Genomic DNA, 55,782 nt, shown 5'->3' with positions numbered 1-55,782 from the left:
CGTTCGCCCAGCCCGGCTCGCGGACGCGGGTGTACGCGGTGGCCAGCGGCAAGGGTGGCGTCGGCAAGTCCAGCGTGACGGTCAACCTGGCGGCGGCGCTGGCCGCCCGTGGCCTCTCCGTGGGTGTTGTCGACGCGGACATCTACGGCCACTCGGTGCCCCGGATGCTGGGCGCGGACGGTCGGCCGACCCGCGTCGAAGACATGATCATGCCGCCGCAGTCGCACGGTGTGAAGGTGATCTCGATCGGCATGTTCACCTCCGGCAACGCCGCCGTGGTGTGGCGCGGCCCGATGCTGCACCGGGCGTTGCAGCAGTTCCTGGCCGACGTCTACTGGGGCGACCTGGACGTGCTCCTGCTCGACCTGCCCCCGGGCACCGGCGACGTGGCCATCTCGCTGGCCCAGCTGCTGCCGAACTCGGAGATCCTGGTGGTCACCACCCCGCAGGCCGCCGCCGCCGAGGTGGCGGAGCGGGCCGGCGCGATCGCCCTGCAGACCCACCAGCGGGTGGTCGGCGTCATCGAGAACATGTCCTGGCTGGAGCTGCCGGACGGCTCCCGGATGGAGATCTTCGGTGCCGGCGGCGGCGCCGCGGTCGCCGAGTCGCTGAGCCGGACCATCGGCGCGCAGGTGCCGCTGCTGGGCCAGATCCCGCTGGACACCCGCGTCCGGGAGGCCGGCGACGCCGGTGACCCGATCGTGCTGGCCGAGCCGGAGTCGCCGGCCGCGCAGGCCCTCGGCACGATCGCCGACCGGCTCGCGGTGCGCCGTGAGTCGCTGCTCGGAAAGCCGCTCGGCCTCAAGCCCGCCGGGCGCTGAGCGCCCGGTCCGTCGTCCACCCGCCGGCCCCAGCGGCCGGCGGGGCCGGGCCGGTCAGGTGGCGGGCCGGTCAGGTGGCGGGCCGGTCAGGTGGCGGGCCGGTCAGGTGGCGTCGTCGTAGCCGGCTCGGGGAGCCGGCGCCGTCGGGGCGCTGGTGGCCGTGCCGGACCGGGTCCCGTTCGACCGCACGTCCGCGGCGTTGGCCACGTCCTTCAGCTCGTTGTGCACCCCGCCGACATCGGCACGCAGGTTGTCGTAGACGCCCTGCAACGGCTTACGGATCGCCGCCTCGTCCTCCTCGCTGAGGAGGTGCTTTCGGATGAAGGCCTTCGGGTGCAGATCCTCGAGCTGGATGTCGGTGCCCAGCTCACGACTCAGGTCGCCGGTGGCGTTGCGGGCCATGTTGCGCAGGTTGCGCACCAGCCGCAGGCCGTCGGTGATCACGGCGGGCAGCCGGTCACCGAAGATCAGCAGCGCCAGGAGCAGCAGCGCACCGATCTCCCACCAGTTCAGGTTGTCGAACATCCCGCGGGCCTCCTATCGGCGTCAGCAGCAAGACTACGCACGTCGGACGGCTTTCGGGCAGGGGGTGACCCGCTGTTCACTTGGCATCGGCGGCAAGGGTGACCGAGGTGTTCTGCCGGTCGGCGCCACGCCGGTATTCGACGGTCACCACCGATCCGGGTGCGAACTTGCGGACCAGGGCGATCAGGTCCGTCGGTTCGGTCATCGGCCGGCCGTTGAGCTTCAGGATCACGTCGCCGACCCGCAGCCCCGCGCCGGCCGCCGGACCGGACGGCTCCACCGCGGCCAGCCGTACGCCGCCGCTGGCTCCCGCGCCCGGGCCGCCGACCTGGGCGCCGATCACCGTACGCCGGGCCTTGCCGGTGCCGATGATGTCCTGGGTCACCCGTTTGGCCTGGTTGATCGGGATGGCGAAGGCGAGCCCGATGTTGCCGGCCTCCTGCCCCTCGGCGACCAGCGACTTGATGGTGGAGTTCACCCCGACCACCCGCCCGGCGCCGTCGACGAGCGGGCCGCCCGAGTTGCCGTGGTTGACCGCCGCGTCGGTCTGGATCGCCGCGTAGTAACGCACCGGACCGCCCGGCTCGCCGGCCTGCATCGTCCGGTCCAGGGCGCTCACGATGCCGGCGGTGACCGTGTTGGCCAGCGAGAGCGGTGAGCCGATGGCGAGCACCGGGTCGCCGACCGCCAACGCGTCGGAGTCGCCGAACTCCACCGGCCGCAGCCCCGTCCGGCTCACCTTGATGACCGCGATGTCCGACTCCGGGTCCTGACCGACCACGGTCGCCGCAGCGGAGCTGCCGTCGTTGAAGACCACCGAGGCCTTTCCGCTGCCGCCGGCCACCACGTGGTCGTTGGTGATCACGTGCCCGTCGGCGCTGGCGATGAAGCCGGAGCCCTCACTCGTCCCGCCGAGGCTGCTCACCCGCACGGTGACCACGCTGGGCAGGACCCGTTCGGCCACCCCGGCCAGGGACTCCGGCTTGCGCTGGGCCAACGCCGGCGGCTGCGCCGGCTCGGCGCCGAGCACCGTTCCGCCGGCCCCGCCACGCACCGCGAACGCGTAGCCCAGCGCGCCGCCGAGGGTGCCGGCCAGCAGCGCGGTGATCACCGGGATGAGCAGCAGGTGCCGCAGCCGCGGCCGGCCCGGCGCATCCGGGTCGGTGACCGGCTCGGGCTCGGTGCCCGTCGCCACCACCCCGGGCACCACCACCGCCGTCGGCGCCGCCGGATCCCGCCACGGATCGGCGAGCGCGTCGGACCACCACGGCGATGTGCCGGCAACGCCGGACGCGCCCGGCGCCGGCCAGGTCGCCGGTGGCGTAGTCGATGCCGGCCAGGTCGCCGGCGGCGCAGTCGATGCCGGCCAGGTCGCCGGCGGGTTCCCGGCCGTCGATTCCCCGCCCGGCGACGCCGCGGGCACGCTGTCGGCCCCCGGCGCGGTCGGCGACCCCGCCGGCGGAGCCTCTGCCCCGGGCGGTCGCGCCGGAGCCGGAGTCTCACCGCCCCGGCGCCAGTCCCAGCCGTCGGTCACGTCGGTGCCTCCCAGTCCGTCCCCGGATCCCGCGCCGCGTCGTCCGGCCACCGACCGGCGCGGCCGCGGCTGACGGGATACCGCCTCCAGGATTGCACGGATACACGCGGTGGAGTCAGCGCTTGCCCCCGGTGATCGCCCGGGGTGGAGGCGCGGCTGCGCCGCGCGGCGGTCGCCTCTACGCTCACAGTGCCAACCCGCCCCCGCACCACGCACCGCCCCCGGAGGTGCCCCATCGCCACGGTCGCCGGTTCCGGCAGTTCGACGACCCAGGCTCAGCAGTTCGCCGAGTCGTACGTCACCGAGGATCTCGTCCTGCGCACCGCCCGCAGCCTGGCCCACGAGGTGGGCCTCGACGCGGTCACCCCCGGCGCCGGAGCGGCGCTCCGGCTGCTGGCCGCGGCCGGCAACGCCCGCGCGGTGGTGGAGATCGGCACCGGCACCGGGGTGAGCGGTCTCTGGCTGCTGCGCGGCATGCGCGTCGACGGCGTGCTCACCACCATCGACGTGGAGGTGGAGCACCAGAGGATCGCCCGGCGGATCTTCAGCGAGGCCGGCTTCGCCGCCGGCCGTACCCGGATCATCACCGGCCGCGCCCTCGACGTGCTGCCCCGGCTGGCCGACGGGGCGTACGACCTGGTCTTCGTGGACGCCGAGGCGACCGGCTTCCACGCCTGCGTGGAAGCCGCGTTACGGCTGCTGCGACCGGGAGGCGTGCTCGCGCTCAACGGCATGCTGGCCGGCGGCCGGATCGGTGATCCGGCCGCCCGGGACGCGGAGACCGTGACGGTCCGGGAGACGATCAAGGCGGTGCGGGAGTCCGAGCACTGGATCCCCGCGCTGCTCCCGGTCGGGCACGGGGTGCTCGCCGCCGTGAAGTGCTGACCCCGGTCAGTCGACGCTGGCCAGCCACCGCAGGAGCGAGCGGACGCCCCAGCCGGTCGCACCGCGGCTGACTTCGGCGTGGTCGCTGTCCGCCCACGACGGGGCGGACATGTCCAGGTGCAGCCAGCGGTCCCGCAGCTCGCCGGTGAACTCGCGCAGGTAGAGCGCGGCCACCACCGACCCGGCGCCCTGGGTCGGCGCGCTGTACAGGTCGGCGACCTCGCTGCCCAGGTACTCGGCGTAGTCGGTGGGCAGCGGCATCCGCCAGGCCGCCTCGCCGGCCGCCTCGGCCGCGGCCAGCACATCGGCGGCGAGCCGGTCGTTCTCGCTGTACAGGGCGGCGGTCCGCTTGCCCAACGCCACGGCGTTGGCCCCGGTGAGGGTGGCCAGGTCGATCAGCAGGTCCGGCGCGAGCTGCTGCACCGCGTACGCCAGCGCGTCGGCGAGGACCAGCCGGCCCTCCGCGTCGGAGTTGGTCGTCTCGCTGGTCGTCCCGCCGTAGTGCCGGACGACGTCGCCGGGGCGGAACGCCGAGCCGCTGACCATGTTCTCGGCGAGGGGGGCCAGCGTGGTGACCCGGATCGGCAACCGCAGCGTCGCGGCGCCGAGGGTGGCGGCGACGACCGCGGCCGCGCCGGCCATGTCCTTGCGCATCAGCTTCATCGCCGGCACCGGCTTGATCGAGATCCCGCCGGTGTCGAAGGTGATGCCCTTGCCGATCAGCACCACATGGGTACGCGCGTCGGCCGGGCGCCAGTCCAGCTCGACCAGGCGGGGGCCGCTGGCCGAGCCGCCGCCCACGGCGAGGATCCCGCCGAAGCCCTCGGCGGCCAGCTCGTCCGGCCCACGGACCCGCAGGCGCAGGTCCGGCAGGTCGGCCGCGGCGGAGGCCACCTGGTCGGCGAACCACTGCGGGTTCTTCACCGAGGAGGGCATGTTGGTCAGGTCGCGGGCGAGGCGGGTCATCGCGGCGGTCGTTTGAGCCGTGGCGATGGTGGCCTCGTGCGCGGCCGGGTCGGCGAGCAGCAGGTCGACGCCGGCGAGCGCGGGCGGGTCGCCGGCCTCGGTCAGCCGGAACCGGTACGAGGCGAGCAGCAGCCCCTCGGTCAACCCGCGGACCGCGGCCGCCGTCACCTCCTCCGGGAGCGCGAGAGTGATGTACGTCTCATCTGCGGCGGCGCGGGCCAGGGCCGCGCCAGCGGTCCGCCAGGCCGCCTCGCCGCCGTCACCGATGCCGAGCAGCAGCAGCCGGCCGGGGGTACGCCCGGGGCGCAGGTGGGTGCGGATCTCGCCGGCCCGCCCGGTCAACCGGGCGACCGGCACCAGCGCGGCGGCCTCCTCGGCGGTGCCGTCCGGCAGGGCCACAGCGGTGGGCGCCGGTTCGGCAGAGGCGTCGCCGTCCGCCGGCTCAGCGGCGGGACGGACGGGCAGAACGAGAACGTCGAGCCGATCGGGCTCGGCGATCGGACGGATGGCGAGCACGCGGAACCGCACCTCCAGAAAGTGTCGCGGAGCGGGACTGTGCCCGTCTGTCCGCACAGATGAAGACCCTGAGCCACCGGCGATGCCGGTGGCTCAGGGACCGAGGAAGGTTCCGGGCGGCGTACGCCGCCCGGACCAGTCCCCACTCAGCCGGCGGCCGCCTTCAACGCGTCACCGAGCGCGTTGGCCTCGTCGGGAGTCATCTCGACGACGAGCCGGCCACCGCCCTCCAGCGGGACCCGCATGACGATGCCCCGACCCTCCTTGGTGACTTCCAGCGGACCGTCGCCCGTCCGCGGCTTCATCGCCGCCATGTTGTCTCCCCTCAGACCTACACCAGGGTCGGTGGGTTGCCCCACAGCCACTTCGTCACGACCACCCGCAACGGTCGCGGGGGTGTCGACCAACGATTTTCCCTGATGAACACCGCCGGACCCAAACCGGAGCAGCATTGATGTAACAGCATCTAGCTTATCTTGAGAAGGCCTGTCACAATGTGCGGTCATGCAGGCACGGTCGGCACTCTTCGACCTGTACGGCGACCACCTCCGACCGCGGGGTGGCCGGGCACCGGTCGCCGCCCTGGTCAAGCTATTGGCGCCGTTGGGAATCGCGCCACCCGCAGTGCGCACCGCCGTGTCCCGGATGGTGCGTCAGGGCTGGCTCGATCCGCTCCGGCTGGCGTCCGGACCGGGATATTCGATCACACCGAAAGCCGCCCGCCGACTGGACGAGGCGGCGGCCCGGATCTACCGGACCGGCCGGGTCAGCTGGGACGGCCGGTTCGATCTGCTCGTCCTGGAGGCTCCCGGCTCCCGGCGGGACCGGCAGCGGCTCGCCGCCAACCTCAGCTTCCTGGGCTACGGCACGCTGGACGAGCAGACCTGGGTGGCCACCCGGCCCGCTGAAGACGTCGATCTGCTGCTCGCCGAGGCCAATGTCCGATTCGAGCGGTTCACCGCCTCGCACTTCGCGGGCACCCCGGGCGCGATGGGCGTGGTCCGCCGAGCCTGGAACCTGAGCGAGATCGGCCGCGCCTACGAACGGTTCGTCGCGGACCAGCGCCCGCTGCTCGGCGCGGTCACCGCACGCAGCAGCGACGAGGAGGCGTACGCGGCCCGGTTCCGGCTCGTGCACGCGTGGCGTACGTTCCTGTTCCGGGACCCGCAGCTGCCCCCGGCGCTGCTGCCCGAACGCTGGCCCGGCACCGCCGCGGCCAGTTTCTTCGACCGGCACGCGGCCCGCCTGCGTCCGGCCGCTGACCGGTACGTCGAGCAGTGCCTCGACGCCGGCAACCGCATCGTCCGACAGAAGGGTCGTTAGACACGTGACCGAGCCGCTGCTGGTCGACCGGACCGACGCCGTCGTCACCATCACGCTGAACCGGCCTAAGGCGATGAACGCCCTCGACGTGGCGCTCAAGGAGGCGCTGCGGGACACTCTCGCGGAGCTGGAGACCGACCGGTCCTGCCGGGCGGTCGTGCTTGCCGGCGCGGGTGGGTCGTTCAGCGCCGGTCAGGACCTGCGCGAGCACGTGTCGACGCTGGAGAGCGGTACGGGCAACCCGCTGGACACGGTCCGGGCGCACTACAACCCGATCGCCGCCCGACTGGCCAACCTGCCCAAGCCGGTGGTGGCCGCGGTCCGTGGGATGGCCGCCGGGGCGGGCGCGTCGCTGGCCTTCCTCGCCGACATCCGGATCGGTGGCCCGACCACCAGCTTCCTGATGGCCTTCGCCAAGGTCGGCCTCGCCGCCGACACCGGCGCGTCCTGGACGCTGCCGCGCCTGGTCGGCCACGCCAAGGCGGTGGAGCTGCTGATGCTGGCCGAGCCGGTACGCGCCGAGGAGGCCTGCCGGCTGGGGCTGCTCAACCGGCTGGTGGACGACGACGAGCAGGTGCTGCCGACCGCGCAGGAGTTGGCCGCGCGCCTCGCCGCCGGCCCCACCGTCGCGTACGGGGCGATCAAACGACAGCTCTCCATCGCCGACGCCGGCACCCTCGCCGACGCGCTGGCCGCCGAGGCGCAGGCACAGTCGATCTGCGGTGCCACCGCCGACCACCGGTCGGCCACCCTCGCCTTCGTCGCCAAGCAGAAACCGGTCTTCGAGGGACACTGAACGAGATTCGGATCCCGCCCTTACCGCCCTCGAACACGGGCCGCCTAGCGTCGACCACATGACCGACCGTGAAGCGGTGGCGCACCTGCTGCGCCGAGCCACCTTCGGGCCGACCGCCGACGAGGTGGACGCGGCCGAGCGGGCCGGGCCGGAGGCCACCCTGGCCGGCCTCCTGAACCGGAACCGGGCGGACCGGGGTGCGGCCGCCACCCCGGTCCCGGCGTTGCCCCCGGACCCGTACGCCGCTCTGACCAAGGAATCCAGCCGCGAGCAGCGGCAGAAGGCGAACGCGGAGCGCCGGGAGCAGCTGCAACGGTTGACCCTCTGGTGGCTCGACCGGATGGTGGCCGCCGAGGACGGGCTGAGCGAGAAGCTGCTCTTCTTCTGGCACGGGCACTGGGCGACCAGCGCCCAGAAGGTCAAGTCGGCGCGGGTGATGCTCGGCCAGTTGGAGACGCTGCGCCGGCACGGCCGGGGACCGCTGGGCCCGCTGGTCACCGCGATGGTGCGCGATCCGGCCCTGATCATCTGGCTGGACGGGCAGAAGAACACCCGCAAGGCCCCGAACGAGAACCTGGCCCGCGAGCTGATGGAGCTGTTCACCCTCGGCATCGGCAGCTACACCGAGGCGGACGTGAAGGCCGGCGCGCGGGCGCTGACCGGCTGGGTCGTGGACCGGCGCACCGGCACCGTCCGGTTCGAGACCCGCCGGCACGACTCCGGGGAGAAGACCATCCTCGGGCATAGCGGCCGGTTCGACGCCGAGGCGTACGCCGGGCTGCTGTCCGCCCACCCGGCGGCGGCGACGTTCGTGGCGGGCCGGCTCTGGTTCCGCTACGCCGGCGCCGACGTCCCCGCGCCGGCCAACCTGGCCGGCGCGGACACCGTCGCCACCCTCCGCACGCTGTTCTCCTCGCCGGCCTTCTCGCAGACCCGGGGCACCCTGGTCAAGCAGCCGGTGGAGTGGGTCGTCGGCGCGCTGCGGCAACTCGGCGTACGGCCCTCCGCCCTGCGCGAGGAGCAACGCAAACAACTGCTGGCCGGCCTGAACGCGCTGGACCAGGTGCCGCTGCGGCCGCCCAGCGTCGGCGGCTGGCCGGCCGGGGCCGCCTGGCTGACCACCTCGTCGTTGCAGGCCCGACTCCGGATGGCCGGGATGCTGGCCGCCGCCGTGACGCCGGCGGTGCTGGAACGGCTGACGGCCGCGCCCGCCGCCGGCCGGCCGGACGCCCTGGCCCGGCTGCTGGTCGTGGACGGATGGGGTGCGCGGACCCGGGCCGCCCTGGCCCCGCTGGCCGGCGAGCCCCGGAAGCTGCTCGCGGCAGGCCTGGTCAGTCCCGAGTACACCGTCAGCTGAGCCGAGGAGTCGACAGATGGACACCCTGACCCGACGGAAGTTCCTGCTCACGAGCGGAGTGGTCGGCGCGGGCGCACTGGCCGCCGGGGCCGGCGCCTACGGCCTGCGGGACCTGCTGGACACCGCCGGGGACCGCGATCCGCAGTCCCGCACGCTGGTGCTGGTCACCCTCTACGGCGGCAACGACGGTCTGAACACCGTGATCCCGTACGGCGACCCGGCCTACCGGGCGGCCCGCCCGGAGCTGGCGTACCCGGACGGAGAGGTGCGCCGGCTGGACGACGACTTCGGTCTCAACCCGGCGCTGGCTGGCCTGCACCAGCGCTGGTCCGGCGGCGGGCTGGCGATCGTGCGCGGAATCGGCTACCCGAAGCCGGACCGCAGCCACTTCCGGTCCATGGACATCTGGCACACCGCGCAACCGGACCGGCCCGGCAACACCGGCTGGCTGGGTCGCTGGCTGGACGGGGCGGGCGGGGACCCTCGGCTCGCGGTCTCCTTCGAGCCGGCGCTGCCGCCGCTGCTGGCCGGGGCGCGGAGCGCGGGCGCCGCGGTGCCCGTGGCCGACCGGAAGGCCGCCAAGGGGCTGCCAGCGGCGACGCTGACCGCGTTCGCCGCGCCGGAGGCGGGTGAGTCGGCGGCTAGGAGCCGGGCCGCCGCCTGTTTCGCCGACCTGCGCTCGGTGGACGAGATGATCCGCCACGTCCGTGACTCCGCGGCGACGGACGCGGCGGACCCGGACGGCGACCAGGCGCCGGCGACGGCCACCGGCGGGGCACGGACCCCCCTGGACGCGCAGCTGGACCTGGTCGCGCAGTGCGTCGAGGCCGAGGTGTCCACCCGGGTCTTCTCGGTGTCCCTGGGCGGCTGCGACACGCACGCGGACGAGAAGCAGTTGCAGGCCGTCCTGCTCGGCCAGGTGGACCGGGCGCTGACCGGCTTCGCGGACCGGATGAGCCGTACCGAGGCGGGCCGGAAGGTGGTGGTGGCGGTCTACTCGGAGTTCGGCCGCCGGGTCCGGGCCAACGCCTCGGACGGCACCGACCACGGCACCGCCTCCGACATGCTGCTGCTCGGCGCCGGAGTGCGCGGCGGCTGGCACGGCGCGCCGCCCAGCCTCACCGACCTCGACGACGGGGACCTGAAGTACACGACCGACTTCCGGGACGTCTACGCCACGCTGCTGGAGCGCGTGCTGGACACCGACCCGGGCTCGGTGCTCGCCGACTGGCGGGGGCGGCTGGACGGCCTGTTCTAGTCGTCCTCTTCCGGGTCCTGGTTGGCCTCCGCGCCCAGCACGAACGCCTGCATGGCCAGCTCGTCCCCGGAGGGCGACACGAAGGCCGGCAGCTCACGCGGCCCCAGCTCCTGCACGTAGGACCAGAAGAGCCGGACCGCCTCGGCCGGCGTGCCGGCCTCGATCGGCAGGTCGAGGCTGACCAGCCAGGTGCGCCGCGCCGGGGGCGGACCGAGCCGGTCGGCCAGCGCCCGGAAGGCCACCGGGTCCAGCGCGGTGAGGGGCCCGTCGAGCGTCAGCCGGTCGGCCGGCACCGGCTCGTCGAAGGCCCGCCGGGTGTACGCCACGACGAGCGTCCCGGGCTCGACCGGCGACTGCGGGTCGTCCGGGTCTTCGCGGTGCCGTTGGGCCGGCGCGGTGACCCGGCCGAGCGCCACCAGCCGGGGCGGCGTGTCGGCCAGCACCGCCACCTGATCACCCGGGCCCGGTCGGCTGACGCCCGTCACCCCGGTCAGCTCCAGCGTGTCGTGGTGCACGAGTCGCTCGGCCTCGTACCGCTCGGCGGGCAGCAGCAGCGCCCAGGTGCCCGTCCCGTCGACGTGGCCGGCCTCGCCGGCCCGGTGCGCGGTCTCGGTCGTCATGCCTGCCATCCCATCACGCCGTCGGTGGCAGCGTGACATGGCAGCCGACGATGTGATCGTCGACCATGCCGGTGGCCTGCATGAGCGCGTAGGCGGTGGTCGGGCCGACGAACCGGAAGCCGCGCTTCTTGAGCGCCTTGGCCATCGCCGTCGACTCGGGGGTGATCGGCGCGACCTCGGCGAACGAGGCGGGACGGGCCGGCCGGGGCGCCGGGGCGAAGGACCAGAGCAGCGCGGACAGGCCGTCGGGCAGCTCCAGCGCGGCGCGGGCGTTGGCGATCGCCGCCTCGATCTTGGCTCGGTTGCGGACGATGCCGGCGTCGGCGAGCAGCCGGGTCACATCGGCGTCGTCGTAGCCGGCGACGGTCGGAATCCGGAACTCGTCGAAGGCCAGCCGGAACGCCGGGCGCTTGCGCAGGATGGTCAGCCAGGACAGGCCCGACTGGAACGCCTCCAGGGTCATCCGCTCGTAGAGCGCGTCGTCGCCGTGCAGCGGCCGCCCCCACTCGGTGTCGTGGTAGACGGCGTAGTCGGGGGTGCTCGACCCCCAGGCGCAGCGTGGCAGCCCGTCGGCGCCGATCACCAGGTCACTCACCTCGTACACGCTAGGCCATCGGACCGACAGCCCGGCGCCGCCGGCCGCCCGGCCGCAGGTGGTGTCCCGCGCGCGCCGGCGGGCGGCCGCCGCGGGGCGTGGTCAGGGCAGTTGGCCCTGCTCGACCAGACGGGCGAACCTCTTCAGCGCCTGGGTGAGGCTGACCTTGGAGCCGGGCCAGAGCACCGGCCACGCCAGCCGGCCGGCCGGGCCGCCCGGCAGGTGGAACCACTCGTGCCAGACCACCTGGGTGCGGGCCCGGTCCATCTGGGTGCAGCGCAGCACCCCCGGGCCGCGCAGCAGCCGGCCGCAGTGCACCACGCCGATCTCGTACGGCTCGTCGACCCGGACCACCCGCATCTCGTCGCGCAGCACCAGCGGGCCGAGCGCGGTCACGGCCTCGATCAGGCTGCCTTCACGGCCGTCGCCCTCGACCACCCGCAGCCGGGTGAACGGGATCCAGTCGGACTGGCGTTCCCAGGCGAGCAGCGCGGTGAAGACCCGCTCCGCCGGGGCGTTGACGATCACCGTGGCGGTCACTTCGCCAGCGCCGGGTTGGGCGGCCTCGCGGAGATCGTCGCCGCCCCCCGGGTCGGTCACGCCGACTCCGACCGAACCACCGCGCCGTGCTGTCCGGTGCCGTCGGCCGGCTCGCCGTCGGCCGGCTCGTCATCAGTCGGCTCGTCATCAGCCTGCGCGGCGGCCGGAGCCACCCCATCGGAGTCCGCCGGGGAGGAGGTGGCACCGGGCAGCGGGCCGACACCGGCCGGGCCGACCGGGGCAACGCCGGACCCGGCGTCGTCGCCCGGCCGCTCGACCTGCTGAGCCGCCGCATCCTCGTTCGTAGCCACGCCGGCGGACTGCTCACGGGCCTGGCGCAGCGCGTCCGCGTCGGCGATACGCCCCGCACGCAACGCGTTGACCTCCGCCTCCAGCACGCCGATCAGCTCCGACTTGTAGCCGATGTCGTAGGCGGCGCGGCGCATCGCCTGATCGACCTGGGCCATCCGGTACCCGCGCAGCCCGGTGTCGAAACGGACCGCGCCCACATCGGATTCGCGCAGCGGCCGGCTGGCCGGCAACGCCACGGCCTGCGAATCCGGCTCGGCGGGCACCAGGCCCGGATCGCGGCCGGTGACCAGCACCGTCACGCCGAACACCACCGCCGCGACGGTCAACGCCACGACCAGGAAGAGCAGAAGCTGACCCATGCACTGATCGTGGCATGGCGCACGGCCGTGAGCGAGCCCACCACCCACCTCGATCACGATCGGCGTCGACGCCGCCCGGCGTTCCGGTCCGCCGACCGGCTAGCGTCGGGACCGGCCGACGCGGCGGCGACGGTGCGGACTCTCAGGAGGCGGGCATGGCCGGGGCGCTTCGGCTGGGTGGGCGGACCTTCGCTCCCGGCGAGCTGGTGGTGATGGCGATCGTCAACCGCACGCCGGACTCGTTCTTCGACCGGGGCGCCACCTTCGCCGCCGACAGCGCGCTGCGGGCGGTCGAGCGGGCCGTGGACGAGGGCGCGGCGATCATCGACATCGGCGGGGTGAAGGCCGGGCCCGGCGCCGAGGTGGACGTCACCGAGGAGATCCGGCGCACGGTGGACACCATCGCCGCCGTCCGGGCCGCGTTCCCGGAGGTGGTCATCTCCATCGACACCTGGCGCGCGGAGGTGGCGGTGGAGGCCGTGGCGGCCGGGGCCGACCTGCTCAACGACACCTGGTCGGGCGCCGACCCGGCGCTCGCCCGGGTGGCCGCGCGGACCGGCGCCGGGCTGGTCTGCTCGCACGCCGGCGGGCTGGTCCCCCGGACCCGGCCGCACCGGGCCGCCTTCGACGACGTGGTCGCCGACGTGGTCGCGACGGTGACCGGGCTCGCCGAGCGCGCGGTGGCCGCGGGGGTACGCCCCGACGGCATCCTGATCGACCCGGCTCACGACTTCGGCAAGAACACCCGGCACTCCCTGGAGATCACCCGTCGGCTGGACGAGTTGACCGGGACCGGCTGGCCGCTGCTGGTGGCGCTCTCCAACAAGGACTTCATCGGCGAGACGCTCGACCTGCCGGTCGCCGAACGGCTGGAGGGGACGCTCGCCGCGACGGCGATCTCGGCCTGGCTCGGTGCCCGGGTGTTCCGGGCCCACCAGGTCGCGCCCACCCGCCGGGTGCTGGACATGGTGGCCTCGATCCGCGGTGACCGGCCGCCCGCGGCGACCCGTCGGGGTCTGGCCTGACCGCTCGTCCGGACAACCGGCCGCGAACGGCCGGACGGACCGGCACGATCGCCGGAGGCCCGGGGGCTCAGGTCCAGCGCAGGATGTTCCTACGCCAGGCATAGAGGATGCCCAGTGCGAGCACCGCCACGAACACCGCCATCTCCACCACCGTGACCAGGCCGAAGCCCGGCCGGTCGAAGACCACCGCCCAGGGGAAGAGGAACACCGCCTCGACCGCGAAGAGGACGTAGAGGTAGGCGTAGACGTAGTAGCGGATCTGCATCTGCGCCCAGTCCGCGCCGACCGGGTCGAGCCCGCACTCGTAGCTGGTCCGCTTGCCGTGCGGCTCCGCTGGACGGGCGGGACGTAACACTCGGTTGGCCGAGAACGCCGTAACGAAGAAGAGGACGCTGGCGAGCAGCAGGAGCCCGAGCGTCGCGTACGAGCCCAGGTAACCGGTCACGTCCGGCAGCCTACCGTCCCCCCGGAACGGCCGTCCCGAACACGTTACGGATTTGTTTCCAAATGGGACTAGTGCTCCAAGGCAACTGTTACCGAATACTGGACCCCCACCCATGTCACCGGAGGTCAGATGGCCAGCGTGCAGGTTCCGCCCGTCCCTCGGGGGGCTGCGGGGCGTCCCACGCCCCTGCTGGCGATCTCGCTCGTGCTCGGCCTGCTCGCGGCGCTCGCCGTGGCACCGGCCTGGGCCGGCGCGGCAGTGCCGGACGCCACCCCGGTCGCTGCGGTGACGGACTCGGCGACCGAACCCGCGCCGGGCCCCGAGACCACCCCGGCCGAGGAGCCCACCCCGACCGAGGAGCCGGGCGGCGATCCGCCGCCGACCGACCCGGCCCCGGAGACCACCGCACCGCCGCCGGAGACGACGCCACCGGCCCCGCAGACCACCGCGCCGGACGTGCCGCCGGCACCGACCACCACCGCGCCCGCACCGGGCAGCAGCAGCACCACCCGGCCGCCCACGCCCGGGCCCCCGGCACCTCCAGCGCCTCCAGCGCCCCCGGCGCCGTCAGCTCCCCCGGTCCGTCCGCCGGCACCGGGCCAGGAGGCGCCGCCGAACCCACTCGGCGTGCAGGTCACCACCGAGGACGTCACCCTCACGGGCGCGTACTGGAACGCGGCCAGCACCGCCGCCACGCTGCGGGTCACGGTGACGAACACCGGCACCACCGCCCAGCTGATCCGGCTCTCGTACACCCTGCCCGCCGGGCTGACCGACGCCGGAACGAAGGGCTGCACCGCCACCGGTGGCGGCGCGTACCGCTGCGGGGCCTGGACGGCCGAGGCGGGCGCACGCTTCAGCAGCCTGCTCCGGTTGCGGGTCGCCGGCACCGCGTGGAAGCAGATGCCCCTCAGCGGCTCCGTGCGGGTCACCGCGAACGCACCGGGAGTCGCCGGTGAGGCCGCCGACGACCAGGGCTTCGCGGTGCTCTTCCCGCCGGGTCCACCGGTGCCCGGGATCTCGCTGGCCGCCGACGAGGTGAGCTTCGACATCAGCGGCGCGGCGAGCACCCTCGCGGTGCGGCTGGGCAACACCGGCACGGTGGACGCGGCCGGCCGGGTCGAGGTGGTCCTTCCGGCCGGGGTGAGCGTGCCGGCCCCACCGGAGGGCTGCGTGGCGATCGACCCGACCCGGACCCGGTGCGACACCGGCCCGGTGCGGGCGGGCAGCGCCGTCGAACTGCGGCTGCCGGTGGAGGCGACACCGCAGGCCCAGCGGGAGGCGCCGCTGTCCGGCGCGGTGATCGGACAACTCGACCCGCGCAGCGGCCCCACCCGGCGGGTGCAGATGAGTTTCCGGATCACCGCGGCTGCCGCGCTGGCCACCCCGGTGGTCTCCCCGCCCGCGCCCACCGGCTCGCAGGGCGTGCTCCCCGCCGGCGGCTCCGGCGACGATGCCGGGATGACCTCGGTGCAGCGCACGGCGGTTCTCCTGATCGCGGTCTCCGCGTTGCTGGTGGTGCTGGCCCTCACGCTGGCGACCACCTCGCTGCGTCGCCGGCTCACCGACCCGCCCACGGTCCCCACCGACTGACCGGCCACACCGGCCGTCCACCACCCGGCGCGGGCCGATGGCGCGACGTCGACGGTGATCTGGATTACGGCGGGCTGGGTGAAACGTCGCAATACGGTGCAATTCCCAACCGGATCCGGTCCCAGTCGGCGGACCTCCGGGGAGGGCCGGGGGTCTGTTCGACGTAGGCTCTCAGGTGAGGAACGACAGCGGACCGGACCAGCCTGGAGCGGTGCGGTGCGGCGTTGCGTCAAGGAGGTCCCGTGGCCGGGCAAGGCGAGGTCACCATCAGGTTCAGCCGCCCGCGCCATCGCGCGCAGCGAAGCGAGGTGCAGGCGTGAGCGCGAGGAGTGAGTCGGTTTTGCGGGCCCCGCAGTCGCGAACGAAGGTGGCACAGTGACCAAGCAGATCCGTCAACTCGATCGGGTGGTCATCCGGTTCGCCGGTGACTCCGGCGACGGCATGCAGCTGACCGGCGACCGGTTCACCTCGGAGACGGCGCAGCTCGGCAACGACATTTCCACGCTGCCCAACTTCCCCGCGGAGATCCGGGCACCTGCCGGCACACTGCCCGGCGTGTCGAGCTTCCAGGTGCACTTCGCCGACTACGACATCCTCACCCCGGGCGACGCGCCCAACGTGCTGGTGGCGATGAACCCGGCGGCGCTCAAGGCCAACCTGGCCGACCTGCCGCGCGGCGCGGACATCATCGTCAACACCGACGAGTTCACCAGGCGCAACCTGGCCAAGGTCGGCTACCAGTCCAGCCCACTGGACGACGACTCGCTGGCCGGGTATGTCGTGCACCCGGTGGCGCTGACCTCGATGACCGTCGGCGCGCTCGCCGCGTACGACGTGTCCAAGAAGGACGCCGAGCGGTCGAAGAACATGTTCGCCCTCGGCCTGCTCTCGTGGATGTACTCCCGGCCGTACGAGTCGACGCTGCGCTTCCTGGAGCGCAAGTTCGCCGCCCGTCCCGAGCTGGTCGCGGCGAACGTGGCCGCGTTCAAGGCCGGCTGGAACTTCGGCGAGACCACCGAGGACTTCGCGGTCCGGTACGAGGTCAAGCCGGCGAAGATGACGCCGGGCACCTACCGCAACATCACCGGCAACGCGGCGCTCTCGCTGGGTCTGGTCGCCGCTGGCGTCCGCTCCGGGCTGCCGGTCTTCCTCGGCGCGTACCCGATCACGCCGGCGTCGGACATCCTGCACGAGCTGAGCAAGCACAAGCGCTTCGGCGTGCTCACCATGCAGGCGGAGGATGAGATCGCGGCGGTCGGCGCGGCGCTGGGCGCGTCGTACGGCGGGTCGCTCGGGGTGACCACCACCAGTGGCCCCGGCGTGGCGCTCAAGAGCGAGACGATCTCCCTCGCGGTGGCGCTGGAGCTGCCGCTGGTGATCGTGGACGTGCAGCGTGCCGGCCCGTCCACGGGCATGCCGACCAAGACCGAGCAGGCCGACCTCAACATGGCGCTCTACGGCCGGCACGGCGAGGCGCCCGTCGCGGTGATCGCGCCCCGGTCGCCGTCGGACTGCTTCTTCGCCGCGCTGGAGGCGGCCCGGATCGCGCTGACCTACCGCACTCCGGTGATCCTGCTGTCCGACAACTACGTCGCCAACGGCTCGGAGCCGTGGCTGCTGCCCGACGTGGAGTCGCTGCCCGACCTGCGGGTGGAGTTCGCCACCAAGCCCAACGGCGACGACGGCACCACCTTCCTGCCCTACCTGCGCGACCCGGAGACCCTGGCCCGGCCGTGGGCGATCCCGGGCACGGCGGGTCTGGAGCACCGGATCGGCGGCCTGGAGAAGGCCGACAAGACCGGCGACATCTCCTACGACCCGGCCAACCACGACTTCATGGTGCGCACCCGGGCGGCCCGGATCGAGACGATCCCGGTGCCGGACATCGAGGTGGAGGACCCGGACGGCGACGCCCGCGTGCTGGTGCTCGGCTGGGGTTCGACGTACGGGCCGATCGGTGCGGCGTGCCGGCAGCTCCGCCAGCGGGGCCTGTCCATCGCCCAGGCGCACCTGCGGCACCTGGCCCCGATGCCCGCCAACCTGGCCGAGGTCCTGCGCTCCTACGACCGGGTGGTCATCCCGGAGATGAACCTGGGCCAGCTCGCCCACGTCATCCGGGCCCGCTACCTGGTCGACGCCATCAGCTACAACCAGGTCCGCGGCCTGCCGTTCACGTCCACGGAGCTGGAGACGACGCTGGAAGAGGTGCTGAAGAATGTCTGAGCCCGTCGCCCTCAAGCTCACCGCCAAGGACTTCAAGTCCGACCAGGAGGTGCGCTGGTGCCCCGGCTGCGGCGACTACGCGATCCTGGCGGCCATCCAGCAGTTCATGCCGGAGCTGAACATTCCCCGGGAGCGGACCGTCTTCGTCTCCGGCATCGGCTGTTCCTCCCGGTTCCCGTACTACATGAACACGTACGGGATGCACTCGATCCACGGCCGCGCCCCGGCGATCGCGACCGGTCTCTCGGTGTCCCGGCCCGACCTGTCGGTCTGGGTGGTCACCGGTGACGGCGACGCGCTCTCCATCGGCGGCAACCACCTGATCCACGCGCTACGGCGCAACGTCAACCTCAAGATCCTGCTGTTCAACAACCGGATCTACGGGCTGACCAAGGGGCAGTACTCGCCCACCTCCGAGGTCGGAAAGGTCACCAAGTCGACCCCGGCCGGTTCGGCGGACGCCCCGTTCAATCCGCTCTCCCTCGCGCTCGGCGCGGAGGCCAGCTTCGTCGGTCGGACCATCGACTCCGACCGCAAGCACCTGCAGTCGGTGTTGCGGGCCGCCGCCGAGCACCAGGGCTCCGCGTTCGTGGAGATCTACCAGAACTGCAACATCTTCAACGACGGGGCGTTCGACCAGCTCAAGGATCCGGCCACCCGGGACGACTACCTGATCCGCCTGGAGCACGGGCAGCCGATCACCTTCGGCGCCGACGGCCGGTTCTGCGTGGTGCACCCCCCGGGCGGGTTCGGCCTGGAGGTCCGGGAGACCAGCTCGGTCCGCCCGGAGGAGATCGTCGTGCACGACGCGACGGTGGCCGACCCGGCGTACGCGTTCGCGCTGTCCCGGCTGCCCGGCCTGGACCTGCGGAACACCCCGATCGGAGTGTTCCGCTCGGTGGACCGCCCCTCCTACGACAGCGTGGTGCAGGAGCAGCTCGCCGCAGCGCGTGCGAAGGTCACCGAGACCCCCGAGCAGCAGCTCGCCGGGCTGCTGGGCAGCGGGGACACCTGGACCATCCTCTGACCCTCGCGGCGGCGGCGCAGCGCGCCGGACCGACCGCCGGGAGGTGGAGACACGACGAGAAAGGGCCCGCAACCGATCCGGTTGCGGGCCCTTTCCGTTCGCGGTGGCGCAGCCCCCGATCAGAAGATCGGGTTGAACCCGCCCCAACCGCTGGAGATCACCTTGCCGCTCGCGTCGAGCCACTGGCCGTAGCCGTTGGTGGTGTAGAGACGCATCTGGTTGCTGCTGTTGACGCCCAACAGGTCCATCATGTTGTCGCCGCTCCAGTCCCCCGGAACCATGATGTTCTTGTAGTTGGCCCAGCCGCTGCCGATCTGGGTGCCGGACGGGTTGGTCCAGCCGCCCGCGCCGTTGGACTGGTACATCTTCAGCACGCCCGTGGAGGTGCGGCCGATCAGCACCTCCAGCCCGTCACCCTTCCAGGCGCCCGGGGTGAGGAACAGGTTGAATCCGTTCCAGCCGGTGCCGATCCGGGTGCCCGACGGGTTCTCCCAGCCGCCCGCACCGTTGCTGGTGTAGCGGATCAGGTCGCCGTTGGACTTGCGGACCATCAGGCTCGGCCGGTTGTTGCCCAGCCAGTTGTTCGTCACCATGAGAGCGGTGAAACCCGCCCACCCGCTGCCGATCTTCCGGGCCCCGCCGACGAAGTTGCCCGCGCCGTCGGAGTCGTAGATGAACAGCTCACCGGTCGGCTTCATGGCCATGATGGACGGCTTGTTGTCGCCGTTCCAGTTGTAGACCCGGAAGACCCGGGTGAAACCGGACCACCCCGCGTTGATCTTCTTCTTGTCGTAGAAGCCGCCGCTACCGTCGTTGGAGAAGCCGCTGCCGTAGTACAGCTGGAGGTTGCCCGCGCTGTCCCGACCGATCAGGTCGGTGTGCCCGTCGCCGGACCAGTCGGCGTTGATCAGCTTCGGCCGGGTCAGGTCCGCCTTGACGGCGTTGCTGTAGTAGCTCAGCCGCTCGTAGTAACCCGGGGACGAGCCGCACGGCTCGAAGCCCCAGTCGGTGATACCGACCTGGACCCCGTTGACGAGCAGCGGACCTCCCGAGTCACCCCCGCAGGTGTCGCTGCTCGGCGTGTTGTCGGTGCCCGAACCGGCACAGATCATCCGGTCGGAGCGGTAGAACGTGCCAGCAACCGCCGCACAGTCCGCGTTGGACCGCATCGGGACGGTCGCCTTGCGCAACCGGCTGTCCATCACCGCGTCGTCCGACGCGGTGACGCCGTAGCCCGCGATCTGGGCCGAGGTGCCGGCGGCGTACGGGCTCTGGTCGCCCTGGGCGCTCAGCGCCACCGGGGTGTACGCGCTGGGCAGGTTCTGCTTGAGCGTGAGGACCGAGACGTCGTCCAGGATCGGAGCGTAGGGGTCCTGGTACTGCTGGGCGATGTTCCAGCTCGGGTGGGTCCAGGTCGAGCTGACCTCGGCGACGTAACCGCTGCCGGGGATGATCTGACCGTTGCTGTCGAACAGCCGGTCCTTGCCGGCGAGGACCCGCGTGGTGCCGGGCCCGTCGGCGGTGCAGTGCGCGGCCGTCAGCACCTTGTTGGGGGCGATGATCGTGCCGGTGCACCAGTAGAAGTAGGACTCCCCATCTTCCTGGAAGCTGGTGATGATGCCCACGATGTACGGAAACTCGGAGGCGCTCGCCAGGCTTCCCTGGAAGACCTTGGGAGACGCAATCGAGCCGGACTCGAACACCCGGCCCTTGGCACCCGGCTCGGGAAGCGTGAGCTTCCCCTTGCGCAGGTTCGGCAGCTTGTTGAACCGGTCCGGTTGCGAACTGCTCGCCGCGTCGTACACGCCACCCCCGGTGGGGGCGGCCTGAGCACTGGTCGCGGGTGCGACGGCCGCTGCGCCCGTGAGAGCGAGGGCCGCCACGACACCGGCGTACCACCGCCGTCGGGCTCCTGCGGATGTTGCCACTTCAGCCACTGATTGCTTCCCGTCGTTCGATTAACGAGGCGCTCGGAACGGCCCGGATGAGATGCGTCCGACCGGACGGAAAGACCACGATCGACGCCGGGAGCGATGGCCCCGTGCGAAAAGTGTTGCCCCCGTCGTGCCTGCGCCAACGACACCGCGCCGAACACTCGCTACGGCGACCCCATTGGCAGTTCCAAGCCGCCACACCGTAGCAAGCATCCCGGCACGAAAGAAGCTCCAAATAGAGGAGCTTCGCTCAGCCTAGGGGTCGAATCGTGCAGCTCGAAGGATCATCGGCGGGAGCACGTGCGATCTGCGCGTTGGCAGCCTCCGGCCAGTCGAACGTGGGTGCCGGAGGGGCGGTGGCTGGCCTTTCGATGCGGAACGGCCAGCCACCGTCCGAACGGGAAGCTCCGGTCAGCGCTGCGCGGAGGCCGGCAGCCAGAGGTTGTCGATCTCCTTCTCGGTTGCCGCGAGGCTCGCCTCGTGCAGTGGGATCAGTTCGGCCATCGCCGGGACCGACGGGGCGAGTGTCAGCTCGGTGCTGATGAAGCGCGGCTCCAGGCCGGTCTGCGAGAGTCCGTGCGGAAGCCACGGCTCGGCGTGGTCCCAGCCGTTGCGAGGCGTGCCCTCGCCGTAGCCGCCACCACGGGTGGCCAGCACGACGAATTCCCGCCCGCCGAGCAGCCCCTCCATGGACGCCGGGTCGTACGCCAGGCCCGGCACGATCAGGTGGTCGACCCAGGCCTTGACGCTGCTGGGCGCGCCGTAGTTGTAGAGCGGCAGCCCGAGCAGCACCACGTCGGCCTGCTTCACCTCGTGGACCAGCTGCTCGCTGAGCTCCCAGGATTCGCGCTGCGCAGGGGTGTGCTGGTCGGGGGGCGTCATCCGGGCCAGGCCGCCGGCCGCGTCCAGGTGCGGCAGCGGCTCGGTGCCCAGGTCCCGGTACGTCACGCGGCCGTCGGGGTGGGCCGCCTGCCAGACGGCGACGGCGCGGGCGGTGAGCCGTCGGCTGACGGACCACTCACCGCGGATACTCGAGTCGATATGCAGGAGATACATTATTTCCCTTCCGGAGATCGTCTATGCAGCACCAACTATTTATAGCAGGCCGATGTTCCCCGGGCTCGGTAGACTGGGTCACATGTCCGCCGCGCCGCTCGACTCCTCGGAGCACCGCTCAGGCCCGCTGCTGGACCATCTGGCCCGGCGCATGCGGCTGCGGTCCGAGTCGGTGCTGACGCCGCTCGGCCTGCGGCCCCGGCATCTGGTCGCGCTCACCGTGTTGCGGGACGGCGGCGGCACCAGCCAACAGGCGCTCGCCAGCACCCTGTCCATGGACGGCACCAACATCGTCGGGCTGCTCAACGACCTTGAGTCGATGCAGCTGATCGAGCGGCGGCGCTCGCCCGAGGATCGCCGCCGGCATGTCGTCGAACTGACCGATGACGGGGCAAAACGCCTCAACGAGGCCGAGTGCGCCCTCGCCACCGCCGAGAACGAGGTGTTGGGGGCACTGGAACCCGACGCACGGGAGACGCTCTACCAACTGCTCCGGCGGGCTGCCAGCGGGACGACGATCGCCTGCGAAGCGGTGATCCTGGAGGACACGTCGCCCGCCGACAACCGCTGACGCCGCTGCTGCGACGGGCGGCTCAGACCGCCGAGGTCGACTGGGGGCGGTCGTCGCGGACGTGCACCAGCATGTCGCCGGTCTCGATCACCGCGCCGGCCCGGTCGGCCAGGGTGACCACCTTGCCTCGCCGCACCAGGGCGATGACCAGGGATTCCAGCTCACGGGGCGAACGACCCACCTCGTCCCGCTCCGCCGAACGCATCGCCAGCGCCATGCCCTGACCCGGGGTGAGCAGGTCCTCCACCACGTCGATGAGCGGCGGCGCCGAGGTGGAGAGACCGAGCAGGCGACCCGCGGTGGCCGAGGAGACGATCACGTGGTGCGCGCCGCTCTGCTTGAGCAGCGGGGCGTTCTCCGCCTCCCGGGCGGCCGCGATGATGCGGACCTGACCGGCGGTGAGCTGCCGTACGGTCAGCGCGACAAGCACCGACGCGTCATCACTGTCGGTCGCGATGATCACGGCCTTCGCGTTCCGTACGTGCGCCTCGTTGAGCACCGACGACCGGGTCGCCGAGCCCTCGATGGCGACCAGCCCGGCCGAGGTGGCCTGCCGCAGGGCGGCGGTGCTGCGCTCCACCACCACGATCCTCGACCGGTCCAGGCCGTTCTCCATCAGGGCGGAGACCGCGCTGCGGCCCTTGGTGCCGTAGCCGCAGATGATGACGTGGTCCTTCACGGTTCTCCTCCACCGCGACAGGCGACGGCCGGTCCGGTACTGCTCGGTCAGGACTTCCAGGGTGGTGCCGACCAGGATGATCAGGAAGAGCACCCGGGCGGGCGTGACGAAGAGGACGTTGACCAGCCGGGCCGACTGCGCGGCCGGGGTGATGTCGCCGTAGCCGGTGGTGGAGAGCGAGACGACCGCGTAGTAGAAGCAGTCGAGCAGCGTCAGGCCGTCCTCGTTGACGTCGCGGTAGCCGTCCCGGTCCAGGTAGACCGCGCTGACCACGGCCAGGACCAGGCCCAGGGCGGCGGCCAGCCGTAGGCTCAGCGCGCTCAGCGGGCCCCGGCGCTGCGCAGGGAAATGGATCACCGTCGGACCTGCTCCGCCACCGTCGCCTGCACGCCCACAACATAGCCGGTACGGCGCAACCACCGGCCCGGGGTGGCCGACCGGGCAACCGATCACGGCACCGGGCCCGACTACCGGGCGACAGCGACGAACCGTCGACCCGAACACCACGGTCGACGGGCACCCGGCGCGGTTCGGCGGGCAGGGTGGCAACGAGTCGCTGACCGTGTACGACGTCGACGGGGCGACCGTGGCGATCGACGACCACGCGCTGCTGCCCGCTGGCGGCACCCGGGCCCTGTTCGGGGCGGTCACGCTCGTGCCCGAACCGGCCGAATGGCACACCCACCTGCGCCGATGAGGCTGCGGGCCCGCGCCGGCGACTCGGCGCGGGCCCGTACCGGGCGGCCAGCACGGCCGGCAACAGGCATGATGGGGGTGTCCCCGGCCGACGACCGCGAGAGTGAGGCCCGCATGTCGTTGCTGCGACGAGTGATCGGCGGAGTGCTGCGCCGCCACCGTCAGCGTCAGGGCCGCACGCTGCGCGAGGTGGCCCAGTCGGCCGGCGTGTCCGTGCCGTACCTGTCGGAGGTCGAGCGGGGCCGCAAGGAGGCCTCCTCGGAGGTGCTCGCGGCGATCTGCCGGGCGCTCGGCATCAGCCTCTCCGACCTGCTCGGTGAGGCCCGCGACGACATGCGCCGCGTCGAGCCCCGCCTGCCGGTCACACCGCGGGCGATGCTGACCCGACTCGAGCGGGTCGAGGTGGCCCGCCACGACACCGGCAACGCCACCCTGCTGGTGGGCCCACGCACCGGCGGGCTGGTCCTGCACCGGGAGCCGACCGAGAGCGGGTCGGTCCTGCACGTCGGCACGATGGCCACCGCCGGTGGCTCGCGCCCCGGTCCGCGTACCGCCGCTCCGTCCGGTGGTTCACGCGCCCGGCTGGGCGCGCGGGCACTGACCGCCGCGTAGGTCGCGCCGGTTCTGCCGTCGGCGGATCTGCCGCCGGCAGAATCCCTGGGCCAGCCACCGTCGCCGCACGCACGCTGGAGGGGCCGGTTCACCGGGCGGTCCCGCCGCCCGCCGGCGCGGCGGAGGGCGGCTACGAATGATCGAGAATGGCGTGCGGATGCTGGACGGCGGGCAGCCGTCCTTCGGTGACCAGGTGTTCGAGCGGCTGCTGCGGGAGCGGATCGTCTTCCTCGGCACCGAGGTGACCGAGGAATCGGCCAACCAGATCTGCGCCCAGATCCTGCTGCTCGCCGCCGAGGACGCCGAGCGGGACATCTACCTCTACATCAACTCGCCGGGCGGCTCGGTGAGCGCCGGGATGGCGGTCTACGACACGATGCGCTACGTCCGCAACGACGTGGCCACGCTGGCGCTGGGGTTCGCCGGTTCGATGGGGCAGTTCCTGCTCTGCGCTGGCGCGGCCGGCAAGCGGTACGCGCTGCCGCACTCGCGGATCATGATGCACCAGCCGTCCGGCGGGATGGGCGGCACCGCCTCGGACATCACCATCCAGGCGGAGAACATGCTGCACGTGAAGCGGACCATGCAGGAGCTGATCGCACAGCACAGTGGACGGACCCTGGCCGAGATCCAGCGGGACTGGGACCGGGACCGCTGGTTCACCGCCGAACAGGCCCTGGAGTACGGCCTGATCGATCACGTGCTCGCCCGGGCCGAGCAGCTACCCACGGACTGACCCGTGCCAGTGCCGGACGCGGCCCCCTCGATCCGCGTCCGACCAGGCACGTACGGGCCCGAGTAGTGCCGGCCCCGATACGTCGGAGCCTATTCCCACCGGTGGGAATAGGCTGGCTGGCGAGGCGTAGCGCATTTCCACGGTTTCTCGTTACACAGACAGACGTGAATCGCGGCGGGGTTGATGCCCGGGCGAATAGGCCAGCGGCTGTCCGTTAGGGTCACGTCTATGCGTCGACTGATCCCAACCCTTTCGATCGCCCTCTTCGCCGCCCTCGTGGCGGGCTGCGGCACCGACTCCGGCGGCGACTCCGCCGCACCCCCAGCCGCCGCGTCCAAGGCCGACCCGGTCACCACCATCCGGCAGGCCATGGATCGCAGCCTCGGCGGCACCGTCACCATGGACGCCTCGGTGAAGGCCGGCACCCAATCGATCACCCTCAGCGGAAAGATGGATCCCGCCTCCCGGGCGGTCCAGGTGACCGGCAACGCTCCGGAGCCGATGGAGGCCCGCCTGATCGGCGACGCCGCCTACATCAAGTCGGACTCGCTCGAGGGCGAGAAGCCGTGGATGAAGATCGACCTCACCAAGCTCCGGCCGACCAGCACGCTGCGCCAGTCCTTCGACATCAAGGCGCAGACCGGCCTCATCGGCGGCGTCGTGTCCGCGCAGGAGGTGGGCGGCGGCCGTTACACCGGTACCGCCGACCTGGGCAAGGCGGCCGAGGCCGCCAGCACCGATGGCGGCATGCGCGAGGGCCTGGAGTCGTCGGCGAAGCTGGCGAAGGACCCGAAGGCGATCCCGTTCGAAGCGACCGTCGACGCCGACGGCCGTCTCACCGCGCTGTCCTACACGATCGCCACGAAGACCGTGGGCGATCTGGTCACCGACATGCGCATGAGCGGCTTCGGCGAGAAGGTCTCGGTGAGCGCGCCGCCCGCCAACGAGACCGAGGCGGCCTCCGCGGAGATGTACAAGTTCCTCTGACCCTGGTGGAAAGCGGTGCCCTCCGGATGATCCGGAGGGCACCGACCGTTTCCGGCGGGGAACACCATCGCCGCGATCAGTTGTCGCGATCGGTTGTGTGCGCGACCGGCGGCCGGGAGCGCTTTGCCGTCGTGGTCGCGAGGACCCCACACACGGCCGTGACCAGTCCGAGGGCCCCCGCGGCCTGGTTGACGTACCCCGGCACGGACGATGTGATGTACGTGCCGCCACGGCCGAGGTGGCATTCGAAACGGAGCGGCAGGTAGCTGACTCCGTACCCGGTGACCTGACTCGCCAACTGCGGCCCGCCTTCCCGACACGGTTGGATCGGGGAGGACCCGGCTCCACCGTCCTCCGCCTGCAGCACCGCGACGCCGAGGTGGAGAAGTCCCCACGTGTACACGGCGATGGTGCCGGCACCGGCGAGGAGCGCCGCCACCCGCAGCCATCCGGCCCGGGAACGCCCTGCTCTCCGGAACGCCGCGACGAACCCGCGAACGGCGAGGACCACCGCGGTGGCGGCCCCGGCCAGCGCGGCGAGAAGCAACACGAGAAACAACATGGCGACGTCCTTGGTTTCGCGGGGCCGCCGCGCCGAGCGGGCGGCGCGTGCTCGGTCCGGTCAGGCGAGCGTGCTCCGTACCCAATCACCCGCTGACGGCCCTGTTCAAGACCGCACGCCTGCCAGTTGTGGGTTGGCGTCACATCCATCGAAGAGCATGCACATGAAGGTTGTCGGCCCGGTCGTTGGGCATTCGACTTCTGCGGTGTCCACACTCCTTCGTGGACATGCCATCACCGTCGATCAGTGGCCTCCCCCAAGCGGTGTAACGAGGCTTGATCTTGCAGCGCTCAGCAGACGGACAACAGGAATTTGTTGTCCCGGCCGGGTCTGTCGGCCCGGAGTCATCCCTCCGACGGAAGGATCCGATGTCTGCAACCTCTGGACACCGCCTCGTCCGGCTCAGTGCGCTCGCGGGGAGTTCACTGGCAGTGACCATGGCGGGTCTACTCGGCGCGGCCCCCGCCAGCGCGGCACCTGCCCGGGCCGACCTGGTTGTCACCGCGAGCCTCGACTCCACCGAGGTTCCTGACACCGGCGGCTCGTCCGCCCTGACGGTTGGCCTCCACAACGCCGGCACCAGGGCCAGCGAGGACGTCACCCTGGCTCTGTCCCTGCCCAACGGCACCTGGTTCACCGACGGTTTCTCGGTCCCACCCAGCTGGCGGTGCACCTTCCAGGCCCCTGCCACCTGCACCCACGCGCCGCTCGCGGCTGGTGCGACGGCAGAGCCGCTGCGCATCCCGTTCGGCGTGGACGCCGGCACGGTCGGCAACGAGATCGTGGTAAGCGCGACCGCCACCGGCGGTCGCGAGTCGTCCACCGCCAACAACACCGGGCAGGCCAGCCTGCGCTACATCCCCGGCACCGTGGACGTCGGGTTCGTGAGCGAGTCGAGCGACCACGAGTTGATCGATGGTGAGGTGTTCGGCCTCAGCTCGTACGTGTCGAACAGCGGGACCTCCCCCTCCGGCGACCTGACCGTCACCGTGCCGCTGCCCACCGGCGCCGTTCGGTACAGCGAGAGCAACGAGGGCTGGGCCTGTGACTACGGCGATGACCTCGCCGGAGGTCAGCCGGGCTGGCGCTGCACCCACGGGCCGCTGCGCCCGGGCGAGAACAGCGCCGGACTCGACATCGCGGCCACCATCTCGGGCGCGAACCCCGGCGACGTGCTCGACCTGACCGCCACCCTGTCGACCAGCTCGACCGAGACGACCCTGGACAACAACACCCTGCGCACCCGGGTGACCGTCCTCCAGCCGGCGACCGTACGGGGCGTCGTCTGGGTCGACAGCGACCGGGACAACGTCCGGGACGCCGGCGAGCCCGGTGCACCCCCCGGCGAACAGGGCATCTACCAGATCGTGGTGGGCGGCCAGGGCTTCGGTGCGGTGGCCACCGTGAACCCGGACGGCACGTACACCGCCCAGGTGCGGCCGGGCACCTACCGGACCGAGTTCTACGTACGCGACCCGTACAGCTTCATCACCTCGCCCGATTCCGACCTGGTCTACTACCTGAACGAGACCGGCGGCTCCAACAGGTACGGCCACAGCGACTGGGTCACGCTCACCAGCGGCGAAGAGGCGGTCATCGACGCCGGCGTCGTGTCCAAGTACCTGGGATGACCAACTAACGGTGACAGCGAGGGCTCGGTGGCGTCGGGCGGCCATGCCGTCGCCACCGGGCCCTCCGGCACGCGAGTTGAGTCGCTGACTCGCACGGCGTCCTGGTGGCAGCAAGTCGTCTCGGGCACGCCAATGCCAGCATGACGACCCCGCCACTGCGCCCGCGGGCCGCTGACCTGTTGATGCCAGGCAGCCGCCATCGAAGACACCTACACCCTGTCCTGGCCGGTCAGGTCCACAGATCGCCGTAGAAGTCCTCGTCATCGTCGGCTGGCGGCAGCGGCGTCCGCCACCACAGCTCGATGAGGAACTCCTCGGTGTCGGCCTGCCTCCGATGGACCCGGACGCCGTAGACGCCGACTCCCTGCGGAAGCGCGATCACCGCCGCCCCTCCGGCGGCGATCAACTCGACGACCAACTCTCCGGTAGGGCAGTGCAGCTCAAGCTGTCGACATCCGTCCCAGAAGCCTCTGTCCGGCGCGGGCTCGCTGGCCCAGACCCGTAGCTCAAGACCGATCTCGGGCGGATACGAGGAGGCTGGGACGCTGATCTGGTACGTGGACCCGCCGGCTACCTGGCCCTGCGCGTCTCGGCGCGACTCGTTGTCGTCGCCGGCATCGCACCACACATCCCGCAGCAGGAAGAAGCCATAGGAGATGCTCAGGGCGGCGCAGTGGACGGCGAGGGGCTTCATGCCTCCAGAGGCTGGCACCACGGTCCGACAATTCCATGGTCAGCTGGCATTTCGCTGATCTTCGAAGTGCCCCCGGCAGGATTCGAACCTGCGACACACGGTTTAGGAAACCGATGCTCTATCCCCTGAGCTACGAGGGCGCGAGCGCCCAGTTTAGCGACCTGCCCGTCGACCCGCGTTGGCAGGGAGCCACCCGCTTCGACCTGCGTTGACCCGGTCGGCGGGGCCTGGCGACGGCCACCCGCGCGCCGGCGGCAGCACAACCCGACGACCCCACCGACGGGAACGCGGTCGAAAACGACGCGCTTCAGCCTGATCCGCCCCGTGGGACGAGCCGACGTGGGCCTCGTAGATCAATATAAGATAGATAGATTTGCATGTCTTGTTGGCTTCGGGTATGAAGTCTGCAAGCACGTCTGGGTGCTGGTTCCTGGGGAGGAGCGACGATGAAACATGCCCTGCGCCGCCTACGAACGGTGGCGGTCGCGCTCAGCGCCGGCACCCTCGGGTTGAGTCTGCTGTCGGTACCGGCCGCCGAGGCGTACTCGGTTCAACCTCTCGCACCGCACTCCGAGCGGGCACCCGAATCCGAGCAGTTCTCGGCCGAGGGCGTCACCACGGTCGGTGAACTCCGGACCATCAACGGCTCGCTGTCCTACGCCCAGGACGGCGGGACGCAGATCATCCGCCACCCCGGCGCATCGTACGTCAAGGTGCACTTCAGCTCACTGCGCCTGGCGCACGGCGACTACGTGACGGTGTCGAGCCCCGACAGGCGGGAGAGCTACCGGTACGACCGCTACCTGAACCGGGCGACCGGCGCGGACTACACCACCGACGGGCAACCGGGCTTCTGGGCGATGTCGGTGGAGGGCGACACCGCGGTGGTGACGCTGCACAGCACCCGCGCCTCCCGCAGCAGCGCCGCGACCATCGACCGGTTCTGGCGCGGCTACGACCGCGCGGAGATCGCGCAGCACAACTTCACCACGCAGTCGGTCTGCAGCACCGACGCCCGTCGCGACGTGGTCTGCTACCAGACCAGCCACCCCAACGAGTACGCCCGGGGCAGAGCGGTGGCGCGGCTGCTGATCAGCGGCGGTGGGTTGTGCACCACCTGGCGGGTCGGCAACACCAACCGCATGCTGACGAACAAGCACTGCTTCTCAACCCAGTCCGCGGTCAGCGGCAGCGAGATGCAGTTCAACTACCAGTGCGCGACCTGTGGCGGCTCGAACCCCGGCGCCGGCACCAAGGTCAGCGGCGCCACCCTCTACAAGGTGAGCAGCGGCGGCTCCAACCAACTGGACTACACCCTCTACTCGGTGAACAACTTCGCCAACATCCAGACGTACGGCACGCTGTACCTGGCGACGACCGCCACCACCACCGGCACGCGGATGTACGTTCCGGGGCACGGCGACGGCAGCCCGAAGCGGCTGTCGATCTACGAGGACACCCAGAACGGCGCGAACTGCACCGTACGGAACGCGAACTACAACACCTGGAACATCAGCTACAGCTGTGACACCTCTGGCGGCAACTCGGGCTCGCCGGTGTTGAACGCCAGCCACCGCGTGATCGCCCTGCACCACCTCGGTGGTTGCCCGTCGAACCAGGGCGCGAAGGCACACCTCATCTACAACGAGATCGCCAGTTTGATCGACAACGGCTGACCACGGCTGACGACGTCGGGCCGTCGGGGCGCTGATGCGCTCCGACGGCCCACCGGCGTCCAGGGTCACGACCGCAACGGTCGGGCCGCCCAGTCGGCGGCCACCTGATCCGGGTCACCGGTGCGGAACAGCGGCGGCTCGTGCAGCAGGAAGTCGCGGTGACTGATGTTCCAGGCGTACGCCCCGGCCATGGCGAAGGCCACCACGTCGCCCACGCCGATCGTCCCCGCGGTGGCCGAGCGGGACAACACGTCCTTCGGGGTGCAGAGCTGGCCGACCACGGTGACCGGCCCGCCGTCGGTGCGCGGGCCGTCGGCATCCGGCCGCCGGTGCACGCTGAACGGCTGCGGGTGGCCCTTCGCGGCAGGTGTACGCAGGTGATGGGTGCCGCCGGCCACCACCGCGAACCACTCGCCGTAGGAGCGCTTCACGTCGATGACCTCGGTGAGGTACGCCCCGCAGTAGGCGGTGACCGACCGACCCGGCTCGATGCGCACCCGCAGGCCGGGATACTCGTCGAGGAGGCCCGCCAGGGCCGGGCCGTAGCTCACCCAGTCGAATCGCGACGCCGGGTCGGTGTAGTCGACGGCCATGCCTCCCCCGACATCGACCTCGGTGGCACCGACCTCGGCGACGGACCAGCGGACCACGGCGGCGGCGACCGCGCCGGCGAGCGGGGCGTCCAGTCCGCTGGCCAGGTGGGCGTGGATTCCGCGCACCTCGACGCCGGCGGGCGGCCGGCGGGCACACTCCACCGCGTCGGCCGGATCCATGCCGAACGGGCTGGGCCCGCCGCCCATCACCAGGCTCGCGCCCGGCGCGTCCACCGGCAGGTTCACCCGCAACAGCACCTGGGCCGACCGGCCCGAGGCGACCGCCAGCGCACCGAGACGCCGCAGCTCGGCCGGCGACTCGACGTGGACGCGGTGCACCCCGGCGGCGAGGGCTGCGGCGAGGTCCTCGTCGGTCTTGCCGGGCCCGGCGTACGCGGCAGGCGCCCGGCCGGGCAGCACCTCGGCCAGCCTCCGCAGCTCGCCACGGCTGGCGGCCTCGAATCCGTCGACGACCGGCGCGAGCGTCCGCAGCACGCCCGGGTCCGGGTTGGCCTTGACCGCGTAGAGCAGCTCGACCCCCTGCGGCAGCGCGGCCCGGACGGACCGGGCGTGCGCGGCCAGCCCGTCGAGGTCGTGGACGTAGACCGGTCGGGTCATCGTGGCCCGCCCAGCGGATTCGCCACCGGCACGAACGGGGCGGCACGGTCGGCGTCGCGCCGCCACCGGACCAGCAGGTTCGCCTTGGCCACCAGCGGTTCCCCGTTCAACAGCGCCCGCAGTTCCGACGGATCGCCGAGATCGGCCGCCACCGCTTCGACGACCGCGCGCAGCTCCTGCCACAGCCGCGCTTCGATCCCCGGTCGCGCGTCGGCGAGCGCGCCGCAGACGCCGCCCAGATGGTTGACGAACAGGCAGTAGACGATCCGGCGGCGGGCGTCCCGTGGACCGTAGCCGACCTGCGGCGGGACGCCGTCCGGCCAGGTGGCCCACCGGTCGGTGTCCAGCTTCACCCCCTCCAGGTCCCGCAGCAGCATCCGCACCGGGCGGCGATCCCGGTCGAGGACCACGACCACGTTCTGCAGGTGTGCCTCGTGCACGACGCCGTGGCTGAGCCAACAGCGCAGCACCGCCGGCACCAGCAACCCGATGTACGCGCGCCACCAGGCGACCGGATCCGGCACGGCCAGTGGCGTGGCGGCCAGCGCCGCGGCCAGCAGCGGGGTGTCCCCGGGTCGCAGGTGCGGACGCAGGCCGGTGCGCAGGATCGTCCCGTACGCCTCGTCCGCGCCCGGGAGGCCGACGGTGCGGTAGGCGGGCTCGGCGAGCAGCCCGACGCCGGCCGGCATCGGCACCCGAGCCAGCAGCCCGGTCAGCGCGACCGCGCCGGTGAGTTCGTACCGTGCGTTCTTGCGCAGGCAGTTGGTGATCCGCACATGCAGGCTGGTCTTGAGGAACAGGTCGGCGTCGGGGGCGTAGAGGGTGCGGACGCTCGCTGTCGGCCGTACGGGGACACCGGCCGCACCGAGGTGGCGAAGCCGCGGGTCCGCCGGCGGGATCAGCGACAGCTGCCAGGGGTGCACGGGCAGCACCCGGTGCCCGGCCGGGGGCCGCGGCGGGTCGAGGGCGGTGATCAGCGGGTCGAACGGTCCGGCGTTGGTGACGAGGTCGTCCGGTACGGCGAGCCAGTGCAGCCGGAAGGCGGTACGCAGCTCCGGCGCGTAGGCCCGCCAGCTGTCCGGAGCACCGCTGCGCCACTTCGGCGCGGGATGGTGGGGATGGCCGAAGACCAGCGACTGTTCGGATTCGACGTACGCGTCGATGGCCGCCTCGCCGGTGGGGGTGGGATCCTGCGCCGGGCGCTCGGCGAGCAGCCGGGCCACGGTGTCCCGGCTGGCCCGGACCTGCCCGAGGAACTCGTCGTTCACCTGGCCGGTACGGGCGGTCAGTTCCGCCGCGACCAGGCCCGCCAGGCCGGCCGCGTCCAGGTCCTCCCACCGGCCGGCGGCAGTCCTGCGCTGCACCGGGCCGGCGTAGCGGTGCGCGCCGAGCGAAGAGGTTCGCGCGACGGCGCAGCGGAGTGTCACGTCGAGGTGCCGCAGCAGCAGACGGGCGGTTCCGTCGACCACCGTGGCGTCGCCGTCGGGCAGAGCGATCTCGCGCAGCAGGCAGCCGAAGACGCTGTGGGCGGCGGCCAGGTCGGCGAGTCGGCCGGTGTCGACGCCCGGCCGGGAGCGCAGCTGTGCGCTCGTCATCGTGTCTCCCGGAGGTAGTTCGGGCCGGTGCGCCGGTAGTACTTGTTCACGTCGGAGCAGCCGAGCCGCTGCTTGGGCAGCAGGGTGCCGGCGGTGAGCATCGCCTTGATGGGTAGGTGAGCGGCCCGCAGGACCCGCTCGGTGAAGGATCGCGCCGCCGGCCCGTCGCCCCAACGGTCCCGGGCCGCAGCCAGCCGGGGCGCGAGCGCGGCGGCCGGTGACGGCACCGGCAGGCCTCGGTCGGCCAGGGCGATCAGGGGCGCCGCCGCGGCCAGGTGCAGGGTGATGGTGATGAACACGTCGGCCAGCTCCTGCGGGTCGCGCGCCCACATCCGCTCGTCCCGCAGCTCGAGCCCCACCGCGCCGCCCTGCCGGACGTCCAGTCGGGCGCCGTCGTTGTCCTTGTAGAGCAGGCCGACCGTCCCGTCGGGGTGCACCAGCAGGTGGATGTTCTGCGGGTGCGCCTCCAGGGCGATCCCGTGCCGTAGCCAGAGACAGACGTGCCAGTCGAGCAGGAGATCCAGGTAGGACTCCAGCAGCGCCTCGGGCCGCCCGGGGCTGACCCGTTCGAGGACGGTGCCCGCGACCGGGTCGGGTGCGGCGAGGGCGGCAACCGGCACCACCCGCACCCCGGCCAGATCGCGGGGGAATCGGCGCAGCAGGAAACCGCGGCGTTCGTCGCCGTCGACGTACGCGTAGGTGCTCTCGTCGGCATGGCGGATCCGGCCGACGAAGGCCGGTTCCGCGGTGGCGATCCGGTCGAGCAGCCCGGCGACCGTCGCACCGTCGGCCAGCGAGCCCGGGTGCAGCGTGCGCCGGTTGCGGGCCCCGAGGCTCGCGGTCGGCAGCGGCACCTTCAGGTGCAGGTACGGGTCGTGGTCGAGCGCGACGGTCCGCATGGAGAGGGTGGGTCGCGCGGAGATCATCGGCAGGTCCACCACCGGTAGCGCGTCGCGTGCCGCGGTCAGCGGATGCGCCGGCATCAACAGCTGATCCGGACGCGGCGCCCGCGGCCACCACGCGGGAAGGTCACCGGCGAGGGTCACCGCCTCGGCGGCCGCCGCGTACCAGCGCAGCGCGAAGCGTGGCGCGTGCTCGGGTGCGTACCGCAGAAGGTCGTCGTCGTCGAGCCCGTGCCGGCACCGGTCGGTGGGGTAGACCGGGTGGCCCTGGTGCGCGGCGAGCACGTCGTCCAGCAGCGCGGCCGGCATGCCGGTGGGGGTGCTCGCGCGCTCGGCGGCCACGGCCGCGAGCACGCGGGGCCGGGCACGGGTGGCGAGCCGCCGGGCCCGCAGGTCGGCGCGGCACTCGGCGGCGAAGTCCCGCCAGCCGGCCTCGGCCTCGACATCGCCGTCGGGAGCGAGCACCGTCAGCAGACCGTCCAGTGTGTCCGCCATCGTCACGAGGGTGTCGCGGTCGGAGACGACGTGCACCACCGGCGCGGCGCTGCGCAGGGCCTGCTGAAAGCCGTCCGCGCGAACCGGAATCCGCAGCAGCCCGGCGGTGTGCGGGACCTCCCACCAGCCGGGAGCTGCCAGCCTGCCTCGGCTGAGCAGACCGAGGTGGTCCTCGCGCAGCAGGGCGTCGAGCACCCGGAGGAACACCTCCCGCTCGCAGTCGTCGCTCACTCGACAATCGTCCACTGGAGGTCACGCCGGAAGACGGCCAGCGACCTCCGTACGGTGTCCTGGTCGGGGCCGATCCCGTGCAGCGCGGCGAGGTAGTCGCGGTTGGTGCCGGTGTGGGCGGCGGTGCCGCCCACCTCGCGTAGGGGTCGGCAGCTCAGCCGGACGCCGTCGTGGGTGGTGTCCAGCCGGCCGGGCGCGGCGGCGAGCCGGCCCGTCCGGTCCGCGCAGACGTACTCGACCCGGGCGTGCCGGTCGATGGTGGCGGGTAGGTCGAGGGCGGCCAGCGGCTCACCGAGGTGCAGCCGGATCACGTACTCGAACAGCGGCACGCCGAGCAGCTCCGCGAGGATCAGATCCATCCGGTCACCGATGAGGCGGTAGTTGACCTCGATCAGGCGGACCCGTCCGTCCTGCACGACGTACTCGGTGTGGCAGGCGCCGAAGCCGACCCCGAGCGCGTCGAGTCGCGCCCGTAGCTGGGTGCGGGTCGACTCCGCCGGGGGCGACCAGTCGAGGCTCTCCTCGGTGAAGGTCGGCGGCGGCCCGAGGTGGGTGCGCCACCCGCCGAGGTCGGCCAGCGCCGTACCGTCGCCGAGGGTGTCGTAGGTCCGCAGCTCTCCGGCGAGGTACTCCTCGACGATCAGGGCGACGTCCGGCCGCCGGCCGCGGATCTCGGCGACCCGGGCGGCCAGCTCCCGGTGGTCGGCCACGAGGTAGGCGTCCTCGCTGGCCACGCCCTCGCGGGGCTTGACCACCGCCGGGAACAGCTCGTCCGGGACCGTGGGTGGGGCACCGGGGTCGATGGTGGCCGAGCGGACGAGGTCGAGCCCGGCGGCCTCGATCGCCCGGCGGGCCGCGGCCTTGTCCTTGCAGAGACGTGCCGCGTCGGGGTCCTTGCCCGCAAGACCGAGTTTGCGGGCGGCGAGGGCGGTCACCTCCTGAAGGTGGTCGCTGTTGGACAGCAGCGCCACCGGCCGGTCGGGTGCTGTCGCCGCGACCACCGCCGCCGCGTCCCGGATCGCGCACCGCGCCACCGGCGCATCGCCCGGCCAGTCCGCGGGTCGATCGGTCAGCACGGTGACCGGCAGCCCGAGCGAGGCCGCCGCCGGGAGGAACCCCTCCAGGACCGCGTCGGTGGGGTTGAGCGCGGTGAGGTAGAGCCGCATACCGCCTCCGTCGACCGGGACTATCGTCGCGATTAGGATAGCCTACCCTTATTGTGCGGGTATGCGCGGTCTGCGTAGTTCGGTGGCTACCCGCCGGCGGGCCCGGACTCCGATCGTTGCGCCCGGCGCAGCAGCCCGGCGGCCACCAGGCCACCGACCAGAACCGCGGCGGCGCCCACCGTCTGGCCGGTCTCCAACGCCGAGGCGAAGGCGACGGTCACCGCCTCCCGTTCCGGGCCTTCGTCGGCGGCGGCGAGGGCCGCCGGGAATGATCCGGCGCCGGCCAGGGCGGCCGGTAGCAGGGCGGCGAACCGAGCGTTCAGTACGGCGCCCAGCACGGCGATGCCGAGACTGCTGCCGACCTCGGTCATGGTGCCATCGACCCCCGCGCCGGCGCCGGCCTTCTCCGCCGGGATCGCGCTCATCACCGCCTCGACGATCGCCGGGTTGGCCAGGGCGCAGCCGACGCCCATGACGAGCAGCCCACCCAGCAGCACCCCGTAGCCGTCGGAGGGGACGAGGGTGACCACCGCGAGACCACCCGCGAGCAACGTCATCCCCACGGCGATGGCGGCGGCCAGCCCGAGCCGACGGATCAGGGCCGTGGCGACGCCGCTGACGTTGAGCAGCACGATGGACAGAGCGAAGGGCGCCATCCGCAGGCCGGCCTCCCAGGCGGGGTAGCCGCGGACGAACTGCAGGTGCTGGGTGAGCAGGAACAGCGCGCCGGTGGCGCCGAACGTGATCAGGACGACGCCGGAGATCGCGCCGACGAAGCGCCGGTCCCGGAAGAAGTGCATGTCCAGCATCGGGTCGGCGGCCCGCCGCTCCCATAGAACGAAGAGCCCGAGCAGGAGTACGCCGACGGCCGCGGCGCCCAGCACCTCGGCCGACGACCAACCCCGGTCCGGCCCGGAGATGATCGACCAGACGACGGCGGTCAGCCCGGTGGTGGAGAGCACCGCGCCGACCACGTCGAGGCGACCACCGGACGGATCACGGGACTCGGGGATCAGCGCACGGCCGACCACCAGGCAGACCAGCACGATGGGGACGTTCATCAGGAAGATGGCGCCCCACGGCAGGTGGGCGAGGATGGTGCCACCGATCGGCGGTCCAACGGCGAAGCCCAGCGCGCTGGTGGCGGCCCAGATGCCGATGGCCCGGGACCGTTCGGCACCGTCGAAGACCTGCATCGCGACCGCGAGGGTGGAGGTGACCAGCAGCGCCCCACCGATGCCCATTCCGGCCCGCGCCGCGATCAACTGCCCGCTGGTGCTGGAGAGGCCGGCGGCCAGCGAGCCGAGCCCGAACAGGACCAACCCGGCGAGGAGCATCCGGCGGCGCCCGTACCGATCGGCGGCGCTGCCCGCGGTGAGCAGCAGACCCGACAGCACCAGCGCGTACGCGTTGATCATCCATTGGACGTCGGCGGTGCTGGCGCCCAGCTCGGTGGTGAGCACCGGCACCGCCACGGTCAGCACCGTGTTGTCCAGCACCACGACGAGCTGGGCGGCACAGAGCACGGCCAGGATGAGCCACCGGTGGGGCAGCCGGGCCGATGCCCTGGTCGGGGTGGCCGGCGGAACCGCCGGCTCACCGACGACCGGCGCGTGCACGGCCGCCCCGCGTCGGCCACCGGATGTCACGCCACCGCCCGCACACCGTCCGGCGTGTGCTCGGTGGCGGGCCCGGGGCTGGGACACGGCGTGCGGGGGAACCGCCGCTGGTGTGCGAGGCCGAGGGCGACCCCGGCGACCACCAGCAGGATGGCGGCGACCGCGACGGCCGGATAGCCCACCTGGTCGGCCGCCGCGAGACCGAGGGAGGCGGCCACGAACGAGCAGACCAGCCCGAACGACGACAGCACGGTGAAGTCGGTGCCGCCGGTGTCGGGGCGGGAGTAGTCCATGTTGACCGTGTAGAGCACGACGTTGGCGATGGTGTACGCGACCATGAAACAGCAGAGCGCCGCGACCGTACCGCCCAGCGGCGCGCGACCGTTCATCAACGGCAGCAGCAGCATCGTCGACAACGCCAGGGCCAGGCCCCCGGCCACGAGCACGCCGCTGCGCCCGAACCGTCCGATCCCGAGCCCCGCGACCAGACCTGCCACGATGGCCGGCGCGCTGACCACCACACCCGTCACGACGCCGATCCGGCCCAACGACCAGCCCGCATCGACCAGGGCCGGCGTCACCAGGGCGTACGCCATTCCAGCGCCGACGTACACGAGGGGCACCACGCCGAACGTCCACCACCGGCATCCCGGCTGGCCGAACACCGACAGCAGCGCCCGGTAGGCCGTGCCGACCCGGGCCACCCGATCGGTACGGACCGGCTCGCGGAACCGCCACACCACCAGCAGGCCGACGGCCGTCAGCGCGGCCAGCAGGCTGATAGCCGGCACCCAGCCGAACCGGTCGTAGACCAGTACGCAGGCGCCACCACCGAGCAGGTTGCCGAGGTAGCTCGCCGCCACCTGGATGCCGTTGCCGGTCCCCCGAGCCGACTCGGTGAGCATCCGCACGGCCACCGCGTCCACCGCGATGTCCTGCGTGGCGGAGAAGAGGACGTACAGCGCGCAGATGGCGATGACCGGGCCGAGCGCGTCGGCCGGGCGGGAGAACGGCAGCAGCGCCAGCAGGGCGAGCACCAGGGCGCTCTGGAGCACGAGCAGCCAGGATCGGTAGTGGCCGCGGCGACGGGAGCCGTACCGGTCGAGGATCGGCGCCCAGAGGAACTTGACGGGCCAGATCAGACCGACGATCTGCAGCAGCGCCAGGGTCTCCAGCGAGGTGCCGCCGTCGCGCAGGATGGCGGTCAGCCCGACGGTGATGAAGCCGATGCCGAGATACTGCGTGCCGTACAGCGCGGTCAGGGTGCCGAGGCGACCCGTCATGCGGCTTTCCAGTACGCGAGGGACGTCAACTGCCCCTTGTCGACGCCCAGTGTGCGCCGCACGTGCCGGACGATGCTGCGGGTGCTGGCCGCCTCGCAGGCCACCCAGTAGTGGGCCGCGTCGCTGGCCGGCAGGGCCGCGCAGACCGTGTCGACCAGGTGTTGACCGGAGCCGCGCCGAGGCACCCAGGTGACGTCGTGGTGCGCCCGGGCCCGTGGCGTGAGCGCCTTCTCGCCCTCGTGGGCGTACTCCAGCCAGACCGTCGCCGGGATGTCGGCGCTGACGTCGAGCAGACTGTTCACCGCCGGCAGGGACGCCGCGTCGCCGACGAGGTAGAGGTGCTCGGGTGCGGGGTCGGGCAGGTGGAACGCGCTGCCCTGAACGGTGGCGCCGATGGTGTCGCCGACCTGTGCCGTGGTCGCCCAGCGGGCGGCGCAGCCGTCGTGGATGGCGAATTCGAGGCTGAACCGGCCGGTTGCCGGGTCGGGGTCCACCAACGTGTACGCGCGCTGGTGTGCCCGGCCGTCATTGTCGAACCACAGCCGGATCCACATCGTCGGGTGGACCCCGCACGCCTCCAGCAGGCCGCCACCGTCCAGGAGCAGCCGCTGGTAGTGCCCGTCGATCGACTCGGTGCCCAGCACGGTCAACCGAAAGTCCCGGCCTCCCATGGCCTTGAGGACCAGGGCCTCCCAGTTCCGTTTCACGCACCCCTCCAGGTAAGGTCAGCCTTCGTTAGGGGAGGGTAACCTAACTCGGCACCTGACGGAACATGCGTCTCCCTCGCTTCGGCGCAGTGCCTGAATGAGCCACGCCGACCGCGACGCGCGCCAGTTGTGGGCGGACGGGCATCGACGCGCTCGCCCGGTCACGGCCACCTCACCGCCCCTTCAGCAAAGGACAGCGCGACATGACATACCAGGAGAAGATCCCGGGCCTCGGCGAGTTGTCGCTGGTGACCGTCGAACCCGACCGGCACGCCGAACTCCTGCACACCTGGGTCACCCGCCCCCGCAACTCCTTCTGGGGCATGGGGTCGCACACGCTGGAACAGGTACGCGAGATCTACGCCTTCGTCGACAGCCTGCCGACGCACCACGCGTACCTGATTCTGATCGACGAGGAGCCGGTCGGCCTCTTCCAGACGTACCAGCCCGAGGCGGACCCGGTCGGCGAGCGCTACCAGGTCCAGCCCGGCGACGTCGGGATGCACCTGCTGCTCAGCCCCGACCGGCACCTCGCCCAGGGCCTCACCACCGCCGTCGGCCCCGCCCTCGCCCGCTTCCTGTTCCGCGACCCGGCCGCCCAGCGGATCGTCGTCGAGCCGGACGTGCGCAACCACCTCGCGCTACGCCGACTGGAGGTCGAGGGCTTCACCTTCGGGTCCGAGATCGACATGCCGGACAAGCGTGCCCAGCTCGCGTTCCTGACGCGCACCCGATTCGAGTCGGACCACCCGACGCCGGCCTGACCGCCGCCCGGCCACGGTCGGAGTGCGCACGGGGACGTGCGTCGGCGCATGACGATCGGCGATGCCGGGTAGGGTTCGGTGTACTGGTGTCGCCGGGCCGTCGCCCGAGATCGCGACACCGCGCTCTGGCGCCAGCGTGAGCGCCGCGTTCGTCACGAGGTTGTGCGGCAGGAGTTGCCGACGACCCGGGCGCACTCCTTGTTGAAGACAGGACTCCTGCATGACATCGAACGGCAATGATCGACCGGTGTTGTTTCTCGCCAATTCGGCCGCCGACGGGCTGGACAGCTCGGACGTGGCCTTCGACGGGAGCGAGGAAGCCATGCGACGCCTACGCCACCCGTTCGCGGTGACGCCGGCCCGGCCGGCGGCGATGGCGGGCGACAACCCGGATCAGCGCGACTGATCCGGGGGCACGCCACCCGCCGTGCCCGACTCCCACTGCCGGGTCTGGCCGGCGCCGTTACGGTCGAGGTTGCCGGAAGCGGTCCCCCGGCCCGGGGTGGCCGGGGAAACGCCGACGAACAGGACAACCATGACGGTTCACATCGATCTCGCGGGCAGGACCGCGCTGGTCACCGGTTCGACCCAGGGGATCGGCGCGGCCATCGCCACCGGCCTCGCCCGCGCGGGGGCCCGGGTGGCGGTCAACGGCCGTACCGCCGCCGGTGTCCAGAAGGCGGCGGTGGCGTTGCGGAGCGAGGTCCCCGGTGCCGACGTGATCGAGATCGACGCCGACGTCGCCAGCGACGAGGGCGCCGCGCGGACCCTCGACCTGCTGCCCACCGTCGACATCCTCGTCAACAATCTCGGCATCTTCGGCCCCACCCCCGCCCTGGAGATCTCGGATGACGAGTGGCGCCGCTACTTCGAGGTGAACGTGCTGGCCGGCGTCCGGCTGACCCGGGCCTACCTGCCCGCAATGATGGAGCGCGGCTGGGGGCGCGTGCAGTACATCGTCAGCGACTCGGCGGTGGCGATCCCGGCCGAAATGATCCACTACGGGGTCTCGAAGACGGCACTGCTCGGTGTCTCGCGCGGGTTCGCGAAGGCCGCGGCCGGCACGGGCGTGACCGTCAACTCCGTGCTCGCCGGGCCCACCCACACCGGAGGCGTCGAGAACTTCATCTCCGAGCTCATGGGCGACAGCCTGCCGTGGGATGAGGCGCAGCGGGAGTTCATGCGACTGCACCGGCCGCAGTCCCTGCTTCAGCGGCTGATCGAACCCGAGGAGATCGCCAACATGGTCACCTACCTCGCCTCTCCCCTGGCCTCCGCGACGACCGGCGCCGCGGTCCGGGTCGACGGCGGCTACGTCGACGCGATCATCCCGTAACCGTTTCGGTCGACCATCGGCCACTCACAACTGGACGACGTGACCCACCCGTGGTGGCGTACGGCCGTCGAGGACCTCCAGCCACGCGTGCCGCAGGGCTTCCGGCCCCGCACCGACCCGGACGTCGAGCCAGCCGGTCACCACGGCGGTGAACAGTTGCCAGGCCTCGGCGAACCGTTGGTCGAGCCCTTCGCGGCCCCACTCCTGGCTGCGCCTGCGCATCTGGACCGGCGCGAAGAACACCTCCTCGGCGGCGTCGGCGTTCGGGGTCTGGTTGGTGAGCCCGACCGCGATGTCCCGCATGAGCTGGCCACCGAGGCGCCGTCGCAGAGCGGCACGGGTCGACGGCGCGCCGGACAGGTCGAGATAGACCGTCGGGACCGCGTCGAGGACGCCGATGTCGTCGTAGGAGAGGACCTCGTCGTAGCAGCCGAGCGACCGCGTGAAGGCGAGGTTGCCGGGTGAGGTGAGCCCCACCAGACGCGGGCCACGACCGTGCAGTTCGAACGCCGTGGCGTAGGCGGTCTTGCTGGACGCCGACGACATCACCAACGACGCCGCGCCGTAGAAGCCGTTGTCGGCGACCTGGTCGGCCAGCATGAAGGAGGTGAAGAACAGCGGCCGGAACAGGATCAGCAGGTCCTCCTGCTCGGGCCGGTACGCCGGATCGCCGGTGGTCGACCGGTAGGCGTTGTACGGCGAGGGCAGCCCGGCCCGGTGCGTGCTCGCGTCGCGGAACCCGGACCCGTCCACCCGGTGCGGCCGGACCACGAGGTGACCCGCGGGCGGGAGGTAGCCGTAGACCCGCTGCCCCTCCGCGACCTCCGGAACCGTCGACGCGATCACCTCGGCGAAGCCCCACAGCGGCGGGAGCCCCCACTGCGACCCGAGCCCACGGGCGTCCGGCGGGAAGAACTGCCAGTAGCGCATCGACTCACCGAGCACCGCGTAGGTCACGTTGTTGGCGGTCAGGCCGACACGGTCCACCCGGAGCAGCGCCTCACCGTCGGACAGAGCGGACGTCGCGCCATCGACGATGGTGGTCCGGCCGAGGTCATCACGGGCCACGGCGAATGTCCATGAGGCAGGCATGGTCTGACGCTAGACAGTCCCGGAAACAGAGACAAGTGCACTCTCAGTGCAAAATCCCACTGGTCGTGGCGCGGGCCCGGCGACCGGCCCGCGCCGCGCCGCGCCATCCTCACGGCGAGATGGCGTCGGCGAGGTCGGCCGGGTCGAGATGCAGGGTGGCGAGCAGGCCGGAGTGCTTGGCCGGGTCGACCCGCTCCGGCAGCTCGCGCTCCACCCAGTCGGCCCTGGCCTGCTGACCCCGGTCGCGGAGAGCGCTGACGATTCGGTGCCTGTCGATCATCATCTGGTGCTCCCTGGTTGGGCCGTCCGAAACGCTCATGCTCGCGGACGGCGGTGTGAACGGGCCGGAATCCACCACCGGCCAACGCGCCGAACCCGACTGCGCGGTGAAATCAGACGGCCGGGACGCGGTCGGTGATCAACCAACACGATCAGCACGTCGCAGCGACTGGGGATGACGATCGTTGACGCCCCTTGGGCCGGTGGCGACGTATGGCGACCACCGGGGCCCCGGGCGACACGCTCACCGTACGCCCTCGGTGCGCTGCCCTGCACCTCGCACGGGCGATCCACGAAACCCCGGAAGCCGACCGCAACGGCAACAGCGGTCCGCGGGACAGCTTCGTCGATCGTGCGCGGCTCGTCAGGGTGCGATGCGCAGGGCCCTGATCACGTTGGCGTCGTAGTCGCTGAAGCGGAACCGAAGCCCGGCGAACGGGCTGCCGGGAAAGTCGCCGGTGATCGTCGCGGTCACGACGGTACCGGCGGGCGTGTCCTGCACGTCGGTGAGGTCGTACGACACCCGGGACACCGCACGGCGCCACTCGCGGATGGCCGCGATGCCGCGGTACTCGGTCGACTCGTCCTCGACGACGGCGTCATCGGCGAACAGGGCGAAATAGTCCTCGGAGTCCGGCTGGCCGACCAGCTCGAAGTACCGGCGGATGATGGTCGGCGCGACCTGGTCGGCAGTCATGGGTTCGATGTCCCTTCTGGACACTGTTGTGCGGGTCGGGTCAGACCGTCGACATGGTGCCGCCGTCGATCGTGCGGCGACGTTCGCCGGTTGCGGTCGAAGGCCACCTCGACCAGCCGCGCCGGGCGACCCGGCGGGACCGCGCTCGGGGATTCCCTCAGGTGCCCGGGAGCGGTGTCCCGGTCGACGCCGTTTCGGGCGGCGAGACGGTCGACCAGCGCGTCGGCGGCGGTAATGGTCAGAGTAAAGCCGGGGTGTGACGCTGTGACCCGGACGCCGTACGGCGCCTAGTGCTGGTGCGGCCGGTTGCGGACCAGGGCGAGAGCGAGCACGGCGGTCGCGAGGAAGACGATGCCGTTGACCCGCAGCCCGGCCTGCACGCCAGCGGTCAGGGCCTCGGCGAGGGCCGACCGGACCGGGTCGGGCAGCGCCGGGTCGCCGGTGGCGCCGCCGGCCACCGCCGTCCGCACCGCCGTCCGAGTGGGCTCGCCCACCTGGTGAGCGGCGAGCCGCTCGGGCAGGTCGGCCAGCATCGTGGTGGTGAGCAGCGTGCCCAGCAGGGACGAGCCGAGCACCGAGCCGACCTGGCGGGCGGCGTTCACCGCGCCGGAGGCCATGCCCGCCTGGGCGGGCGCGACGCTGGCCAACGCCGCCGCCGTCGCCGGGGCCACCACCAGTGCGCTGGCGGCACCGAACAACGCCAGCAGCGGCCAGCGCTGGTCGAACGGGGTGGCCGGGCCCTGGGCGGCCAGACCGAAACTGGCCGCGGCACCGAGGACGAGACCGGCGGTGAGCGGGGCCTTGAATCCGGTACGGCGGATCGCCCGCCCGGCGGCGAAGGCGACGACCGCGTAGACACCGAAGAGCACCAGCATCCGCCAGCCGGTGTCGAGCGGGCTGAGCGCCTGAGCACGCTCGTGGAACAGGACGAGCAGGATCGCCACACCGGTGAAGCCGAACAGCGACACCGCCGCGACGACCATGACGGCGCTGAACGACGCGGACCGGAACAGCCGTACGTCGAGCATCGGTGCGCTGGCGCGCAGCTCGACCAGCACGAACCCGACCAGCGCGGCGGCGGAGACGATCCAGGTCGTGGCCACGACCGGGCTGGTGTAGCCGTCCCGGCCGCCCCTGATCATCGCGTAGACGGCGGCGGCGATGGCGATGGTGCCGAGCAGCAGGCCGGCTACGTCCAGGCGACCCGCGCCCTGCCGGGACTCGGCCACCCCGATCGCGGCCACGACGAGGGTCACCACGCCCAGCACGATCGTCGACAGGAAGACGCTGTTCCAGTGGAAGTGCCGCAGCAGGGTGCCGGCGATCAGCGGGCCGACCGCCAGGCCGATGCCGGAGGCGGCCGACCAGGCGGTGATGACCTCGGTGCGGCGGTGCGGGTCGGTGAAGGTCGCGCCTAGGATCGCCAGGCTGTTCGGCAGGATCAGTGCCCCGCCGAGGCCCGCCACCAACTGCCCGACGATCACCCAGGCCACGGTGGGAGCACCGGCCACGACGGCGCCGCCAACGATCATGGTGAGGACGCCGGCGCCGAACATTCGCCTGCGCCCGTACCGGTTGCCGAGCGTGGCGGCGGACAGCACCAGGCTCGCCACCACCAGGGTGTAGGCGCTGGGGATCCAGATGACGGTGGTCGGGTCGACCCGCAGGTCTCGCTGGATGGTGGTCAGGGCGGACACGGTCGCGGTGATCTGGAGGAACGTGATCATCGCGCCCAGGCACATGGCGATCAGCGTCACCGCGTGCGAGCCGCGGATGGCCCGACGCCCGGTGCCGGCCGGCCCGGATGTCCGCGGCCGGTCAGCTCTGCCGGGCCGGTCGGCGTCCTGTGGGCGTGTCGACCCGGTCAGGGCGGTGCTGCTGGGCTGAGTGGTCACGAAACGTCCTCAAAGTCAGTCGATTCCGGATCTGACTTCTGCCTATAGAAGCCAGCAATCACCCAGTGAAGCACCTGACTAGCTTCACCGCAAGCCAGGTACGCTGGAAGGCATGGAGGACCTCCGGAACGACCGCGACTCCTGGTCGAACGCGAACTGCTCGATCGCACGTGCGATGGACATCGTGGGCAGCAGGTCAACGATCCTGATCATGCGCGACGCCCTGCTCGGCACGAGGCGTTTCGATGACTTCGTCCGCCGAGTCGGGATCGGTGAGCCCGCCATGGCGGCCCGACTCAAGGAACTGGTCGGCGCCGGCCTCCTCGAACGGATCCCCTACCGGGAGCCGGGGCAGCGCACCCGCCACGAATACCAGCTCACGGCCAAGGGGCGCGAACTCGTGCCGGTCATCACCGCGCTGCGCAACTGGGGCGACACCTGGGCCACCGACGACACCGGCCCCCCGATTCTCGCCACCCACCACGACTGCGGCCAACCGGTCCGAGCGGTCCTCCGCTGCGAAGCCGGCCACGACGTCGCGGACGGTGACGTCGACATCATCGCCGGCCCGGGCCTGATCCGGCAGGGGTGACGCGCGCACTGCGCGGCTGCGGCAGCCATCGATCTTGGTGATCAAATTTGTCGTACAGGTGTTCTAGTGTCAGGTCGTGGTCGAGGAGTTGGCGCAGGCGGAGGACGCGGTGGCGGCGTGCCTCGACGCGGCCACCTGGGCCGCATCGGAGCATGACCTGATCGCGGCGCTCGACGCCGCGCACCGGCTCGAGCAGCGCCTGGCCGCGGTCAAACTGACCCTGGTACGCGAGCTCGACGGCCGGGGCACAGCCGTCGCGCAGGGCGCGTCCTCAACGGCGATCTGGCTACGCGAACGGCTACGACTCACCGTCCCCGCCGCCCGCCGACTGGTCGACCTCGCCGCCGCGCTGGACGCCGGCACCCCCGGAGTGCGCCGCGCTCTGGCCGACGGGCACATCAGCGTGGAACAGGCCCGCGTCATCGGCGAGACGGTCAGCACGGTGCACGCTGCCGCGGGTGCTGAAGCCGCCGACAAGGCCATCGGTGTCCTGGTCGACTGGGCCGGACAATTCGACCCCGCCCTGCTGCGCAAGCTGAGCACCCGGATCCTCGACCACGTCGCCCCCGAGATCGCCGACGCCACCGACCGCGCCGCACTGGAAGCCGAAGCCCAACGATCCACCCGAGACCGCCACCTCACCCTCTCCGAGCTCCGCGACGGCCGCCTGCGCCTCACCGGCAACCTCGACGCCGAAACAGCCGGCCTGCTGCGCGCCGCCATCGACCCCCTGACCGCACCATCGGGCCCCGACGACACCCGCACCCCCGGACAACGCCGCCACGACGCCCTCGCCGACCTCTGCCGACTCACCCTGCGCACCACAGAACTACCCGAGCACGGCGGCGAACCCGCCCACATCGTCGTCACCACCAGCTACGACACCCTGCTCCAGCAACTCGACGCTGGCACTCTCGACACCGGCCTACGGCTCACCCCGCAGACCGTGCGCCGACTCGCCTGCGACGCGGCGATCCTGCCCGCCGTCCTCGGCGGCGCCGGTCAGACCCTCGACCTGGGTAGGCAACGCCGACTCATCACCGGACCCCTGCGACGCGCCCTCGTCCTGCGCGACCGCGGCTGCGCCTTCCCCGGCTGCGACAGACCACCCCGCTGGTGCGACGCCCACCACATCCACCACTGGGCCGACGGCGGCCCCACCAACCTGACCAACGCGGTGCTGCTCTGCGGCCACCACCACCGCCACCTACACCACAGCGACTGGACCGTCCACCTCAACGCCGACGGCCACCCCGACTTCATCCCACCCGCCTGGCTCGACCCCACCCAACTCCCCCGCCGCAACCACTACCACCGGCGCACGTGAGCTCCCCAAGAATTTGAATCCCTAAACGACCGGAGCCGACAAGCGAACCGGAGCCAGCAAAACGCGCCGGAGCCAGCGAACGAACCGGAGCCAGCAAACGAACCGGAGCCAGCAAACGAACCGGAGCCAGCAAAACGCGCCGGAGCCAGCGAACGAACCGGAGCCAGCGAACGAACGGGGGCCAGCGAACGAACGGGAGCCAGCGAACGAACGGGGGCCAGTGACCGAGCTGAAGGCGGCTGTGACGGGGGCCGCACCGAGCGGGGCATCGATGCGCACGCGTCGGTCCTAGGGTCGAGGTGTGGGCATGCGGGCGGGGGTTCGCGGCCGCTGGCGGTCGCTGTCGCCGCTGCCGCCGCCCGGTCGGCTGCGCACCCTGTCGCTGGCCACCCTCGCCAACACGGTCGGCACCGGGCTGTGGGTGACCGGGGCGGCGCTCTACCTCACCCGGGTCGTGGGGCTGACCCCGACCGAGGTGGGGCTGGGGCTCACGCTCGCCGGCCTGGTCGGGCTCACCGCCAGCGTGCCGCTCGGCGGGCTGGCCGACCGGCGTGATCCCCGGACCCTCCGGGCGGCCCTCCAGCTGGTGCAGGCCGCCGTCGCCGCCGCGTACCTGCTGGTGAACTCGTTTCCCGTATTCCTGCTGGTGGCCACCCTCGACGCGCTGCTGGTGTCCGGCAACCTGGCGGTCCGCGCCGCGCTGGTCGCCGCGGTGGGTGGCCCGGACGGCCGGGTGCACGCCTTCGCCACCCTGCGCGCGGTGGCCAACCTGGGCGTGGCGCTCGGCGCGGGGCTGGCCGGGTTCGCGCTGGTGGCGGACACCGGTTGGGCGTACCGGCTGCTGGTGCTGGGCAACGTTGCCACCTATCTGGTCTCGGCGACGCTGATCATGCGACTGCCGGCACACCCGCGGACGAAGCCAACGAAGCCGACGGAACCAGCGGAACTGACGGAGCCGACCGAACTGACGGAACCAACGAAGCCGACGGAACTGACGGAACCGACGAAGCCGACGGAACTGACGGAACCGACGGGGCCGACGGGGCCGGCGGCCGGCGGGCGGCGCGGGCCCGGACGGGCGTTGCGCGACGGGCCGTTCCTCCTGGTCGCCGGAGCCTCGGCGGTGCTCTCCCTGCACTGGGTGGTGTTGACGCTGGTGCTGCCGCTGTGGGTGGTGACCCGCACCGACGCGCCGCCGGTGACCGTGTCCGCGGTACTGCTGGTCAACACGCTGCTCACCGTGCTGCTCGCGGTACGCCTGAGCCGTGCTGCACGCCGCGCGCTGCCGGCGGCGGCGACGATGCGCCGGGCCGGGCTCGTGCTCGCGGCGGGGATGTTGCTGTGGGCCGCGACCGCCGCGGCGCCGACCCCGGCGGCGGTCGGCCTGCTCCTGGCCGCCACGGTGGTCTACACCCTCGGCGACCTGTGGCACGCCAGCGCCGGAGCGGCATTGGCGTACGACCTGGCCGCCCCGGACGCCATCGGCGCCTACCAGGGGGTGGACGGCCTGCTCGCCGGGCTGGCCCGCGCGGCCGGGCCGGCCCTGCTGACCTGGCTGATCATCGACGGCGGCCCGGTCGGCTGGCTGGTGCTGGCCGGGCTGCTCGCCGTCACCGGTCTGGCCGTGCCGCCGCTCACCCGACGGGCCCTGGCGAGACGCGTCGAATCACATCCGGCCAGCGATCAGCCGATCTCCTCGTCGACGTAGCACCAGCGCCAGGCCTCGCCCGGCTGCACGGAGCGGATCACCGGGTGGCCGCTGGACTCGAAGTGCTTCGTCGCGTGCTGGTACGGCGACGAGTCACAGCAGCCGACGTGCCCGCAGGTCAGACAGGCCCGCAGGTGCACCCAGTCGGCGTTGCCGATGGCGACGCAGTCGGGGCACTCCTCGGTGGTGTGTGGCTCCACCGCACCCGCCTCGGTCAGATGCTGACAGCTCACTTCTGGACCTCCCGCAGCAACGACTCTTCCAGGTCCAGGTCACGATAGGCCCGCACCAGCACCTCCTCCGGAATCCGACCGGAGTCCCGGGCAGCCCGGAACACCTCCCGCTCGGCGTCGATCATCTCTTGTCGCAGCCGACCGTACGCCTGCGACGGGGTCTCCCGCTCGGCGCCACCGAGCCGTTCCCAGGCCATGTTGGTGCGGTCCTCCGACGCCCGGCGCAGCCGGTCCACCACCGCCTCCGGGGCGCTGTCGGCCAGCTCGTCGAGGCGCTCCCGGGCGGCCCGGCTGGCCTGCTGCTGCACGCCGGCGGCCGACAACGCGTCCTGCACCGGGTCGTCCTGGGGCAGCTTCAGCCGGCGGGCGACGAACGGCAGCGTGGCCCCCTGGCCGACCAGGGTGACCACGATCACCGCGAAGGCCAGCCAGATGAACAACGCCCTCGGGTACGGCCGGTCGTCGGCCAGGGTGAGCGGCAGGGCCAGCGCGGCGGCCAGGGTGACCACACCCCGCATGCCGGCCCAACCGATGACGATGGGGAACTTCGGCGACGGGGCCGGGTCCCGGCGACGGATCCGGGGGACCAACCGGGCCAGGTAGGTGGCCGGGAAGAGCCAGACGAACCGGGTGAGGAAGACGGTGGCGAGCACCGCGAGGGTGATCGCGGTGAGCGAGCCGAACGGCTCGTCGAGGTCCCGCAGCACGTCCGGCAGCTGGAGCCCGACCAGCAGGAAGACCAGCCCCTCCAGCAGGAAGCGGGCCAGCCGCCAGAACGCGCCGACCTGCAACCGGGAGGCGGCCGAGAGCAACCGGGGCAGCTTGTGGCCGAGCACCAGCCCGGTGACCACCACCGCGACGACGCCGGAGGCGTGGACCTCCTCGGCGCCGAACACCACGGCGAAGGGGATGATCAACGACAACGCGTTGTCCAGCAGTGGATCGTGGATCCGCCGGTGCAGGAAGCCGAAGACCACCGCACCGAGCAGACCGATCAGGATGCCGCCGCCGGCGGACCGCAGCACCTCGATGGTGACGTTTGCGGTGCCGACCGCCGAACCGGCGGTCGCCAGCGTCGCGACCCGGAGCAGCACCAGCGCCGTCGCGTCGTTGACCAGGCTCTCCCCCTCGAGGATGGTGACCACCCGGCGGGGCAGCCCGACCCGCCGGGCGACCGCGGTGGCGGCCACCGCGTCCGGCGGCGCGACCACCGCGCCGAGGGCCAGGCAGATCGCGAAGGGCACCTGCGGCAGCAGCAGGTGCAGCACGAACCCGACCACGAACGCGGTGAACAGCACCAGGCCGACGGCGAGCAGCAGGATCGGCCGGATGTTGTTCTTGAACGCCGGCACCGAGGTCTCCAGCGCTGCCACGTAGAGCAGCGGCGGCAGGATGCCGACCAGCACCAACTCCGGGTCAAGGTGCACCTGCGGAAGGCCCGGTACGAAGGAGAGCGCCAGACCGAGTACGACCAGCACGATCGGCGCGAGCAGGCCGAGCCGGCGGGCCAGCGCCGCGCCCAGGGTGGCGATCGCCAGGAAGACGACGACCGGAAACAGGCTTTCCATGGGGTACGAGCCTAGGGTGCGACGGACCGCGCCCTGATCACGAGGCCGTCCGCAGCTTCGGCAGTACCTCGGTGCCGAACGCGTCGATGAACCGGCGCTGCTCCTGCCCGACGTGATGCAGGGCGATCTGGTCGAACCCGAGTTCCACGTACTCCTCCAGCCAGCCCACGTGCCGGCCCAGGTCGGCCGAGACGTTCACGACCTGCGCGACCCGTTCCGGCGGCACGTCGGCCGAGACGACGTCGAAGTGCTCGACGGTCTCCAGGTCCCAGCAGACCGGCGGGGCGAAGACGTTGCTGCGCCACTGGTCGTACGCGAGCGCCTCGGCCTGTGCCTGCTCCGGCGCCCAGCTGACGTGCACCTGCAGGTGCAGCGGACCGCGTCCGCCGGCGTCCCGGTACCCGTCGATCATTTCGCGCAGGTGGGCCGTCGGCGCGTTCACCGTGATCAGCCCGTCCGCCCACTCGGCGCACCAGCGGGCGGTGGCGACGCTGACCGCGGCGCCGACCAGCGCGGGTGGCTGCTCGGGCCGGGTCCACAGCCGGGCCCGGTCCACCCGGACCAGGCCGTCGTGGCTGACCTCCTCGCCGGCCAGCAGTGCGCGGATCACGTCCACGCACTCGCGCAGGCGGGCCGCGCGTACGTCCTTGCGCGGCCACGGGTCGCCGGTGATGTGCTCGTTGCTGGCCTCACCGGTGCCCAGCGCGGCCCAGAACCGGCCCGGGTACATCGCGCCGAGGGTGCCGATCGCCTGCGCGATGATCGCCGGGTGGTAGCGCTGGCCGGGGGCGTTGACCACGCCGAACGACATGCCGGTGGCCTGCAGCGCGGCGCCCAGCCAGGACCAGGCGAAGCCGGATTCGCCCTGCCGGGCGCTCCACGGGGAGAAGTGGTCCGAGCACATGGCGGCGTCGAAGCCGGCCCGCTCGGCGTGCATCACCGCCTCCAGCAGGGCGCGCGGGTGGATCTGCTCGTGGGACGCGTGAAAGCCGAACACCGTCATGGACGCACTTCCTACCCAGGACGGCGTCCGGTTGAACCGCTCGGGCCGGCCGCCCGCCGGTTACTCGGCGTGCGCGCCCGCGCCGGCCGAGGCCGCGCCCTCCCCCACCCAGACCGTCTTGGTGTTGCAGAACTCCCGCATGCCCAGCGCGGACAGCTCCCGGCCGTAGCCGGAGTTCTTCACGCCGCCGAACGGCAGCTCCGGGAAGGAGGTGGTCATGCCGTTGATGAACACGTTGCCGGCGTCCAGGTCGGTGGCGAAGCGCTCCTGCTCGGCCGGGTCACGGGTCCAGGCGTTCGAGCCGAGCCCGAAGGAGGTGCCGTTGGCCACCTCGATCGCCTCCTCGTACGACGACACCCGGTACAGCCCGGCGACCGGGCCGAAGACCTCCTCACGCCACATCCGCATCTGCGGGGTGAGGTCGGTGACCACCGTCGGCGGGTAGAACCAGCCGTCCCCGGCCGGCAACTCGCCGCCGCAGAGCACGGTCGCGCCGTTGTCCACCGCGTCGCGCACCTGGGCGTGGACCTCGTCGCGACCGCCCTGGCTGGCCAGCGGCCCCACGTCGGTGTCCTTGTCCATCGGGTCGCCGACCCGCAACGCGGCCATGTTCGCGGCGAACTTCTCGGCGAAGGCGTCGAAGACGTCGGTGTGCACGATGAACCGCTTCGCCGCGATGCAGGACTGGCCGTTGTTCTGGCAGCGCGCGGTGGTGGCCACCTCGGCGGCCCGGTCCAGGTCGGCCGAGGGCATCACCACGAACGGGTCGCTGCCGCCCAGCTCGAGCACCGTCTTCTTCAGTTCGCGGCCGGCGACCTGGGCGATGGAACGGCCGGCGCGCTCGCTACCGGTGAGTGTGGCGGCGCGTACGCGGGGGTCGCTGAGGATCCGATCGACGGCCTCCGAGCCGACCAGCAGGGTGGTGAACGCGCCCTCGGGGAAGCCGGCCCGGCGGAACACGTCCTCCAGCAGCAGCGCGGTCTGCGGCACGTTCGACGCGTGCTTGAGCAGGCCGGTGTTGCCGGCCATCAGCGCCGGCGCGGCGAAGCGCATCACCTGCCAGAGCGGGAAGTTCCACGGCATCACGGCGAGCACCGGGCCGATCGGCTGGTAGCGGATGAACGCCCGGGTCGCGGTCACGGCCTTGGCGTCGGCCGGCTCGTCGGCGAGGAACGAGGGCGCCCGGTCGGCGTAGAACCGGCAGGCCGAGGCGCATTTGGTCACCTCGGCCTGCGCCGCGACGTACGTCTTGCCCATCTCGGTGGTCATGATCCGGGCGATCTCGTCCCGGTCGGCCTCCAGCAGGTCGGCCGCAGCGTGCATCCACCGGGCCCGCTGGTCGACGGTGGTGCCGCGCAGCTGCTGGTACGCGAGTTCGGTGCGCTCGATGGCGGCGTCGAGCTGCTCGGTGGACATCGCTTCGTAGGTCTTGAGCACCTGTCCGGTGGCCGGGTTGGTGGTGGCGATGGGCATCTCGTCCTCCTGTCACTCGAACAGTGAGTGCCTGACGCCCGGCTCCTCGCGGCGGCGGGCGGCGCGGCGGCGCTGGATCACGACCAGGTCGACCACGGCGACCACGGCGAAGATCGCGCAGAGAACGCCGAGCCAGGCGAGGTCGGCCCAGAACGCCAGCACCGCGAAGAGCACCATGATCACCAGCCCGAAGCCGGCGAGGGCGAGGCGGAGGTTCAGCGCGCTGTACGCGTGGCCGACCGTGCCACGGGCACGCCGGGGCTGCGATCTCGTCATAACTCCCGACCTACCCCAGATCGCCAGCGTTAACCCGGCCTCGCGGCGTGACCCGCGTCCGTAGCACATCGCGCCGCCACGCCGGGCGCTCTGCCGCATACCCGACAGCAACTTCCCGGCAGACCGCGTCCTACGCATAGAGTTACCGCGCTGTCGCTCTGTGCTGCGAGACGGGGGATGTCATGCCTCGACGCTGGGTCGCCGCGCTGGCCTGTCTCGCGGCGCTGGTCGCACTGGCCTGCGAGGGCGGCACCTCCGCGACTCCCCGCCCCACCAAGGGCACTCCGCAGCCCGGTGGCCCCGGCAGCATCGCCGCGCTCGGCGACTCGATCAGCACCGGCTTCGCGTCCTGCCTGGTGCTCACCTCCTGCGAGCGCAACTCCTGGTCGACCGGCGACGGCCTGCGGGTGCGCAGCCTCTACCGGCGGCTGCTCGACCAGGACCCCGCGATCCGCGACCGGACGTACAACCACGCCCGGCCGGGTGCCCGCGCCGACGCGCTGGAGGGCCAGGCGAAGGCTGCGGTACGCGACCGCGCCGACTACGTCACCGTGCTGATCGGGGCCAACGACGTCTGCCGGGGTGGCGTCGACGCCATGACGCCGGTGGCGCGGTTCCGGGCCGACGTGGACCGGGGCCTGCGGGCGCTGCGGACCGGCCGGCCGAAGGCCCGGGTGCTGGTGGTGAGCATTCCCGACCTGTACCGGCTCTGGGAGGTCGGACACGGCGACTCGCGGGCGGTACGCGCCTGGCGGCGGGGCGTCTGCCCGGCCCTGCTGGCCGACGCGACCTCGACGGCCCCCGCAGACCGGGCCCGCCGGGCCGCCGTCCGGGACCGGATCGACGCCTACAACGCCCAGTTGGTGGCCGCCTGCCGGGCGTACGGGTCACGCTGCCGGCACGACGGCGGCGCGGTGTACAAGGTCCGGTTCACCCTGGACCTGCTGAACCCGCTGGACTGGTTCCACCCGAACGCCGGCGGGCAGGGGCGGCTCGCGGAGGTGACCTGGCGCGCCTCCGGCCTGGCCGACTGACCGGCCGGACACACCTGCGGACGGGCGGGTCAGGGGTCTCGGGGCTCCGGCACGGTGGCACCGCGCGGGCGGTAGAGCGCACGGGAGCGCTCCGCGAGATCCTTGGTGGCCGACGAGTTGGCCCAGGTGCCGAGCACGATCGCCGCGCCGGGCACGACCTTGGCCACCATCCGCTTGGCCGCCCGGACGCCGGCCATCTGCGCCAGCCGTACGCCGAGCCGCAGCATGACGTGGCCGAGTGGACGCTGGCCGCCCAGGCCGAAGAGCGCGTCGGCGCGTTCCCGGCCGGCGGCCACGCCGAGCGCCAGCCGGGCGCTCTCGGCGACCTTGTGCACCCGCTGGAGCACCAGCAGGTCGGTGGCCCGGTCGGTGTGCAACGGGTCGACGTCGTACGCGGCGGCGATGTGCAGGACCATCCGCGCCTGGGTCCAGGCCAGCACACCCACGTCGAGCACGGCGCCGGGCAGCCCGGCCGCGCCGGACACGGCACCGGAGAGGCGGGCCAGGTTGAGGAACTTGCGGGCCGCCTGGTCGGCCAGGACGTCGGCCGCGACGCCGGGCTGATCGGCCCGGGCGCGGGCGGCCCACTGGGCTGCCTCCGGCCCGAGCCGGCGCACCGCCTCCAGGGCGAGGTGCTCCGGCGCGTACTGCGGATCCGCGCGCATCCGGTCCCAGAGCCGGGCCGGCGGACCCTCGGGGGCGTCCACCGGAGGGGTCGGCAGGTCGGTGGACGGTTGGGGGG

General features: G+C 72.3%; 55 protein-coding genes and 1 tRNA gene (1 of these 56 only partly in view). 24 read left to right on the top strand and 32 right to left on the bottom strand.

Features of this window, described 5'->3' with window-relative positions; all coding sequences use genetic code 11:
- Nucleotides 1-821, top strand: partial view of an Mrp/NBP35 family ATP-binding protein gene (locus tag EAD89_RS05195; protein WP_121654754.1) — the 3' portion only. 328 nt of this gene lie to the left of the window's left edge; the window shows 821 of its 1,149 coding nt (coding positions 329-1,149); the start codon falls outside the window, past its left edge; the stop codon is at nt 819-821.
- A gap of 102 nt (nt 822-923) precedes the next feature.
- Here EAD89_RS05195 and EAD89_RS05190 read toward each other — a convergent pair whose 3' ends face one another.
- On the bottom strand, nt 924-1,346 hold the full coding sequence (locus EAD89_RS05190; protein ID WP_121654753.1) for a preprotein translocase subunit TatB: 423 nt from the start codon (nt 1,344-1,346) through the stop codon (nt 924-926).
- Nucleotides 1,347-1,422: 76 nt separating this feature from the next.
- Nucleotides 1,423-2,880, bottom strand: a complete 1,458-nt coding sequence (locus tag EAD89_RS05185; protein ID WP_121674926.1) for a S1C family serine protease — start codon at nt 2,878-2,880, stop codon at nt 1,423-1,425.
- Between the two features lie 234 nt (nt 2,881-3,114).
- On the opposite strand from EAD89_RS05185, the gene EAD89_RS05180 reads away from it, so the two are divergent.
- Nucleotides 3,115-3,765 carry an O-methyltransferase gene (locus tag EAD89_RS05180; RefSeq protein ID WP_255421257.1) on the top strand — a complete coding sequence of 217 codons (651 nt, stop codon included), beginning with the start codon at nt 3,115-3,117 and terminating at the stop codon, nt 3,763-3,765.
- A 6-nt stretch (nt 3,766-3,771) separates the two neighbouring features.
- Here the strand turns inward: EAD89_RS05180 and EAD89_RS05175 are convergent, their stop codons facing one another.
- Both EAD89_RS05175 and EAD89_RS05170 read right to left on the bottom strand, forming a co-directional pair.
- Nucleotides 3,772-5,247, bottom strand: coding sequence for a M17 family metallopeptidase (locus tag EAD89_RS05175; protein WP_121674925.1), 1,476 nt, complete (start codon nt 5,245-5,247; stop codon nt 3,772-3,774).
- 146 nt (nt 5,248-5,393) lie between these two features.
- Nucleotides 5,394-5,561 (bottom strand): DUF3117 domain-containing protein, encoded by a 168-nt coding sequence (locus EAD89_RS05170; RefSeq protein ID WP_007455245.1) that lies wholly within the window; start codon nt 5,559-5,561, stop codon nt 5,394-5,396.
- A 190-nt stretch (nt 5,562-5,751) separates the two neighbouring features.
- On the opposite strand from EAD89_RS05170, the gene EAD89_RS05165 reads away from it, so the two are divergent.
- The 4 genes from EAD89_RS05165 to EAD89_RS05150 are packed head-to-tail and all read left to right on the top strand — an operon-like array spanning nt 5,752 to nt 9,981.
- Entirely contained in the window at nt 5,752-6,570 is an 819-nt protein-coding gene (locus EAD89_RS05165) for a PaaX family transcriptional regulator C-terminal domain-containing protein (RefSeq protein WP_121654751.1), read from the top strand.
- 4 nt (nt 6,571-6,574) lie between these two features.
- Nucleotides 6,575-7,366, top strand: coding sequence for an enoyl-CoA hydratase/isomerase family protein (locus tag EAD89_RS05160; protein WP_121654750.1), 792 nt, complete (start codon nt 6,575-6,577; stop codon nt 7,364-7,366).
- A gap of 58 nt (nt 7,367-7,424) precedes the next feature.
- Nucleotides 7,425-8,723 (top strand): DUF1800 family protein, encoded by a 1,299-nt coding sequence (locus EAD89_RS05155; RefSeq protein WP_121674924.1) that lies wholly within the window; start codon nt 7,425-7,427, stop codon nt 8,721-8,723.
- 16 nt (nt 8,724-8,739) lie between these two features.
- Complete coding sequence (locus EAD89_RS05150) at nt 8,740-9,981, top strand: DUF1501 domain-containing protein (RefSeq protein ID WP_121674923.1); 1,242 nt, start codon at nt 8,740-8,742, stop codon at nt 9,979-9,981.
- On the opposite strand, the gene EAD89_RS05145 is transcribed toward EAD89_RS05150, so the two are convergent.
- From EAD89_RS05145 to EAD89_RS05130, 4 genes are all read right to left on the bottom strand, one after another.
- Complete coding sequence (locus EAD89_RS05145) at nt 9,978-10,601, bottom strand: hypothetical protein (protein ID WP_121654747.1); 624 nt, start codon at nt 10,599-10,601, stop codon at nt 9,978-9,980. The two genes, EAD89_RS05150 and EAD89_RS05145, sit on opposite strands and share 4 nt — an antisense overlap.
- A 13-nt stretch (nt 10,602-10,614) precedes the next feature.
- Nucleotides 10,615-11,196, bottom strand: coding sequence for a DNA-3-methyladenine glycosylase I (locus tag EAD89_RS05140; RefSeq protein ID WP_121654778.1), 582 nt, complete (start codon nt 11,194-11,196; stop codon nt 10,615-10,617).
- 102 nt (nt 11,197-11,298) lie between these two features.
- Nucleotides 11,299-11,796 (bottom strand): SRPBCC family protein, encoded by a 498-nt coding sequence (locus tag EAD89_RS05135; protein ID WP_121654746.1) that lies wholly within the window; start codon nt 11,794-11,796, stop codon nt 11,299-11,301.
- The gene (locus tag EAD89_RS05130; protein ID WP_121674922.1) at nt 11,793-12,407 is read right to left on the bottom strand and encodes a DivIVA domain-containing protein; all 615 of its coding nucleotides are present in this window, start codon (nt 12,405-12,407) and stop codon (nt 11,793-11,795) included. Before EAD89_RS05130 ends, EAD89_RS05135 begins: the two co-directional genes overlap by 4 nt.
- A 155-nt stretch (nt 12,408-12,562) precedes the next feature.
- On the opposite strand from EAD89_RS05130, the gene folP reads away from it, so the two are divergent.
- A complete protein-coding gene (gene folP / locus EAD89_RS05125; protein WP_121654744.1) occupies nt 12,563-13,432 on the top strand; it encodes a dihydropteroate synthase in 870 nt (289 codons plus the stop codon).
- Nucleotides 13,433-13,499: 67 nt separating this feature from the next.
- On the opposite strand, the gene ndhC is transcribed toward folP, so the two are convergent.
- Complete coding sequence (gene ndhC / locus EAD89_RS05120; protein ID WP_074316464.1) at nt 13,500-13,877, bottom strand: NADH-quinone oxidoreductase subunit A; 378 nt, start codon at nt 13,875-13,877, stop codon at nt 13,500-13,502.
- Nucleotides 13,878-14,006: 129 nt separating this feature from the next.
- On the opposite strand from ndhC, the gene EAD89_RS05115 reads away from it, so the two are divergent.
- The 3 genes from EAD89_RS05115 to EAD89_RS05105 all read left to right on the top strand — a co-directional run bounded on the left by EAD89_RS05115 (nt 14,007) and on the right by EAD89_RS05105 (nt 18,720).
- Nucleotides 14,007-15,470, top strand: a complete 1,464-nt coding sequence (locus EAD89_RS05115; protein WP_121674921.1) for a hypothetical protein — start codon at nt 14,007-14,009, stop codon at nt 15,468-15,470.
- Nucleotides 15,471-15,845: 375 nt separating this feature from the next.
- Nucleotides 15,846-17,693 carry a 2-oxoacid:acceptor oxidoreductase subunit alpha gene (locus EAD89_RS05110; RefSeq protein ID WP_121654741.1) on the top strand — a complete coding sequence of 616 codons (1,848 nt, stop codon included), beginning with the start codon at nt 15,846-15,848 and terminating at the stop codon, nt 17,691-17,693.
- A complete protein-coding gene (locus tag EAD89_RS05105) occupies nt 17,686-18,720 on the top strand; it encodes a 2-oxoacid:ferredoxin oxidoreductase subunit beta (RefSeq protein WP_121674920.1) in 1,035 nt (344 codons plus the stop codon). The genes EAD89_RS05110 and EAD89_RS05105 overlap by 8 nt, the downstream gene beginning before the upstream one ends.
- Nucleotides 18,721-18,839: 119 nt before the next feature.
- Here EAD89_RS05105 and EAD89_RS05100 read toward each other — a convergent pair whose 3' ends face one another.
- Nucleotides 18,840-20,603, bottom strand: a complete 1,764-nt coding sequence (locus EAD89_RS05100) for a trypsin-like serine protease (RefSeq protein WP_158609801.1) — start codon at nt 20,601-20,603, stop codon at nt 18,840-18,842.
- 462 nt (nt 20,604-21,065) lie between these two features.
- Nucleotides 21,066-21,710 (bottom strand): FMN-dependent NADH-azoreductase, encoded by a 645-nt coding sequence (locus tag EAD89_RS05095; protein ID WP_233578210.1) that lies wholly within the window; start codon nt 21,708-21,710, stop codon nt 21,066-21,068.
- Between the two features lie 82 nt (nt 21,711-21,792).
- Between EAD89_RS05095 and EAD89_RS05090 the strand changes: the two genes are divergently transcribed.
- Entirely contained in the window at nt 21,793-22,281 is a 489-nt protein-coding gene (locus EAD89_RS05090) for a MarR family winged helix-turn-helix transcriptional regulator (RefSeq protein WP_199723419.1), read from the top strand.
- Nucleotides 22,282-22,303: 22 nt separating this feature from the next.
- Here the strand turns inward: EAD89_RS05090 and EAD89_RS05085 are convergent, their stop codons facing one another.
- Entirely contained in the window at nt 22,304-23,317 is a 1,014-nt protein-coding gene (locus EAD89_RS05085) for a TrkA family potassium uptake protein (protein ID WP_121674918.1), read from the bottom strand.
- 205 nt (nt 23,318-23,522) lie between these two features.
- Here EAD89_RS05085 and EAD89_RS31220 point away from each other — a divergent pair, with 205 nt between their 5' ends.
- The 4 genes from EAD89_RS31220 to EAD89_RS05070 all read left to right on the top strand — a co-directional run bounded on the left by EAD89_RS31220 (nt 23,523) and on the right by EAD89_RS05070 (nt 25,991).
- Nucleotides 23,523-23,657: a hypothetical protein gene (locus EAD89_RS31220; RefSeq protein WP_255421256.1), complete on the top strand. Its 135-nt coding sequence runs from the start codon at nt 23,523-23,525 to the stop codon at nt 23,655-23,657.
- 113 nt (nt 23,658-23,770) lie between these two features.
- Entirely contained in the window at nt 23,771-24,268 is a 498-nt protein-coding gene (locus EAD89_RS31335; RefSeq protein ID WP_121674948.1) for a helix-turn-helix domain-containing protein, read from the top strand.
- A 136-nt stretch (nt 24,269-24,404) separates the two neighbouring features.
- Nucleotides 24,405-25,004, top strand: a complete 600-nt coding sequence (locus tag EAD89_RS05075) for a ClpP family protease (RefSeq protein ID WP_121654735.1) — start codon at nt 24,405-24,407, stop codon at nt 25,002-25,004.
- Nucleotides 25,005-25,232: 228 nt separating this feature from the next.
- The gene (locus EAD89_RS05070) at nt 25,233-25,991 is read left to right on the top strand and encodes a hypothetical protein (RefSeq protein ID WP_121674917.1); all 759 of its coding nucleotides are present in this window, start codon (nt 25,233-25,235) and stop codon (nt 25,989-25,991) included.
- Between the two features lie 76 nt (nt 25,992-26,067).
- Here EAD89_RS05070 and EAD89_RS05065 read toward each other — a convergent pair whose 3' ends face one another.
- Nucleotides 26,068-26,553, bottom strand: coding sequence for a hypothetical protein (locus tag EAD89_RS05065; RefSeq protein ID WP_199733415.1), 486 nt, complete (start codon nt 26,551-26,553; stop codon nt 26,068-26,070).
- Nucleotides 26,554-26,990: 437 nt separating this feature from the next.
- Here EAD89_RS05065 and EAD89_RS05060 point away from each other — a divergent pair, with 437 nt between their 5' ends.
- A complete protein-coding gene (locus tag EAD89_RS05060) occupies nt 26,991-28,184 on the top strand; it encodes a DUF11 domain-containing protein (protein ID WP_147458759.1) in 1,194 nt (397 codons plus the stop codon).
- Nucleotides 28,185-28,413: 229 nt separating this feature from the next.
- Here EAD89_RS05060 and EAD89_RS05055 read toward each other — a convergent pair whose 3' ends face one another.
- Complete coding sequence (locus EAD89_RS05055; RefSeq protein WP_121654731.1) at nt 28,414-28,878, bottom strand: hypothetical protein; 465 nt, start codon at nt 28,876-28,878, stop codon at nt 28,414-28,416.
- 67 nt (nt 28,879-28,945) lie between these two features.
- Nucleotides 28,946-29,018 (bottom strand) — tRNA-Arg (locus EAD89_RS05050).
- Between the two features lie 306 nt (nt 29,019-29,324).
- Here EAD89_RS05050 and EAD89_RS05045 point away from each other — a divergent pair.
- Nucleotides 29,325-30,554 (top strand): serine protease, encoded by a 1,230-nt coding sequence (locus tag EAD89_RS05045; RefSeq protein ID WP_121674915.1) that lies wholly within the window; start codon nt 29,325-29,327, stop codon nt 30,552-30,554.
- A 65-nt stretch (nt 30,555-30,619) separates the two neighbouring features.
- On the opposite strand, the gene EAD89_RS05040 is transcribed toward EAD89_RS05045, so the two are convergent.
- From EAD89_RS05040 to EAD89_RS05010, 7 genes are all read right to left on the bottom strand, one after another.
- Nucleotides 30,620-31,765: an alanine racemase gene (locus tag EAD89_RS05040; protein ID WP_121674914.1), complete on the bottom strand. Its 1,146-nt coding sequence runs from the start codon at nt 31,763-31,765 to the stop codon at nt 30,620-30,622.
- Nucleotides 31,762-33,360: an IucA/IucC family siderophore biosynthesis protein gene (locus EAD89_RS05035; RefSeq protein ID WP_121674913.1), complete on the bottom strand. Its 1,599-nt coding sequence runs from the start codon at nt 33,358-33,360 to the stop codon at nt 31,762-31,764. The genes EAD89_RS05040 and EAD89_RS05035 overlap by 4 nt, the downstream gene beginning before the upstream one ends.
- On the bottom strand, nt 33,357-34,988 hold the full coding sequence (locus EAD89_RS05030) for an IucA/IucC family protein (protein ID WP_121654727.1): 1,632 nt from the start codon (nt 34,986-34,988) through the stop codon (nt 33,357-33,359). The genes EAD89_RS05035 and EAD89_RS05030 overlap by 4 nt, the downstream gene beginning before the upstream one ends.
- Nucleotides 34,985-36,154, bottom strand: a complete 1,170-nt coding sequence (locus tag EAD89_RS05025; protein ID WP_121674912.1) for an acetyl-CoA carboxylase biotin carboxylase subunit family protein — start codon at nt 36,152-36,154, stop codon at nt 34,985-34,987. Before EAD89_RS05025 ends, EAD89_RS05030 begins: the two co-directional genes overlap by 4 nt.
- Nucleotides 36,155-36,240: 86 nt before the next feature.
- Nucleotides 36,241-37,707 (bottom strand): MFS transporter, encoded by a 1,467-nt coding sequence (locus EAD89_RS05020; RefSeq protein ID WP_121674947.1) that lies wholly within the window; start codon nt 37,705-37,707, stop codon nt 36,241-36,243.
- Between the two features lie 92 nt (nt 37,708-37,799).
- Nucleotides 37,800-39,056 (bottom strand): MFS transporter, encoded by a 1,257-nt coding sequence (locus tag EAD89_RS05015; protein WP_121674911.1) that lies wholly within the window; start codon nt 39,054-39,056, stop codon nt 37,800-37,802.
- The gene (locus tag EAD89_RS05010; RefSeq protein ID WP_121674910.1) at nt 39,053-39,763 is read right to left on the bottom strand and encodes a siderophore-interacting protein; all 711 of its coding nucleotides are present in this window, start codon (nt 39,761-39,763) and stop codon (nt 39,053-39,055) included. The genes EAD89_RS05015 and EAD89_RS05010 overlap by 4 nt, the downstream gene beginning before the upstream one ends.
- Nucleotides 39,764-39,966: 203 nt before the next feature.
- Here EAD89_RS05010 and EAD89_RS05005 point away from each other — a divergent pair, with 203 nt between their 5' ends.
- The 3 genes from EAD89_RS05005 (at nt 39,967) to EAD89_RS05000 (ending at nt 41,863) form a co-directional block, all read left to right on the top strand.
- Nucleotides 39,967-40,527, top strand: coding sequence for a GNAT family N-acetyltransferase (locus tag EAD89_RS05005; protein WP_121654723.1), 561 nt, complete (start codon nt 39,967-39,969; stop codon nt 40,525-40,527).
- A gap of 220 nt (nt 40,528-40,747) precedes the next feature.
- On the top strand, nt 40,748-40,933 hold the full coding sequence (locus EAD89_RS30230; protein WP_147458758.1) for a hypothetical protein: 186 nt from the start codon (nt 40,748-40,750) through the stop codon (nt 40,931-40,933).
- Nucleotides 40,934-41,062: 129 nt separating this feature from the next.
- Nucleotides 41,063-41,863, top strand: coding sequence for an SDR family NAD(P)-dependent oxidoreductase (locus EAD89_RS05000; RefSeq protein WP_121674909.1), 801 nt, complete (start codon nt 41,063-41,065; stop codon nt 41,861-41,863).
- A 24-nt stretch (nt 41,864-41,887) separates the two neighbouring features.
- Here the strand turns inward: EAD89_RS05000 and EAD89_RS04995 are convergent, their stop codons facing one another.
- The 4 genes from EAD89_RS04995 to EAD89_RS04985 form a co-directional block, all read right to left on the bottom strand.
- Nucleotides 41,888-42,955 (bottom strand): DUF2855 family protein, encoded by a 1,068-nt coding sequence (locus EAD89_RS04995; RefSeq protein ID WP_121674908.1) that lies wholly within the window; start codon nt 42,953-42,955, stop codon nt 41,888-41,890.
- Nucleotides 42,956-43,064: 109 nt separating this feature from the next.
- A complete protein-coding gene (locus EAD89_RS30670) occupies nt 43,065-43,238 on the bottom strand; it encodes a hypothetical protein (protein ID WP_199723418.1) in 174 nt (57 codons plus the stop codon).
- Between the two features lie 360 nt (nt 43,239-43,598).
- Nucleotides 43,599-43,931 carry a nuclear transport factor 2 family protein gene (locus EAD89_RS04990; RefSeq protein WP_121674907.1) on the bottom strand — a complete coding sequence of 111 codons (333 nt, stop codon included), beginning with the start codon at nt 43,929-43,931 and terminating at the stop codon, nt 43,599-43,601.
- A gap of 287 nt (nt 43,932-44,218) precedes the next feature.
- Nucleotides 44,219-45,826: an MFS transporter gene (locus EAD89_RS04985; protein WP_121674906.1), complete on the bottom strand. Its 1,608-nt coding sequence runs from the start codon at nt 45,824-45,826 to the stop codon at nt 44,219-44,221.
- Nucleotides 45,827-45,938: 112 nt separating this feature from the next.
- On the opposite strand from EAD89_RS04985, the gene EAD89_RS04980 reads away from it, so the two are divergent.
- The 3 genes from EAD89_RS04980 to EAD89_RS04970 all read left to right on the top strand — a co-directional run bounded on the left by EAD89_RS04980 (nt 45,939) and on the right by EAD89_RS04970 (nt 49,453).
- Nucleotides 45,939-46,418 carry a helix-turn-helix domain-containing protein gene (locus EAD89_RS04980; protein ID WP_121654718.1) on the top strand — a complete coding sequence of 160 codons (480 nt, stop codon included), beginning with the start codon at nt 45,939-45,941 and terminating at the stop codon, nt 46,416-46,418.
- Nucleotides 46,419-46,494: 76 nt separating this feature from the next.
- Complete coding sequence (locus EAD89_RS04975; RefSeq protein ID WP_121674905.1) at nt 46,495-47,745, top strand: HNH endonuclease signature motif containing protein; 1,251 nt, start codon at nt 46,495-46,497, stop codon at nt 47,743-47,745.
- A gap of 307 nt (nt 47,746-48,052) precedes the next feature.
- A complete protein-coding gene (locus EAD89_RS04970) occupies nt 48,053-49,453 on the top strand; it encodes an MFS transporter (RefSeq protein ID WP_121674904.1) in 1,401 nt (466 codons plus the stop codon).
- Here the strand turns inward: EAD89_RS04970 and EAD89_RS04965 are convergent.
- The 5 genes from EAD89_RS04965 to EAD89_RS04945 are packed head-to-tail and all read right to left on the bottom strand — an operon-like array spanning nt 49,429 to nt 54,006.
- On the bottom strand, nt 49,429-49,686 hold the full coding sequence (locus tag EAD89_RS04965) for a UBP-type zinc finger domain-containing protein (protein WP_121656610.1): 258 nt from the start codon (nt 49,684-49,686) through the stop codon (nt 49,429-49,431). The genes EAD89_RS04970 and EAD89_RS04965 overlap by 25 nt on opposite strands.
- Nucleotides 49,683-51,254, bottom strand: coding sequence for a Na+/H+ antiporter (locus EAD89_RS04960; protein ID WP_121674903.1), 1,572 nt, complete (start codon nt 51,252-51,254; stop codon nt 49,683-49,685). The genes EAD89_RS04965 and EAD89_RS04960 overlap by 4 nt, the downstream gene beginning before the upstream one ends.
- A 37-nt stretch (nt 51,255-51,291) precedes the next feature.
- On the bottom strand, nt 51,292-52,257 hold the full coding sequence (locus EAD89_RS04955) for a TIGR03885 family FMN-dependent LLM class oxidoreductase (RefSeq protein ID WP_121674902.1): 966 nt from the start codon (nt 52,255-52,257) through the stop codon (nt 51,292-51,294).
- Nucleotides 52,258-52,317: 60 nt separating this feature from the next.
- Nucleotides 52,318-53,730, bottom strand: coding sequence for an NADP-dependent succinic semialdehyde dehydrogenase (locus EAD89_RS04950; protein WP_121674901.1), 1,413 nt, complete (start codon nt 53,728-53,730; stop codon nt 52,318-52,320).
- Between the two features lie 12 nt (nt 53,731-53,742).
- Nucleotides 53,743-54,006, bottom strand: coding sequence for a DUF6343 family protein (locus tag EAD89_RS04945; RefSeq protein WP_121656614.1), 264 nt, complete (start codon nt 54,004-54,006; stop codon nt 53,743-53,745).
- Nucleotides 54,007-54,188: 182 nt separating this feature from the next.
- Between EAD89_RS04945 and EAD89_RS04940 the strand changes: the two genes are divergently transcribed.
- A complete protein-coding gene (locus EAD89_RS04940; RefSeq protein WP_121674900.1) occupies nt 54,189-55,040 on the top strand; it encodes a GDSL-type esterase/lipase family protein in 852 nt (283 codons plus the stop codon).
- A gap of 29 nt (nt 55,041-55,069) precedes the next feature.
- On the opposite strand, the gene EAD89_RS04935 is transcribed toward EAD89_RS04940, so the two are convergent.
- Complete coding sequence (locus EAD89_RS04935) at nt 55,070-55,762, bottom strand: EcsC family protein (RefSeq protein ID WP_121656616.1); 693 nt, start codon at nt 55,760-55,762, stop codon at nt 55,070-55,072.
- Nucleotides 55,763-55,782: the final 20 nt, after the last annotated feature.

This window comes from Micromonospora sp. BL4, assembly GCF_003667505.1.
Lineage (GTDB): Bacteria > Actinomycetota > Actinomycetes > Mycobacteriales > Micromonosporaceae > Micromonospora.
The sequence above is the reverse complement of the archived record's forward strand: the minus strand, read 5'-3'. Positions and strand labels throughout refer to the sequence as shown.

Excerpts from the sequence above, each read along its gene's own strand:
- EAD89_RS05190 (WP_121654753.1), bottom strand. The coding sequence starts at position 1,346 with ATGTTCGACAACCTGAACTGGTGGGAGATCGGTGCGCTGCTGCTCCTG.
- EAD89_RS05170 (WP_007455245.1), bottom strand. The coding sequence starts at position 5,561 with ATGGCGGCGATGAAGCCGCGGACGGGCGACGGTCCGCTGGAAGTCACC.
- EAD89_RS05165 (WP_121654751.1), top strand. The coding sequence starts at position 5,752 with ATGCAGGCACGGTCGGCACTCTTCGACCTGTACGGCGACCACCTCCGA.
- EAD89_RS05155 (WP_121674924.1), top strand. The coding sequence starts at position 7,425 with ATGACCGACCGTGAAGCGGTGGCGCACCTGCTGCGCCGAGCCACCTTC.
- EAD89_RS05150 (WP_121674923.1), top strand. The coding sequence starts at position 8,740 with ATGGACACCCTGACCCGACGGAAGTTCCTGCTCACGAGCGGAGTGGTC.
- EAD89_RS05145 (WP_121654747.1), bottom strand. The coding sequence starts at position 10,601 with ATGACGACCGAGACCGCGCACCGGGCCGGCGAGGCCGGCCACGTCGAC.
- EAD89_RS05130 (WP_121674922.1), bottom strand. The coding sequence starts at position 12,407 with ATGGGTCAGCTTCTGCTCTTCCTGGTCGTGGCGTTGACCGTCGCGGCG.
- folP (WP_121654744.1), top strand. The coding sequence starts at position 12,563 with ATGGCCGGGGCGCTTCGGCTGGGTGGGCGGACCTTCGCTCCCGGCGAG.
- EAD89_RS05115 (WP_121674921.1), top strand. The coding sequence starts at position 14,007 with ATGGCCAGCGTGCAGGTTCCGCCCGTCCCTCGGGGGGCTGCGGGGCGT.
- EAD89_RS05105 (WP_121674920.1), top strand. The coding sequence starts at position 17,686 with ATGTCTGAGCCCGTCGCCCTCAAGCTCACCGCCAAGGACTTCAAGTCC.
- EAD89_RS05095 (WP_233578210.1), bottom strand. The coding sequence starts at position 21,710 with ATGTATCTCCTGCATATCGACTCGAGTATCCGCGGTGAGTGGTCCGTC.
- EAD89_RS05090 (WP_199723419.1), top strand. The coding sequence starts at position 21,793 with ATGTCCGCCGCGCCGCTCGACTCCTCGGAGCACCGCTCAGGCCCGCTG.
- EAD89_RS31335 (WP_121674948.1), top strand. The coding sequence starts at position 23,771 with ATGTCGTTGCTGCGACGAGTGATCGGCGGAGTGCTGCGCCGCCACCGT.
- EAD89_RS05075 (WP_121654735.1), top strand. The coding sequence starts at position 24,405 with ATGATCGAGAATGGCGTGCGGATGCTGGACGGCGGGCAGCCGTCCTTC.
- EAD89_RS05070 (WP_121674917.1), top strand. The coding sequence starts at position 25,233 with ATGCGTCGACTGATCCCAACCCTTTCGATCGCCCTCTTCGCCGCCCTC.
- EAD89_RS05065 (WP_199733415.1), bottom strand. The coding sequence starts at position 26,553 with ATGTTGTTTCTCGTGTTGCTTCTCGCCGCGCTGGCCGGGGCCGCCACC.
- EAD89_RS05060 (WP_147458759.1), top strand. The coding sequence starts at position 26,991 with ATGGCGGGTCTACTCGGCGCGGCCCCCGCCAGCGCGGCACCTGCCCGG.
- EAD89_RS05055 (WP_121654731.1), bottom strand. The coding sequence starts at position 28,878 with ATGAAGCCCCTCGCCGTCCACTGCGCCGCCCTGAGCATCTCCTATGGC.
- EAD89_RS05045 (WP_121674915.1), top strand. The coding sequence starts at position 29,325 with ATGAAACATGCCCTGCGCCGCCTACGAACGGTGGCGGTCGCGCTCAGC.
- EAD89_RS05040 (WP_121674914.1), bottom strand. The coding sequence starts at position 31,765 with ATGACCCGACCGGTCTACGTCCACGACCTCGACGGGCTGGCCGCGCAC.
- EAD89_RS05035 (WP_121674913.1), bottom strand. The coding sequence starts at position 33,360 with ATGACGAGCGCACAGCTGCGCTCCCGGCCGGGCGTCGACACCGGCCGA.
- EAD89_RS05025 (WP_121674912.1), bottom strand. The coding sequence starts at position 36,154 with ATGCGGCTCTACCTCACCGCGCTCAACCCCACCGACGCGGTCCTGGAG.
- EAD89_RS05015 (WP_121674911.1), bottom strand. The coding sequence starts at position 39,056 with ATGACGGGTCGCCTCGGCACCCTGACCGCGCTGTACGGCACGCAGTAT.
- EAD89_RS05005 (WP_121654723.1), top strand. The coding sequence starts at position 39,967 with ATGACATACCAGGAGAAGATCCCGGGCCTCGGCGAGTTGTCGCTGGTG.
- EAD89_RS30230 (WP_147458758.1), top strand. The coding sequence starts at position 40,748 with ATGACATCGAACGGCAATGATCGACCGGTGTTGTTTCTCGCCAATTCG.
- EAD89_RS05000 (WP_121674909.1), top strand. The coding sequence starts at position 41,063 with ATGACGGTTCACATCGATCTCGCGGGCAGGACCGCGCTGGTCACCGGT.
- EAD89_RS04995 (WP_121674908.1), bottom strand. The coding sequence starts at position 42,955 with ATGCCTGCCTCATGGACATTCGCCGTGGCCCGTGATGACCTCGGCCGG.
- EAD89_RS30670 (WP_199723418.1), bottom strand. The coding sequence starts at position 43,238 with ATGATGATCGACAGGCACCGAATCGTCAGCGCTCTCCGCGACCGGGGT.
- EAD89_RS04990 (WP_121674907.1), bottom strand. The coding sequence starts at position 43,931 with ATGACTGCCGACCAGGTCGCGCCGACCATCATCCGCCGGTACTTCGAG.
- EAD89_RS04980 (WP_121654718.1), top strand. The coding sequence starts at position 45,939 with ATGGAGGACCTCCGGAACGACCGCGACTCCTGGTCGAACGCGAACTGC.
- EAD89_RS04970 (WP_121674904.1), top strand. The coding sequence starts at position 48,053 with ATGCGGGCGGGGGTTCGCGGCCGCTGGCGGTCGCTGTCGCCGCTGCCG.
- EAD89_RS04960 (WP_121674903.1), bottom strand. The coding sequence starts at position 51,254 with ATGGAAAGCCTGTTTCCGGTCGTCGTCTTCCTGGCGATCGCCACCCTG.
- EAD89_RS04955 (WP_121674902.1), bottom strand. The coding sequence starts at position 52,257 with ATGACGGTGTTCGGCTTTCACGCGTCCCACGAGCAGATCCACCCGCGC.
- EAD89_RS04950 (WP_121674901.1), bottom strand. The coding sequence starts at position 53,730 with ATGCCCATCGCCACCACCAACCCGGCCACCGGACAGGTGCTCAAGACC.
- EAD89_RS04945 (WP_121656614.1), bottom strand. The coding sequence starts at position 54,006 with ATGACGAGATCGCAGCCCCGGCGTGCCCGTGGCACGGTCGGCCACGCG.
- EAD89_RS04940 (WP_121674900.1), top strand. The coding sequence starts at position 54,189 with ATGCCTCGACGCTGGGTCGCCGCGCTGGCCTGTCTCGCGGCGCTGGTC.